Source organism: Streptomyces sp. enrichment culture, from assembly GCF_964273255.1.
Lineage (GTDB): Bacteria > Actinomycetota > Actinomycetes > Streptomycetales > Streptomycetaceae > Streptomyces.
Genome location: NZ_OZ186835.1, coordinates 4,785,663 through 4,843,333, shown reverse-complemented (window position 1 = coordinate 4,843,333; position 57,671 = coordinate 4,785,663). Strand labels below are relative to the sequence as shown.

Annotated in this window: 40 protein-coding genes and 2 tRNA genes (1 of these 42 only partly in view); 7 read left to right on the top strand and 35 right to left on the bottom strand. The window is 72.0% G+C overall.

The annotated features are described in order from the left end of the window. Positions 1-1,110, bottom strand: partial view of a glutamate 5-kinase gene (gene proB, locus ACSU53_RS20970; protein WP_437029912.1) — the 5' portion only. 66 nt of this gene lie to the left of the window's left edge; only the first 1,110 of its 1,176 coding nucleotides appear in the window; the start codon lies at positions 1,108-1,110; the stop codon falls past the left edge of the window. 246 nt (positions 1,111-1,356) lie between these two features. Here proB and ACSU53_RS20965 point away from each other — a divergent pair, with 246 nt between their 5' ends. Together ACSU53_RS20965 and ACSU53_RS20960 are read left to right on the top strand one after the other, a co-directional pair. After that, positions 1,357-2,796: a polysaccharide pyruvyl transferase family protein gene (locus ACSU53_RS20965; RefSeq protein ID WP_437029910.1), complete on the top strand. Its 1,440-nt coding sequence runs from the start codon at positions 1,357-1,359 to the stop codon at positions 2,794-2,796. A 260-nt stretch (positions 2,797-3,056) separates the two neighbouring features. Further along, positions 3,057-5,102 (top strand): hypothetical protein, encoded by a 2,046-nt coding sequence (locus ACSU53_RS20960; RefSeq protein ID WP_437029908.1) that lies wholly within the window; start codon positions 3,057-3,059, stop codon positions 5,100-5,102. Between the two features lie 300 nt (positions 5,103-5,402). On the opposite strand, the gene ACSU53_RS20955 is transcribed toward ACSU53_RS20960, so the two are convergent. The 9 genes from ACSU53_RS20955 to ACSU53_RS20915 all read right to left on the bottom strand — a co-directional run bounded on the left by ACSU53_RS20955 (position 5,403) and on the right by ACSU53_RS20915 (position 17,966). Further along, positions 5,403-6,629 carry a glycosyltransferase family 2 protein gene (locus tag ACSU53_RS20955; protein WP_437029906.1) on the bottom strand — a complete coding sequence of 409 codons (1,227 nt, stop codon included), beginning with the start codon at positions 6,627-6,629 and terminating at the stop codon, positions 5,403-5,405. Between the two features lie 270 nt (positions 6,630-6,899). Then, positions 6,900-9,005: a hypothetical protein gene (locus tag ACSU53_RS20950; RefSeq protein ID WP_437029904.1), complete on the bottom strand. Its 2,106-nt coding sequence runs from the start codon at positions 9,003-9,005 to the stop codon at positions 6,900-6,902. Between the two features lie 145 nt (positions 9,006-9,150). After that, positions 9,151-10,647, bottom strand: a complete 1,497-nt coding sequence (locus ACSU53_RS20945) for a D-ribitol-5-phosphate cytidylyltransferase (protein ID WP_437029903.1) — start codon at positions 10,645-10,647, stop codon at positions 9,151-9,153. 832 nt (positions 10,648-11,479) lie between these two features. Continuing rightward, positions 11,480-13,033 (bottom strand): alkaline phosphatase D family protein, encoded by a 1,554-nt coding sequence (locus tag ACSU53_RS20940; protein ID WP_437029901.1) that lies wholly within the window; start codon positions 13,031-13,033, stop codon positions 11,480-11,482. 310 nt (positions 13,034-13,343) lie between these two features. After that, complete coding sequence (obgE, locus tag ACSU53_RS20935) at positions 13,344-14,789, bottom strand: GTPase ObgE (protein ID WP_437029899.1); 1,446 nt, start codon at positions 14,787-14,789, stop codon at positions 13,344-13,346. 108 nt (positions 14,790-14,897) lie between these two features. Next, positions 14,898-15,152 (bottom strand): 50S ribosomal protein L27, encoded by a 255-nt coding sequence (gene rpmA, locus ACSU53_RS20930; RefSeq protein ID WP_164333991.1) that lies wholly within the window; start codon positions 15,150-15,152, stop codon positions 14,898-14,900. A gap of 14 nt (positions 15,153-15,166) precedes the next feature. Next, positions 15,167-15,487 carry a 50S ribosomal protein L21 gene (gene rplU / locus ACSU53_RS20925; RefSeq protein WP_006132815.1) on the bottom strand — a complete coding sequence of 107 codons (321 nt, stop codon included), beginning with the start codon at positions 15,485-15,487 and terminating at the stop codon, positions 15,167-15,169. A 503-nt stretch (positions 15,488-15,990) separates the two neighbouring features. After that, positions 15,991-16,377 carry an ankyrin repeat domain-containing protein gene (locus ACSU53_RS20920; protein ID WP_437029897.1) on the bottom strand — a complete coding sequence of 129 codons (387 nt, stop codon included), beginning with the start codon at positions 16,375-16,377 and terminating at the stop codon, positions 15,991-15,993. A gap of 149 nt (positions 16,378-16,526) precedes the next feature. Then, positions 16,527-17,966 (bottom strand): catalase, encoded by a 1,440-nt coding sequence (locus tag ACSU53_RS20915; RefSeq protein WP_437033310.1) that lies wholly within the window; start codon positions 17,964-17,966, stop codon positions 16,527-16,529. 220 nt (positions 17,967-18,186) lie between these two features. On the opposite strand from ACSU53_RS20915, the gene ACSU53_RS20910 reads away from it, so the two are divergent. Both ACSU53_RS20910 and ACSU53_RS20905 read left to right on the top strand, forming a co-directional pair. Beyond that, positions 18,187-18,600, top strand: coding sequence for a Fur family transcriptional regulator (locus ACSU53_RS20910; RefSeq protein ID WP_437029895.1), 414 nt, complete (start codon positions 18,187-18,189; stop codon positions 18,598-18,600). Positions 18,601-18,725: 125 nt separating this feature from the next. Beyond that, on the top strand, positions 18,726-19,322 hold the full coding sequence (locus ACSU53_RS20905; protein ID WP_437029893.1) for an acyltransferase: 597 nt from the start codon (positions 18,726-18,728) through the stop codon (positions 19,320-19,322). A gap of 54 nt (positions 19,323-19,376) precedes the next feature. Here ACSU53_RS20905 and ACSU53_RS20900 read toward each other — a convergent pair whose 3' ends face one another. The 8 genes from ACSU53_RS20900 to ACSU53_RS20865 form a co-directional block, all read right to left on the bottom strand. Beyond that, the gene (locus ACSU53_RS20900) at positions 19,377-20,675 is read right to left on the bottom strand and encodes a nucleotide sugar dehydrogenase (RefSeq protein WP_437029891.1); all 1,299 of its coding nucleotides are present in this window, start codon (positions 20,673-20,675) and stop codon (positions 19,377-19,379) included. A gap of 9 nt (positions 20,676-20,684) precedes the next feature. Next, positions 20,685-22,331, bottom strand: a complete 1,647-nt coding sequence (locus ACSU53_RS20895) for a glycosyltransferase family 2 protein (RefSeq protein WP_437029889.1) — start codon at positions 22,329-22,331, stop codon at positions 20,685-20,687. Then, positions 22,328-23,914: a glycosyltransferase family 4 protein gene (locus tag ACSU53_RS20890; protein WP_437029887.1), complete on the bottom strand. Its 1,587-nt coding sequence runs from the start codon at positions 23,912-23,914 to the stop codon at positions 22,328-22,330. Before ACSU53_RS20890 ends, ACSU53_RS20895 begins: the two co-directional genes overlap by 4 nt. Beyond that, positions 23,904-24,929, bottom strand: coding sequence for a Gfo/Idh/MocA family protein (locus tag ACSU53_RS20885; RefSeq protein ID WP_437029885.1), 1,026 nt, complete (start codon positions 24,927-24,929; stop codon positions 23,904-23,906). Before ACSU53_RS20885 ends, ACSU53_RS20890 begins: the two co-directional genes overlap by 11 nt. Further along, positions 24,926-26,038 carry a DegT/DnrJ/EryC1/StrS family aminotransferase gene (locus tag ACSU53_RS20880; RefSeq protein WP_437029883.1) on the bottom strand — a complete coding sequence of 371 codons (1,113 nt, stop codon included), beginning with the start codon at positions 26,036-26,038 and terminating at the stop codon, positions 24,926-24,928. The genes ACSU53_RS20885 and ACSU53_RS20880 overlap by 4 nt, the downstream gene beginning before the upstream one ends. Before the next feature lie 490 nt (positions 26,039-26,528). Then, positions 26,529-30,929: an Rne/Rng family ribonuclease gene (locus ACSU53_RS20875; protein ID WP_437029881.1), complete on the bottom strand. Its 4,401-nt coding sequence runs from the start codon at positions 30,927-30,929 to the stop codon at positions 26,529-26,531. Between the two features lie 260 nt (positions 30,930-31,189). Continuing rightward, positions 31,190-31,966 (bottom strand): TIGR03936 family radical SAM-associated protein, encoded by a 777-nt coding sequence (locus tag ACSU53_RS20870; RefSeq protein WP_437029879.1) that lies wholly within the window; start codon positions 31,964-31,966, stop codon positions 31,190-31,192. A gap of 598 nt (positions 31,967-32,564) precedes the next feature. Then, entirely contained in the window at positions 32,565-33,554 is a 990-nt protein-coding gene (locus ACSU53_RS20865; RefSeq protein ID WP_437033308.1) for a hypothetical protein, read from the bottom strand. A gap of 215 nt (positions 33,555-33,769) precedes the next feature. On the opposite strand from ACSU53_RS20865, the gene ACSU53_RS20860 reads away from it, so the two are divergent. Further along, on the top strand, positions 33,770-34,357 hold the full coding sequence (locus ACSU53_RS20860) for a hypothetical protein (RefSeq protein ID WP_437029877.1): 588 nt from the start codon (positions 33,770-33,772) through the stop codon (positions 34,355-34,357). A gap of 111 nt (positions 34,358-34,468) precedes the next feature. On the opposite strand, the gene ACSU53_RS20855 is transcribed toward ACSU53_RS20860, so the two are convergent. The 12 genes from ACSU53_RS20855 to ACSU53_RS20800 all read right to left on the bottom strand — a co-directional run bounded on the left by ACSU53_RS20855 (position 34,469) and on the right by ACSU53_RS20800 (position 51,269). Continuing rightward, positions 34,469-34,615, bottom strand: coding sequence for a hypothetical protein (locus ACSU53_RS20855; RefSeq protein ID WP_437029875.1), 147 nt, complete (start codon positions 34,613-34,615; stop codon positions 34,469-34,471). A gap of 801 nt (positions 34,616-35,416) precedes the next feature. Continuing rightward, positions 35,417-37,381 carry a TIGR03960 family B12-binding radical SAM protein gene (locus tag ACSU53_RS20850; RefSeq protein ID WP_437029874.1) on the bottom strand — a complete coding sequence of 655 codons (1,965 nt, stop codon included), beginning with the start codon at positions 37,379-37,381 and terminating at the stop codon, positions 35,417-35,419. 96 nt (positions 37,382-37,477) lie between these two features. After that, entirely contained in the window at positions 37,478-39,049 is a 1,572-nt protein-coding gene (locus ACSU53_RS20845; RefSeq protein ID WP_437029872.1) for a CHAD domain-containing protein, read from the bottom strand. A 79-nt stretch (positions 39,050-39,128) separates the two neighbouring features. Further along, positions 39,129-40,331 carry a rod shape-determining protein RodA gene (gene rodA / locus ACSU53_RS20840; RefSeq protein ID WP_437029870.1) on the bottom strand — a complete coding sequence of 401 codons (1,203 nt, stop codon included), beginning with the start codon at positions 40,329-40,331 and terminating at the stop codon, positions 39,129-39,131. Beyond that, positions 40,328-42,772, bottom strand: a complete 2,445-nt coding sequence (gene mrdA / locus ACSU53_RS20835) for a penicillin-binding protein 2 (RefSeq protein WP_437029868.1) — start codon at positions 42,770-42,772, stop codon at positions 40,328-40,330. The genes rodA and mrdA overlap by 4 nt, the downstream gene beginning before the upstream one ends. Positions 42,773-42,953: 181 nt before the next feature. Beyond that, on the bottom strand, positions 42,954-43,628 hold the full coding sequence (mreD, locus tag ACSU53_RS20830) for a rod shape-determining protein MreD (RefSeq protein WP_437029867.1): 675 nt from the start codon (positions 43,626-43,628) through the stop codon (positions 42,954-42,956). A gap of 13 nt (positions 43,629-43,641) precedes the next feature. After that, positions 43,642-44,583, bottom strand: coding sequence for a rod shape-determining protein MreC (mreC, locus tag ACSU53_RS20825; protein ID WP_437029865.1), 942 nt, complete (start codon positions 44,581-44,583; stop codon positions 43,642-43,644). Positions 44,584-44,772: 189 nt separating this feature from the next. Next, positions 44,773-45,792 (bottom strand): rod shape-determining protein, encoded by a 1,020-nt coding sequence (locus ACSU53_RS20820; protein ID WP_006133575.1) that lies wholly within the window; start codon positions 45,790-45,792, stop codon positions 44,773-44,775. Between the two features lie 293 nt (positions 45,793-46,085). Beyond that, positions 46,086-46,499 carry a nucleoside-diphosphate kinase gene (ndk, locus tag ACSU53_RS20815; RefSeq protein ID WP_437029863.1) on the bottom strand — a complete coding sequence of 138 codons (414 nt, stop codon included), beginning with the start codon at positions 46,497-46,499 and terminating at the stop codon, positions 46,086-46,088. Positions 46,500-46,565: 66 nt separating this feature from the next. Next, positions 46,566-46,916 carry a DUF4233 domain-containing protein gene (locus ACSU53_RS20810; RefSeq protein ID WP_437029862.1) on the bottom strand — a complete coding sequence of 117 codons (351 nt, stop codon included), beginning with the start codon at positions 46,914-46,916 and terminating at the stop codon, positions 46,566-46,568. A gap of 7 nt (positions 46,917-46,923) precedes the next feature. Then, positions 46,924-48,444, bottom strand: coding sequence for a bifunctional tetrahydrofolate synthase/dihydrofolate synthase (gene folC / locus ACSU53_RS20805; RefSeq protein WP_437029860.1), 1,521 nt, complete (start codon positions 48,442-48,444; stop codon positions 46,924-46,926). A 200-nt stretch (positions 48,445-48,644) separates the two neighbouring features. Next, complete coding sequence (locus ACSU53_RS20800; RefSeq protein ID WP_437029858.1) at positions 48,645-51,269, bottom strand: valine--tRNA ligase; 2,625 nt, start codon at positions 51,267-51,269, stop codon at positions 48,645-48,647. Between the two features lie 138 nt (positions 51,270-51,407). Between ACSU53_RS20800 and ACSU53_RS20795 the strand changes: the two genes are divergently transcribed. Next, positions 51,408-52,382, top strand: coding sequence for a hypothetical protein (locus ACSU53_RS20795; RefSeq protein ID WP_437029856.1), 975 nt, complete (start codon positions 51,408-51,410; stop codon positions 52,380-52,382). Positions 52,383-52,468: 86 nt separating this feature from the next. On the opposite strand, the gene clpX is transcribed toward ACSU53_RS20795, so the two are convergent. The 5 genes from clpX to ACSU53_RS20770 all read right to left on the bottom strand — a co-directional run bounded on the left by clpX (position 52,469) and on the right by ACSU53_RS20770 (position 57,415). After that, complete coding sequence (gene clpX, locus ACSU53_RS20790) at positions 52,469-53,755, bottom strand: ATP-dependent Clp protease ATP-binding subunit ClpX (protein ID WP_164336149.1); 1,287 nt, start codon at positions 53,753-53,755, stop codon at positions 52,469-52,471. A gap of 181 nt (positions 53,756-53,936) precedes the next feature. Continuing rightward, on the bottom strand, positions 53,937-54,641 hold the full coding sequence (locus ACSU53_RS20785; RefSeq protein WP_362089750.1) for an ATP-dependent Clp protease proteolytic subunit: 705 nt from the start codon (positions 54,639-54,641) through the stop codon (positions 53,937-53,939). Positions 54,642-54,754: 113 nt separating this feature from the next. Further along, the gene (locus ACSU53_RS20780) at positions 54,755-55,360 is read right to left on the bottom strand and encodes an ATP-dependent Clp protease proteolytic subunit (protein WP_030858107.1); all 606 of its coding nucleotides are present in this window, start codon (positions 55,358-55,360) and stop codon (positions 54,755-54,757) included. Positions 55,361-55,754: 394 nt separating this feature from the next. Beyond that, positions 55,755-57,158 (bottom strand): trigger factor, encoded by a 1,404-nt coding sequence (gene tig, locus ACSU53_RS20775; RefSeq protein ID WP_437029854.1) that lies wholly within the window; start codon positions 57,156-57,158, stop codon positions 55,755-55,757. A gap of 180 nt (positions 57,159-57,338) precedes the next feature. Continuing rightward, positions 57,339-57,415: transfer RNA gene (locus ACSU53_RS20770), tRNA-Pro, on the bottom strand. A gap of 164 nt (positions 57,416-57,579) precedes the next feature. Here ACSU53_RS20770 and ACSU53_RS20765 point away from each other — a divergent pair. Beyond that, positions 57,580-57,650: transfer RNA gene (locus ACSU53_RS20765), tRNA-Gly, on the top strand. The last annotated feature ends 21 nt before the right edge of the window (positions 57,651-57,671 follow it).

The window sequence follows — 57,671 nt, the reverse complement described above, 5'->3', positions numbered from 1 at the left end:
CCGGGCGAGTTCGTGGGTGGAGCGGCCGATCAGCCGGGGGATCTCCTTCGCGTCGAAGTTGACCAGTCCGCGGGCCACCGCACGGCCCGTGGTGTCCCGCAGCTCGACCGGGTCACCGGCACTGAAGTCGCCGTCGACGCCCGCGATGCCGGCCGGCAGCAGCGACATGCGGCGGTCCACGACCGCGCGCACCGCCCCGTCGTCGAGGGTGAGGGAACCCTGCGGGGTGGACGCGTGCTTCAGCCACAGCAGCCGGTCGGCGAAGCGCCGGCCGGTGGGGTGGAAGAAGGTGCCGGTGTCGTGGCCGGCGAGGGCGTCGGCGGCGTGGACGGCGCTGGTGAGCACCACCGGGATGCCCGCGGCGGCGGCGATGCGGGCGGCCTCGACCTTGGTCACCATGCCGCCGGTGCCGACGCCCGCCTTCCCGGCGCTGCCGATCTCGACGTGGGCGAGGTCCTCGGGGCGGCGCACCTCCGCTATCCGGGAGGTGCCGGGCCTGGCGGGGTCGCCGTCGTAGACGCCGTCGACGTCCGAGAGCAGCACCAGCAGGTCGGCGTGGACGAGGTGGGCGACGAGGGCGGCGAGGCGGTCGTTGTCGCCGAAGCGGATCTCGTCGGTGGCGACCGTGTCGTTCTCGTTCACGATCGGGAAGGCGCCCATGGCGAGGAGCTTGTCCAGGGTGCGCGAGGCGTTGCGGTGGTGGGCGCGCCGGCTCATGTCGTCGGAGGTGAGCAGCACCTGGCCGACCCGCACGCCGTAGCGGGCGAAGGAGGCGGTGTAGCGGGCGACGAGCAGGCCCTGGCCGACGCTGGCGGCGGCCTGCTGGCGGGCGAGGTCGCGGGGGCGTCGGGCCAGCCCGAGGGGGGCCAGCCCGGCGGCGATGGCACCGGAGGACACGAGGACGATCTCCCGCTCGCCGCCGCCCCGCTTCCCGCCGCCGTCGGCCGGGGCACTGGGGGCCGTCCCCTGGTTGCGCACCTTGGCGAGCACGTCGACCAGGGCGTCGACGCGGTCCGCGTCCAGGCCGCCCGAGGCGGTGGTCAGCGAGGAGGACCCGACCTTGACGACGATCCTGCGGGCCCCGCTCACGGTGTGTCTTGCCCCTGCCACGCTGTTCCACTGCCCCTCATGTGCGTTCGGCCACCGGTCGGCAATCTACGCGAAGGGGACCCGCCGTCGCGCGTCGGTCCATCCCCCAAGACGGCGGGCGGGCGGCGCCGGAGGGTGTGCCGGCGGTAACCGGAAGCTCACGTACCGCGCATGTGAAAAAGGTTGCATTGGTTGCCTCTAGAAATTAAAGAACTGACAAACATATTGTGAACACCTGTGTCATTTCAAGATCGTGAAGGGCCCTTCGTGAGACGCATCCTGATCCGTTCGGGCAAGAACCCGTTCGACGTCGTACCCGTGGAGGAGGCTCTCCACCGGGATGTCATCGCCACCAACTCGGGCAACCTGATCTTCAGTGACGCCGCACACAAGATCCTCACCACGCCGGACACCGAGGTCGTCTCCAACGGCATGGGGGCGGACGCGGCGGCGGCCGGGCGCATCAACGAGGAGTACGACGCGTTCGTGGTGCCGCTGGCCAACGCCTTCCGGCCCTCCTTCGAGGCCTCCCTGCAGCGCCTGACCCGGCTGATCGGCAAGCTCAGGATCCCGGTCGTGGTCCTCGGCGTCGGCGCGCAGAGCGGGGTGAACTACGACGCCGCCCGGCTGAAGGCCATGGAGCCGACGGTGCGCGCCTTCTGCTCGGCGGTCCTGGAACGCAGCGCGTCCATCGGCGTGCGGGGCGAGTTCACCGAGCAGTACCTCAACGAGATGGGCTTCCGCGACGTGGAGGTCATCGGCTGCCCGTCGATGTTCCTGCACGGCGACAAGCTGCGGGTGGAGAAGAAGGCCGACGCCCTCACCCCCGACTCGCGGATCGCGGTCAACGGCTCCCACACGGCGATGCGCAGCGGCGGACTGCACCGCATCGTCGACCTGGCCCACCAGCGGTACCCCAACCTCCGCTACATCGGCCAGAACCTGACCGACGCCAAGCAGCTGCACTGGCGGGACGTCAACTCCCCGGCGGGCCGCATCAAGCTGATGCCGACCCACCCGGAGCACCCGATGTACCAGGAGGACAAGGTCCGCGTGTACATCGACCCGCGGACGTGGTTCGACGACCTGCGGGACTTCGACTACTCCTTCGGCTCGCGCATCCACGGCAACATCGCCGCGCTGCTCGCGGGCACGCCCGCCACCGTGCTGGCCTTCGACTCGCGCACGCTGGAGCTGTGCCGGTACTTCGAGATCCCGCACCAGCAGCTCGACCGGACCGCCCCGGACACCGACCCGGCCGAGCTTTACGAGAAGGCCGACTTCGGTCCGCTGATGGGCAACCACCGCGAACGCTTCGACCGGTTCACGGCGTTCCTCGACAAGAACGGGCTGCAGAACACCTTCACGCACGGCGACGGCGGCGCCGCCTTCGACGAGAAGATGCGGTCCGTGACCTTCCCCGAGAGCGTCCGGCCCTGGCTCCGCAACGACACGGACGAACTCACCGAGCGGCTCGCCTGGATGTACGGGCGGGTCTCCCAACTCACCGCGGACAACACCAAGCTGAAGCGCGAACTCGCGCGTGTGAAGTCCGCGAAGGCCAGTGCCAAGGCGGCGAGCGCGGCAGCGGGCATCGCGTCCAGGACGTCCGTCTACCGCCGGGCCCGCCGGGCCGTGGGCGGCCCGCTGCGCCGGGCGCTCCAGCCGGGCCGGCAGCCCTCCTCGAAGGGCGACGGGACCGCCTGACCACACCGGTCGGGGCGACTAACGCCCCCCCCGCGGGCCCGCTCCGGCGCCGACGACCGCACGGCGCCGGAGCGGGCCCGCGGCCGGATCCCCCTCGAAGGGAGCGGAAGCCGGGCACCGCGACACCGTGGGGCTGTGACGAACACCCTCCTAGCACGGACCGGTCCACCACGGGGTGTTCAGGACACCTGCGTGTCGTCAGGAGGCCGTCGCGCGTTAACTTGGGGCGCCCGTCCTGCGACAACCCTGGAGTGACCGCAGTGCCCGAACCCTCGTCCCCACGGCGGCACACCGCCGCCAAGCTCCTCCTCCTCGCCGTCCCGGCGGCCGCCGTCGTCGCGCAGGCAGCCGGTGCGCTGCTGCCGCACGCACCGCTGCTGCTGGGCGCGACCGCCGTGTCCCTGGCGGTGGAGGGCCTGCTCCACCGCTGGCAGCCCCACCTGCTGACGTTCTTCGCCAAGTCCCACGCGGACGTCACCGTCCGGCACGTGCTGCGCGATCTGCTGCTGGTGGTGGGCCTGCTCCGGCTGGACGAGCAGGACCGGGAGGCGGCGTACGCACCGCTGGTCGCGGGCCTGCTCGTCTTCTACGCCCTGCACTGCGCCATCCAGGCGGTGTCCGTCCTGGTCCGCCGGACCCGCACGCTGCCCGTGGTGACCCGCAACATCGACGCCTCCGCGCTGCGGCTGTCGCCCGCACCGGCCACCCTGCTGCGCCGCCCCGGCCACCGGCTGCTGACGTTCGGGCTGCCCGCCACGGCCGGGCTCGCCTCCACCGCGGTGGACGGCGCCCCCGGGTGGGTCGCGCAGGCCGGTGTGGCCCTGTCCGTGCTGCTGGGACTGACCGGCCTCGGCATGCTCCTGGTCCGGCTGCTGCCCGGGCGGCGGCCGGCGGGCGAGCAGGAGGTGCTCGACTGGTTCGACGCCTGGCTGGCCGAGTACCGGCCGACGGTCGGCCTGTACTTCTCCGGCGGTCTCTCCTCCGCGTACCAGGCGAACATGTGGCTGGAACCGATCGCCAAGCTGGACGCCCGGCCGGTGATCATCCTCCGTGAGCGGTTCATGGTGCCGAAGCTCGCGCCGACCGACATCCCCATCGTGTGCCTGCCCAAGGTGTCCACGCTGATGCGGCTGGAGCAGTCCACGCTCCAGGTCCTCATCCACCCGTCCAACTCCGGCAAGACCTCGCAGGTGCTGCGCATCCCGACGATCAAGAACACGTTCGTCAACCACGGCGAGAGCGACAAGCTGTCCTCCTGCAACCCCTACGCGAAGGCGTACGACGAGGTGTGGGTGGCCGGTCCGGCGGCGCGCGAGCGGTACGCGCTGGCCGAGGTCGGCGTGGAGGACAAGGACGTGGTGGAGATCGGCCGGCCGCAGCTGGACGCCGTGCGGCCGTACGCGGGCCCGCCCACCGGGACGTACACGACCGTGCTGTACGCCCCCACCTGGGAGGGCTGGGACGGCAACCCGGGCAACACGTCGGTGGTCGAGGCCGGGGAGAACCTGGTGCGGGCGCTGCTCGCGGACCCGGGGGTCCGGCTGCTGTACAAGCCGCACCCGCTGACCGGCTCGGTGGACCCCCGGGCGGGCGCCGCCGACCTGCGCATCCGGGAGCTGATCCGGGCCGCGAACCGCCGCCGTTCCGGGCCGCGCCCCGCGCCGTCGGGCGAACTCGCCCGGCTGACCGGCGAGCTGGACCGGCTGACCGCCGCCACGTACCGCGACTCCGCCGACCAGGTGGAGCGGATGCTGGCGCAGTCCGCGCCCGAGCCCGGCCGGGCCGAGGCGGTCGCGCGCACGACGGCGGCCTGGGAGGAGGCGTACTGGGCGTCGCTGCCGGAGTGGGAGCACCAGATCGTCACGGACGTCCGCCCCGCGCTGTACTCCTGCTTCGACGTGGCCGACCTGCTGATCAGCGACGTCTCCAGCGTGATCAGCGACTTCCTGGCCAGCGAGAAGCCGTACGCCGTGGCCAACACCAGCGGGCTGTCCGAGGAGGCGTTCCGGCACGCGTTCCCGACGGTGGTGGCGGCGACGGTGCTGACGCCGGACGCGGCCGGGATCCCGGCCCTGCTGGAGTCGGTGCGCAACCCGGAGCTCGACGAGCTGGCCGCGGCCCGCGCCGAGCTGAAGGTGCGCCTGCTCGGCCCGGCCGAGCCGAGCTCCCAGCAGCGCTTCGACGACGCCGTGCAGGCCCTGTGCAAGGCCGCGGAGGAGCACCGCGCGCGCACCGTCCAGCGCCTCATCGCCGAACTCCCCGCCCAGCGCGGTCAGTCGGCCGCGCAGCCGCAGGCCACCGTCTGAGGCGGCCCGCCCGGGCGGGCGGGTGCCACCGCGGCGCTGCGGCCCGGGGACGGGGGCCGCAGCGCCGCCGGGGGTCCGGGCCCGTGCCGTCGCACGGGCCCGCGTCGTCCGGCCGCGGCGACCCGGCCCGCACGGCGGCCGCGGCGCCCTGAGGGCCGTGTGCACCGTGCGCGTCCGCCCGGCCCGGGTACGGCCCCGGGACCGCCCGCCGGGCCGGGCGCGGGGCCGTGTGCGGGGCCGTGTGCACCGGCCCGCACCCCCGGCCGGCCCGGTCCGCCCGTCGGGTGCTTCCCGCTCCGGTCACGCCGCCGCCGTGGTGTGGTCCCGGGCGGGTTTCGCCCCGGTGGACAGCAGGCGGCGGGTCCGGCGCAGCACGCGGCGCAGCGGGGTGTCGTCGGTGTCCTCCCGGTAGCCCGGCACGGCGCGCGCCTCCCGGGGGCCCGCGAGGTAGACGGCGTCCGGCACGCCGGCCAAGCGGTCGCGGAAGTGCGGGTACGCCAGGTACACGCGGCGGCCCCGCCGCTCCAGCACGGCCGGCGCCGGCCGCTTGGCCCGGACGAACTCCACGACGTCCAGCAGCGGTTCGAGCCGCTGCTCCGCCACCAGGTGCAGCCGCAGCCGCTCCTCGACCTTCAGCCGCCGGGCGACGCCCTCGGTGAAGTGGACGTCCGTCATCGGCCGGGCCAGCTCCAGCTTGTGCCGGCGCACCTGGTCGGTGTCCTTGAGGAACCGGGGCCCGAACTGGGGCAGCAGGGTGATGGTGAAGGGCCGCAGCATCAGCTCGTCGCGCCGGGGCCCCTCCGGTACCAGGTCGGCGATCAGGTTCATCAGCATGCGCGCGGAGTCGAAGCGCAGGGTGTAACTCCCGCTCTTCGTCACGTGCTTGCCGTCCTCGCGGCCCACCAGGTAGTAGCAGGTGTAGTCGGCGAGCACGGACACGCCGTCCGCCCGCAGGTACGCCTCCATGGTGAACAGGGCGTCCTCGCCCGTGAACAGCGACTCGTCGAACCGCATGCCGTGCCGGTCGAGCAGGGCGCGGCGGAACAACTTCTGTGCGCTGAGCGTGTACTTGATGCGCGAGGAGTGCACGTCGGTGCGCTCCAGGGTCCTGCCCCACATGGACTTCGGCGCGTTGCGGTTGACGCCCTCCACCCGGCCCAGGACGACGTCGGTGCCCGCCCGGTCGGCCAGGGCGACCATCCGCTCCAGGGCCTCGGTGCCGAGCCGGTCGTCGGCGTCCAGGAAGAAGACGTAGCGGCCGGTCGCCCGGGCCAGGCCGACGTTGCGCGGGCCGCTCGGCCCGCCCGAGTTCTGCTGCCGGACCACGGTCACCGGCATGGGCGCCCGGCTCGCGAACTCCTCCAGGTACTCCCCCGTGCCGTCCGTCGATCCGTCGTCGACGGCGATGACCTCGATGCGCTCCGGTGCGATGGTCTGTGCCTCCACCGAGGCGAGGCACTCGACCAGATACGGCATCGCTTCGTACGCCCCGATGACCACGCTGACATCAGGCTGCGCCACGGTCACGTTCCCCCCTCACGACTTCCCCCTCATGACTTCCCCCTCATGACTTCCCCCTCATCAATGGAACATTTCCCCCGTATCACTGCATTCGCTACCTGCAAGACGGGAGTTCGAGGAGGGCGGTTGCCTCGCACCCCTGTTTCCGTGCCGCACGTCACACGTGGTCGTCGCCGGCGGCGGTGCACGGGCGCGAGGCCGGGCGGGAACGACGAAGGGCCCGGCCCGAAGAGGAGCAACTCCCCTTCGGGCCGGGCCCTGTTGGCTGCCGGCCGGTCAGCCCGCGGCGACGTCGTCCGCGTCGCCGTTCGCGGTCGCCCGCTGGACCGGGACCGCGTCCGCCATCTCGACGTCGGGTCCCCCGGTGGTGACCCGGGACTGCTGGCCGAGGTTGCGCGTCTCGGCCTTCAGCGCGAGCTGCGCCACCGCGGTGTTGAACTGGGTGATGGACGGCGGCTCGTCCGGGCCCAGCAGGTAGCGCTTGAGTTCCCGCCGGTCCTCGGCCAGCGGGTCGGCGGAGGGGTTGCGGACGGCGTCGAGGAGCTCCTCCAGGCCGGCCGCGTCGTTGGTGAGGATCACCGCGGCCCGCACCGCCGTGTTCTGCCGCTTGAACTCCTCCGTGCCCAGCTCGGCGGAGTCCGTGACCGCGTACGGCTTGCCGCTCGCGATGAAGTCGGACACCACGCTGGAGATGTCGGAGACCATCGCCTCACAGACGTTGAAGCAGTCGTACAGGCGCGGCTCGGCGCCGGTGATGACGCGGTGCTCCCAGTCGGGGAAGGAGCGCCAGTAGGCGGCGTTCCACTCGGCGCGCAGCCGGGCGGTCTCCTCGTGCCGGACCATGTCGACCAGGGCGTCGCGGGTGATCTCGGCCTCGTCGCCCCGGTCACCGCCGGCGGTGAGTTCCGCCAGCCGGGCCTCGATCCGCGCCAGGTCCGCCCGGGCCCGCGCCTGGGCGGAGGCGTCGGCGGTGAAGCGCGGGTCGGCGGCCCGCTCGGCGGCGGCCTTCTCCACGAGCGCGGTGATCCGCTGGTGGGCGGCCTTCGCCCGCGGGCTGCGGGTGCCGGTGAAGGGGTGCGGCTTGTACAGGACCCGGACCGCGGGCTCGGCCCGGATCAGCTCGCGCACGATGTTCTCGCCGGCCAGCAGGATCGAGGTGTTGCCCGGGTTGTCGTCCCAGCCCTCCCAGGTGGGGGCGTACAGGACCGTCGGCATGCGGTCGGCGGGCGGGCCCTGCCAGGTCTGGATCGGCGCCAGCTGGGGGCGGCCGACCTCGACGATGTCGTCGTCGCGGACACCGACGTCGGCGATGGCGTAGCGGTCGCGGCCGGCCCGGCCGGCGGTCCACACCTCGTCGTAGACCTTGCTGTACGGGTTGACGCTGGCGATCTTGTCGCTGTCGCCGTGGCCGATGAAGACGTGCTTCATGGTGGGCACGCGCAGCAGGTGGATGTTCTTGCCGACGTTGGCCGCGTACAGCGCCACCCGCACCGTGGACAGGTCCATGTTCATCAGGTGCACCCCTCCGGGCACGCAGACGACGGGGACCGTGGTCGGGGCCAGCTTCTCCAATATCACGCGCTCACGCAGGATGATCATCGGACGCGTGTCCAGCTGCTCCATGGTCTCCAGCCACATGTTGACCTGGTAGGCGGAGTCCCTGGAACCGGAGAAGTACAGCACCGTCTCGGGCCGGTACTCCCCCAGCCAGTCGTCGAGCGCCTCGAGCACCCGGTCGGCGTTCGGCGGGATCCGTCCGCTGCGCAGGTACGGCACCAGCACCAGCACGTACAGGGCGCTGAGGACGACCGTGGCGGCGATGCCGACGAAACCGATGAACGACGCGTCGAGCTGGGCGGCCGCCAGTATGCCCACGACCGCCGCGAGGTCGAGGTGCAGCATCTTCTCGCCGGAGCGGTTCAGCAGCAGCTGCGGCGGCGCGTCCGGGATGCGGATGCGGGCGGCCAAGTCGACGTTGCGGGTGGCGACGGGCATGCGGCGCCGGTTGCGGATCAGCGTGCTGAGCGCGCCCTGCGCGGCCTGGAGACCGTAGAAGGCGATGAAGCAGGCGATCGCCCCGTAGTAGATCAGGTTGTCCGCGAGGTCGAGGCGGGCCAGCAGCAGGACCAGCAGCAGCTGCCTGATCAGGAAGCGGATCGGCAGCCCGGCGCGCACCTTGCCGAGGCGGTTGATCAGGTAGCTGCCCTTGAGGTGCAGATAGTGGTCCGCCAGGTACGTGACGGCGGCCGCCGCCGCGAAGGCGGGCACGCTCGGGACGAGCGCGGCCACCATGAGGCCGGGATAACCCAGCAACATGAGGACCGCGGCGGCCAGTTCTGCCGCGCTGCCCACCCGGGCGACGCGAATAGCAGTGGTTATCACGGGGAAACCTGCTCTTGGAGGGGGAGTTCCGGTTCTGTGCCTGTGGTTATTTCATGAAGGACGGATTCAGGCCCCCGCGAAACCCCGTTGTGTTTACGGGAGACCGCAGGGGCCTGAATTACCGGAGCCTATTTGCGAGCAATTATTACACGCCGTCCTGACGGTCCAGCACCGAGGCCAGGGCCTGTTCGAAGCCGGACGCCCGCTGGGCACCCGCCGTCGGGTCCTGCTGGCGCACGTCGATGACATGGCCGGTGAGCTCGGAGAGCAGCACGTCGAGGGAGGTGCGGGCCACCGCCTCGGAGGAGAGCAGGCTGCCCGCCGGCTCCTGGCCGAACGCCTTGGTCCGCATCGGAGTGGCGGTGCGCTCCGGGTTGACGCAGTTCACCCGGACGCCCTCGCCGGCCCACTCGTCGGACAGGGCCTGGGTGAGGTTCACCATCGCGGCCTTGGTCGAGGAGTAGAGGCTGTACTCGGCGCGCCCGCGGGTGTAACTGCTGGAGGTGTACAGCAGCAGCTGCCCCTTGGTCTCGGCCAGGTACTTGTACGCGGACCGGGCGATCTGCACCGGGGCCAGGTAGTTGACCTTCAGCGCCTCCTCGATGGTGGCGTTGTCGGTCTCGGCCAGCTTGCCGATGCGCAGCACGCCCGCCGTGTTGACGACGAAGTCGATGCGCCCGGTCTCGGCGTACGCCCTGGACAGCGCGTCGTCGACCTCCTCCGGGTTCTCGACGTGGGTGCCGGTGGTGGAGCGGCCCAGCGCGTACACGGTCGCTCCGTAGCCCTCGGCCATCCGCGCGATGTCCTGGCCGATGCCGTAGGAACCGCCGAAGACGACCAGGGTCTTGCCGCTGAGCAGCCTGCGGTAGGTCTCCTCGCCGTTCTGCTCGGGCGTGGCGGTGGACGCCAGCTGGAACAGCTTGTCGGCGATGAAGACGTCGACCGGCTGGGTGACCTTCATGTTGTACTCGTCGCCCGCCACGACGTGGATCGGCACGTCGGGCAGGTACTTGAGCACGACGGAACAGTCGTCCGTGGCCTGGAAGTTGGGGTCGCCGGAGGCGACCTCGTAGGCGCGGCGGATGGTCGACAGCTTGAAGGCCTGCGGGGTCTGGCCGCGGCGCAGCCGGGAGCGGTCCGGGATCTCGGTGATGAACTCGCCGTCCTCGCCGTGCGTGCGCGTGACGATGATCGTGTCCGCGGACGGGATCGCCACGTCGACGGCCTGGTAGCGCTCCAGCGCGGCCACGCAGTCGTCGATGACGCGCTGCGACAGCAGCGGGCGCACCGCGTCGTGGAACAGGACGTTGAGGTCCTCGCCCTCGGCCAGCCCCTCACCGAGCGCGGAGATGGCGCGCTCGGTCGTCTCGTTCCGCGTCGAGCCGCCCTCGATGACCTTGGTGACCTTCGTGAACCCGGCCTTGGCGACGATCCGCTCGACGTCGGGCACGTAGCCCGGCGCCATCAGAACGATGATCTCGTCGATCGAGTCGGCCTTCTCGAAAGTGGTCAGGGTGTGCTCGATGACTGCCTTGCCGGCGATCTTCAGCAGCTGCTTGGGGATCGACAGACCCACGCGCTGACCGGTACCGCCGGCCAGGATCACTGCGGTGGTACGGGGCTTGGCTATGTGCTGGGACACAGGTGACCTACCTCGGGGCGACAGGGAACTTCGAAATGGTCCCACTCCGGGTAACCGCAGTGCAAGGCGAGCGATCCCCGCCGCATATCTGCACGCAACCCGTCATTCACTGAAGACCCCTGGCCGCCGGTGACGGTTGCCCGGAACCTTCGGTGAATTGTTGTGAGTAAGTACACAACAGTCATTCGATTGACGCGTGTGACACCCGTGAGGGCACCACGGCCGGTGTTCCCGAACGGCCGTCGAGCAGGGGGGACGGTAGCCGTACGGTGACGGACGGTGGGCGCGGGGGTGCGGGATCTTCACGTCCCGCCGCGAAGGCCTGGTGCACCAGTTCTTCATACACCCTGCTGGCGGCCCGTCCGGCCCCGGGGTGGAATGCGACTCGCGGCGTGCCCCTTTTGCCGCGCAATTCATTTATTAGCATCCGGCAGCTTTTCGGCCCCCGCCGGGTGCGGCGGGCCCGCTCCCACGCCGTGAGCCCGGGACCGCGGCGGGGCGGTCCCGGGCTCACGGCACGGCGGGCACGGGTGCGGGCGGGCGGTACGGGGCGCGGGGTGCGGAGCGCGGGCGGGACCGGGCTTGCGGTGGTGCGCGGGGCGCGGGAATGCGGTGCGCGGGCGTCGTGCGGGGCCGGCCAGCCCGTGGTGCGGCGGGGACGACGGAGGACGGCGGAGCCCGAGGCGACGACGGCGGGGGACGGCAAGGGACGACAGGGACGGCTGCGGACGATGTCACGTCCCGGGCGCCCCGGGCGTCCCGTCCCGGCGGGCCTGCCGGACCGTTCGGCCGGCAGGCCCGCCGCTGCGCCACCGCGCCGCTGCCGCTGCCGCTACAGCAGGCGGACGCCGGGCCGGCCCGCGTCGACCCGGAGCCGGGCCAGGGTGCGCGGGACGGCCCGCGGGCGCAGCACGGTGTCCACGACCCGCACACGGGCGTCGATCCCGTCGGGGCGGATGTCGAACAGGTGGTAGCCGCGCTGGGCGTCGAGCAGCTTCCAGTGCGGGTTGTCCGGGCGGCGCGGGTCCCACTGGGCACGGAACGCGGCCTGGTCCTGGTCTCCGTTGCTGGAGATGGAGGTGCCGACGAACTCGGCGCCGACGACCGGGGAGCGCGGGTCGGCGAAGTCGGTCCTCAGGTCGCTGACCATGGTCAGGTGCCGGTCGCCGGTGAGCACCACGGGGTTCGCCACCCGGCGGAACTCCCGCAGCAGGGCGTTGCGTTCGGCCTGGTAGCCGTCCCAGGCGTCGTAGTACCAGAGCTTGCCGGGGCCGGGCCGCAGGTCCGTCTCGGCCATCATGATCTGGGAGGCGATCAGGTTCCAGCGGGCGGGCGAGCGGCGCAGGCCCTCCACCAGCCACCGCTTCTGCGTGGCGCCGAGCATGGTCCGCGACGGGTCCTCGGCCCCTTCCCGGCCGGTCGCCTGGTCACTGCGGTACTGGCGGGTGTCCAGCACGTTCAGCCGGGCGAGGCGCCCGAACTCCAGCCGCCGGTACATGCGGATGCTCGGCCCGTCGGGCACGGCGGTGGCGCGGACCGGCATGTGCTCGTAGTACGCCCGGTAGGCCGCGGTCAGCCGGGCGACGAACGCGTCGTGCGGCTGGGCGCCGGGGTCCTGGGGGATCTGTCCGGCGAAGTCGTTGTCGACCTCGTGGTCGTCGAAGGTGACCACGAAGGGCGCGTGGGCGTGCATCGCCGCCAGGTCCGGGTCCGAGCGGTACTGGGCGTACCGGTTGCGGTACTGCTCCAGGCCGTACGGCTCGCCCGTCCCCTCGTGCCGCCGCACGCCGGTCGCGGACGGACCCGACTCGTAGATGTAGTCGCCGACGAAGACCACCACGTCGGGGTCCTGGTCCCGCATGTCGGCGTACGGGGTGAAGTAGCCGTGCTGCCAGTTCTGGCAGGAGGCCAGGGCCATCCGCAGCCGTCCGCCGGCGGCGTGCGGGGCGGGGGCGGTGCGGGTGCGGCCGACGGGCGAGACCTGCCCGCCGGTGCGGAAGCGGTACCAGTACGGGGTGCCGGGGCGCAGGCCGCGCACGTCGACGTGGACGCTGTGCCCGAACGCGGGCCGCGCCTGCGCGGTGCCCCGGCGCACGATCCGCGTGAACCGGTCGTCGGCGGCGACCTGCCACTCCACGGGCACCCGGCGGTCGGGCATGCCGCCGCCGTGCAGCGGGTCGGGGGCCAGGCGGGTCCAGAGCACGACCCCGTCGGGCAGCGGGTCGCCGGAGGCGACGCCTAGGGTGAACACTCCGTCGGGCAACCGCAGGGGCACCGCCGCGCGGGCGGGTTCCGGCACCCAGATCTGGGCGGAGGCCGCGGCGCCGAGGACGGCGGCACCGGCGGTCAGGACGCGTCGGCGGTCGGGCTGCAGTGCTCCGGGCATCGGCGAACTCCCTTGCCTCGTCTCCCTCGTGGACAAGGGGAAGGTCGCCGTCGGGGCGGTCCGCCCGCTGAACGCAACGGTGCGCGTTCATGACAAGGAGCCGGACAACGGAAAACCCGCCGCGGCACGGGAACGGTCCGTTGCCACGACGGGTCACGCGAGTGAGCGGCGGGCGACACCCGCCCCCGGGACCGGGAAGCCGCTGAGGGCGGGCTCTCCGCCCTCGGGAGGCCGCGGAGGGCGGGCCCTCCGCCCCCGGGAGACCGGGGAGGGCGGGCTCTCCGCCGTGCCCCGGGGGGCGGGGCCCGCCCTAGAAGGGCTCGAAGCCGTCGTACTCCCGCTCGGCCTCGTCCCGTTCGGCCTGGCGGTCGCGGCGGCGCTGGGCGGCCGGGCGGGGCGCCTCCAGGCGGTGGTCCTCGCCCCGGCGGCCGAGCATCTCGGCGCCGGCCATCACCGTCGGCTCCCAGTCGAAGACGACCGCGTTGTCCTCGGGGCCGATGGCCACGCCGTCGCCGGGGCGGGCGCCGGCCTTCATCAACTCCTCCTCGACACCGAGGCGGTTGAGGCGGTCCGCCAGGTAGCCGACGGCCTCGTCGTTGTTGAAGTCGGTCTGCCGCACCCAGCGTTCGGGCTTCTCGCCGCGCACCCGGAACAGCGGCTCGCCGCCGGCCTCCTCACGGGTGACGGTGAACCCGGCGTCGTCCACGGCCTTGGGACGGATGACGATCCGCGTCGCCTCCTCCTTCGGCCGGGCGGCGCGTGCCCGGCCCACCAGGTCGGCGAGGGCGAACGACAGCTCCTTCAGGCCCGTGTGGGCGACCGCGGAGACCTCGAACACGCGGTAGCCGCGCTCCTCCAGGTCCGGCCGGACCATCTCGGCTAGGTCCTTGCCGTCGGGCACGTCGATCTTGTTGAGGACCACGATCCGGGGCCGGTCGCCGAGGCCGCCGTACTGGCGCAGCTCCTCCTCGATCACGTCCAGGTCGGAGGCGGGGTCGCGGTCGGACTCCAGGGTGGCCGTGTCCAGCACGTGCACGAGCACGCTGCACCGCTCGACGTGCCGCAGGAACTCCAGTCCGAGCCCGCGGCCCTGGCTGGCGCCCGGGATCAGGCCGGGCACGTCGGCGATCGTGTAGACCGTCGACCCGGCGGTGACGACACCGAGGTTGGGCACCAGCGTGGTGAACGGGTAGTCGGCGATCTTGGGCTTGGCCGCCGACAGCACCGAGATGAGGGAGGACTTGCCCGCGCTGGGATACCCCACCAGGGCCACGTCGGCGACGGTCTTGAGCTCCAGGACGATGTCCCGCAGGTCGCCCGGCTCACCGAGCAGCGCGAAGCCGGGGGCCTTGCGCCGCGCGGAGGCGAGGGCCGCGTTGCCGAGCCCGCCGCGCCCGCCCTGGGCGGCGACGTAGGAGGTGCCCTGCCCGACCAGGTCGGCGAGCACGTTGCCCGCCTTGTCGAGGACGACGGTGCCGTCCGGCACCGTCAGCACGAGGTCCTGGCCGTCCTTGCCGCTGCGGTTGCCGCCCTCGCCGGGCTTGCCGTTGGTGGCCTTGCGGTGCGGCGAGTGGTGGTACTCCAGGAGGGTCGTCACGGACTGGTCGACGGTGAGGATCACATCGCCGCCGCGTCCGCCGTTCCCGCCGTCGGGTCCGCCGAGCGGCTTGAACTTCTCACGGTGGACGGAGGCACAGCCGTGGCCTCCGTTACCCGCGGCGACATGGAGCTCGACGCGGTCCACGAAGGTGGTCATGGTGGGGTGCCTCCAGAGACGTCCGGTGAGTGTCTTGTCTTAACACGCGAAAGGCGGACCCGCCTTCCCGCCGGGGGAAGTGAGGTCCGCCTCGCGCAAGCTGTCCGATCAGGCGACCGGAACGATGTTCACGACCTTGCGGCCACGGCTGGTGCCGAACTCCACGGCACCCGGCAGCAGCGCGAACAGGGTGTCGTCGCCGCCACGGCCGACGCCGGCGCCGGGGTGGAAGTGGGTGCCGCGCTGACGGACCAGGATCTCACCCGCGCTGACGACCTGACCGCCGAAGCGCTTCACGCCGAGCCGCTGGGCGTTCGAGTCGCGACCGTTCCGGGTGGACGATGCGCCCTTCTTGTGTGCCATCTCTCCTCAGTCCCTTACTTCGCAGCCGCGGGGATCTCAGTGACCTTGATCGCCGTGTACTGCTGGCGGTGGCCCTGACGACGGCGGTAGCCGGTCTTGTTCTTGTAGCGCAGAATGTCGATCTTCTGGCCCTTGTGGTGGTCCACGACCTCGGCCTGGACCTTGATGCCGGCCAGCACCCAGGGGTCGCTGGTCACGGAGTCGCCGTCGACGACGAGCAGGGTCGAGAGCTCGACCGTGTCGCCCACCTTGGCGGTGGAAATCTTGTCAACCTCAACGATGTCGCCGACAGCAACCTTGTGCTGGCGACCACCGCTGCGCACGATGGCGTACACGCGGATCTCTCTTTCGCTCGAAGAACGGCACCCCCGCAGGCCAGCCGCCCGGCATGGACACGGACGACCTCTTCCGGGCACCGCGGCACCCGGAAGGAAGAGGTTTACGGGGATGTGGCGGGTCAGGCGACACGCCGACGGTCAAGGTTACGGGGCGGGGCGGGGCGGGTCAAACCGGGCCCCGGGGGGCGGGACCCGCGCACGGTCCGCCGCGATCCGCGCACGGTCCGCGGCGCGCGGACGGCCAGGGCCAAGCGCCCCCTGCCCCGCCGCCGCCCGGCGGGCGTGCCGCGGCCCGGACGCGCCCTGAGCCGTCCGGTCCGCCTTCCCCGCGGCCCGTGGGCACCCAGCGAGAACGCGGGGCGAAGGTGCCGGACCGGGAACGCCGAGCGTAAGGCACCGGGCCGACCGCGCCGAGCCGAACGGCCGGGCCCCGGGCGCCGGGCCCCAGGCCCAGGGCGGCCCGTGCACGCCCGGCCGGACGGCGGCCCGCGCGCGGCGGATCAGGCCGCCAGCAGGTGGGCGCGCCCGAACATCTCCGCCGCGGCCCGCGCGCTCGGGGTACCGGCGTCCAGGTCGGCGCCGGCGTCGAGCAGCACCCGCACGACCTCGTCCGCGCCCTTGAACAGGGCACCCGCGATCGGGCTCTGGTCCCGGTCGTTGCGCAGGTCCGGGTCGGCGCCCAGCCGGAGCAGGGCGCGCACGGTGTCGGCGTGGCCGTGGTAGGCGGCGAGCATCAGGAGGGTGTTCCCGGCCGCGTCGGTCACGTCGACGGGCAGGCCGTGCCCGACGAATCCGGACAGCTCCTCGGTCTCGCCGGCGCGTGCCAGGTCCATGGCGATGGCCACGACACGTTCCGTCTGCTCGGCGGTCAGACCACCGCTGCTCATGGGGGATCCCTTCCGACTGATCTGGTACTGGTGCGGTGCCCGCGGGCGGGCGGGACGGGCGCGCGCCCGGGCGCGGACCACCCTGGAGTGGTCCGCGCCCGGGCGCGCTGCGGTCACGTGCGTACCGCGGCCGGCCCGGAGGGCTCGGCTCAGAGGGTGCCGGCGGCCAGGGCCTCGATCGCCTTGCGCACGCCCTCGCCGTAGGCCGGGTCGGCCTTGGTGCAGTTGGCGATGTGGCGCGCGACCGTCTGCTCCGAGGCGCCGTTGATGGCGCGCGCGGTGTTCTCGAAGAGCACCTGCTGCTGCTCGGCCGTCATCAGGCGGAACAGGTTGCCGGGCTGCTCGAAGTAGTTGTCGTCGTCCTCGCGGAAGTTGAACCGGTCGGCGACGGCACCCACGGCCAGGGCCGGCTCGCGGTAGGCCGGCTGCTCCTGCCAGCGCCCGTAGGAGTTGGGCTCGATGCCCGGGACGGAGCCCTGGTTGCCGTCGACCCGCATGGCGCCGTCGCGGTGGTAGGTGTTCACCGGGGCCTTGGGGGCGTTGACGGGGATCTGGTGGTGGTTCACGCCGAGGCGGTAGCGCTGGGCGTCACCGTAGGAGAAGAGGCGGCCCTGGAGCATCTTGTCGGGCGAGTAGCTGATGCCCGGGACGACGTTGGCCGGGGTGAAGGCGGCCTGCTCGACGTCGGCGAAGTAGTTCGCGGGGTTGCGGTTGAGCTCCCACTCGCCGACCTCGATCAGCGGGTAGTCCTTCTTCGACCAGACCTTGGTCAGGTCGAAGGGGTGGAAGCGGTAGTTCTCCGCGTCCGCCTCCGGCATGATCTGGACGTACAGCTTCCACTTCGGGAACTCGCCCCGCTCGATCGCCTCGTAGAGGTCACGCTGGTGCGACTCGCGGTCCTTGCCGACCAGGGCCTCGGCCTCGGCGTCGGTGAGGTTCTTGATGCCCTGCTGGGTGCGGTGGTGGAACTTGACCCAGAAGCGCTCGCCCTCGGCGTTGATGAAGCTGTAGGTGTGCGAGCCGAAGCCGTGCATGTGCCGGTACGAGGCGGGGATGCCGCGGTCGGACATGACGATGGTGACCTGGTGCAGCGCCTCGGGAAGGTGGGTCCAGAAGTCCCAGTTGTTCTCGGGGTCGCGCATGTTGGTGCGCGGGTCGCGCTTCACCGCGCGGTTGAGGTCCGGGAACTTCAGCGGGTCGCGGAAGAAGAAGACCGGGGTGTTGTTGCCGACCAGGTCCCAGTTGCCCTCCTCCGTGTAGAACTTCACGGCGAAGCCGCGGATGTCGCGCTCGGCGTCGGCCGCGCCGCGCTCACCGGCCACGGTGGAGAAGCGGACGAAGAGGTCGGTCTTCTTGCCGATCTCGGAGAAGATCTTCGCGCTGGTGTAGCGCGTGATGTCGTGCGTGACCGTGAAGGTGCCGAAGGCGCCCGAGCCCTTGGCGTGCATCCGGCGCTCGGGGATGACCTCGCGGTCGAAGTGCGCGAGCTTCTCGAGGAACCACACGTCCTGCAGCAGCATCGGGCCGCGCGGACCGGCCGTCAGCGAGTTCTGGTTGTCGGCGACGGGGGCACCGGCGGCGGTCGTCATCGGCTTCTGGTTGTTCTCGGTCAAAGCTCGCTCCTCGGCGTGTGATGCGTCGCGGGTGGACCGGGCCCGGCGGGGCCGCCGGCCGTCCGAAGTCTCCGCGCGGGCTGCTGCGCGGCCCGCCGTCGGGTCCCACCCTATGTTGGACTCAGTCTAAGTCAAGGCAGTTTTCAGAATCATACCCACTCTTGAGCTGGGATCGATCGCGGCTTAGGCTGGACCCATGACTGATCTTCTGCAGAGGCTGCGCGACCGCGGCTGGCGCCTGACCGCTCAGCGTCGCGTCGTGGCCGAGGTCCTCGGCGGGGAGCACGTCCACCTCACCGCCGACGAGGTGCACGCCCGTGCCTCGCAGCGGCTGCCCGAGATCTCCCGCGCGACGGTCTACAACACCCTGGGCGAGCTGGTCTCGCTCGGCGAACTCGTCGAGGTCTCGACCGACCAGCGCGCCATCCGCTACGACCCGAACGCCCACCGGACCCACCAGCACCTGCTCTGCGACGGCTGCGGCGCCATCCGCGACGTGCACCCCACCGGCGACCCCCTCGCCGACCTCCCGGAGTCCGAGCGCTTCGGCTACACGGTCTCCGAGGCCGAACTGACGTACCACGGCATCTGCCCGGACTGCGCCGCCTGAGGCCGTCCGGCCACCGCCCCGGCCGCACCGGCCGCACCGCCCCGCCGACGCCGCCCAGGCGACGCGGCGCCGTGCGTCGCGCCCCTTATGCTCACCGCGCGAGGCGGACGGCGGAAGGCGGCGAAGTGAACTACAGGGTCCAGCCCAGCGCACAGGTCGATGACAGCGCGGAGATCGGAGCGGGCAGCAGCGTCTGGGACCTCGCGCAGATCCGGGAGGACGCACGCCTCGGCGAGGGCTGCGTGATCGGCCGCGGCGCCTACGTGGGCCCGGGCGTGCGCATGGGCGCCGACTGCAAGCTGCAGAATCACGCCCTCGTCTACGAACCGGCGGAACTGGGCGACGGTGTGTTCATCGGCCCGGCCGTGGTCCTCACCAACGACCGCAACCCGCGTTCCGTGGACCCCGGGGGCCGGCAGAAACGGGCCGGGGACTGGGAGGCGGTCGGCGTGCGGATCGCGGACGGCGCCTCGGTCGGCGCCCGGTCGGTGTGCGTGGCGCCGCTGCGCATCGGGCGCTGGGCGATGGTCGCCGCCGGGGCGGTGGTCACCCGGGACGTGCCCGACTTCGCCCTGGTGGCCGGCGTCCCGGCCCGGCAGGCGGGCTGGGTGGGGCGCGCCGGGGTGCGGCTGACCGAGCGGGAGCCCGGCGTGTGGGAGTGCCCCGCGACCGGCGCCCTGTACGACGAGAAGGACGGCACCCTCACCGAGCGCACCGCCTGACCCGCCCGGCCCGCGGACCCACGGCCGTGCCGGACGGGCCGGCCGCCGGCCGCGTCACGGGCCGGCGCTCCCGCCGCCGATGACCACCCGGCGGACCCCCCGCCACGCCTCGGGGTCGGTGGTGCGCCGGCCGTCGACCAGGACCCTGACGCCGGGCAGGTCGGCGGGGGTCAGCGTGCGGTACTCCGGATGGTCGGCCTGCAGGACGGCCGCGGTGACCTCCTCACCGGCGTGCGGGGTCAGCCCCAGGGCGGACAGCTCCTCGGCGCTGTACAGCGGGTCCGAGACGTACGGGACGGCGCCGCGGTCCTCCAGCGCCCGTACCGTCGGGAAGACCCCGGAGAACGCCGTCTCCTTCACTCCCCCGCGGTAGGCCGCGCCCAGCACCAGCACCCGGGCCCCGGCCAGATCGCCGTAGGCGGCGGCCAGCAGGTCGACGGCGTACCCGGGCATCGCCGCGTTCGCCTCCCGGGCGGAGCGCACGACGCTCGCGTCCGGGTCGTTCCACAGGTACATCCGCGGGTAGACCGGGATGCAGTGGCCGCCGACCGCGATGCCCGGCTGGTGGATGTGGCTGTAGGGCTGCGAGTTGCAGGCCTCGATGACCTTCCGGACGTCGATGCCGTTGCCGTCGGCGAAGCGCGCGAACTGGTTGGCCAGGCCGATGTTGACGTCCCGGTAGGTGGTCTCGGCGAGCTTGGCCAGCTCGGACGCCTCGGCCGTGCCCAGGTCCCAGACCCCGTTCGGGCGGGGCAGGTCGCCGCGGAGGTCGAAGTCGAGGACCGCCTCGTAGAAGGCGACGCCCCGGGCGGTGGACGCCTCGTCGATGCCGCCGACCAGTTTCGGGTAGCGGCGCAGGTCCGCGAAGACCCGGCCGGTGAGGACCCGTTCGGGCGAGAAGACCAGGTGGAAGTCTTCGCCCGCGGTCAGCCCGGAGCCCTCGGCGAGCATCGGCGCCCAGCGGGTGCGGGTGGTGCCGACCGGCAGCGTGGTCTCGTAGGAGACGAGGGTGCCCGGCCTCAGGCCCTGCGCGATCGCCTTCGTCGCGGAGTCCATCCCGCCGAAGTCCGGTACGCCGTCCGCGTCGACGAACAGCGGGACGACCACGACGACCGCCTCCGCGCCCGCCACCGCGGCGGCCGTGTCGGTGGTGGCACGCAGCAGCCCGGCGTCGACGGCCGCCTTCAGCCCGACGTCCAGGCCGTGCTCCCCCGGGAACGGCTCGGTGCCGGCGTTGACGCGCTCGACGACCCTCGCGTCGACGTCCGCGCCGACGACCCGGTGGCCCTTGGCGGCGAACTGCACGGCCAGCGGAAGCCCGATCTTGCCGAGCGCCACGACGCAGATGTCCATGACCGGGGGTCACCTCCTCTTCGGGACACGGGAGCTCTTCAGGACGCGGGAGACGGCGGACCTCATCCGGGAGGCCCGGGACGTCCGCGGCGGGTGCATCCGGGCGGTGGCGACCACCACACGCCCCTTGCCGTCGACGGTGGCGGCGGCCCGGCGGGGGTCGTCGGACCCGCCCCAGCGGCGGGACAGCGGCATGGGCCTGCCCCTGCCCCGCACGGGTATCTCGTACGTCGACCCGGCCACGTCCAGGTACACCCGCACCGACAGTTCGGCGTCCCGCCGTCGCAGCGGGACGCGGGCGTGCAGCACGGTGGCGGCACCGTCCTCGGCGGGCTCCGTGCGCTGTTCGCCCACGGGCTCGGGCAGCGCGTGACCGGCGGGCAGACGCCGCGCCCCGGGCCGGTCGGCCGACGCGGGCACGGCCCCCTCGACCAGCCGCAGCACCGCGCCGTCCACGTCACCGAGGACGGGCACCCGCACCGAGGCCGTGTAGGCGATGCCCCCGCCCGACTGCTCCCAGCCGGAGGCGAGCAGCTCGGTGCCCTGGGCGAGGCGGCCGGGAACGGCCTCCCCGACCAGTTCGAAACACCGGTCCGCCAGGCCCGCCCGGGGGTCGCGGAACCCCGGGTAGCGGGCGTAGGCGCGGTCCCCGTCCAGGACGAAGGGCGGGGCGCCGTGCAGCTTCTCGAAGGTGATCGCCGCGCACAGCTCGTCGACCGCCCCGGCGCGGGCCAGGCAGATCCGCACCCGGCGCTTGACGTCCATGGCGTCGCGGATGCCGTCGGTGAAGTAGGCGTCCGCGAGCCGGGCGATGCCCGCGCAGAGGTCCCGCTGCAGGGCGCGGTCCAGGCCGGGGAAGTCGTCCTGGACGAGCTTGGCCAGCTCCCAGGTGAAGTGCCGGCGCAGGACGGCGTCGCGCTCCTGTCCCGGCTCGATCAGACCGGCGGTGAAGTCCATGATCTCCGCCGTGCACCGCAGCCGGGACAGGTGGTCCGCCCGGTAGGTGATGTTGCCGGCGTCGCCGCGCCTGACCGCGTAGTAGCAGGTGTAGTCGGCCAGCACCGATATCCTCCGGGCGCGCACGCACGCCTCGATGGTGAACGGCTGGTCGCTGCCCACGGGCAGGTGCTCGGGGAAGCGCAGCTTGTGCTGTTCGACCAGCTCGCGGCGGAACAGCTTGGTGTTGGAGAGGGTGAACGGCAGGGCGGAGCCGTGCAGGCCGACGTCCGGGGCGTTCTCCCGGTAGAGCGCCTGGTGCACGTACCGGCCGTTGACGCCGGCCATTCGGCCGGCGACGACGTCCGAGCCGTGCTCGTCGGCGTAGGCCACCAGGCGCTCCAGGGCTTCCTCGCCCAGGTGGTCGTCGGCGCCGACGAAGTAGACGTACCGGCCGGTGGCGATGTCCAGGGCCCGGTTGCTGGGCGCCGCCGGGCCGCCGGAGTTCGCCTGGTGGATCACCCGGACGGTGTCCGGATACCGCTCGGCGAAGCGGTCGAGTTCGGCGCCGCTGCCGTCGGTGGACCCGTCGTCGACGGCGACGACCTCCAGCCGGTCCCGCCCGATGCTCTGCCCCACCAGGGAGTCCAGGCACTCGGTGAGGTACGGCATCGTGTTGTAGACCGCGACGACCACGCTGACATCCGGTACCCCGCTCATGACCGTGTCCCCGCCTCTCCCCGGGCGGCGCCGGACCGGGCGCCGGAACCCGTCAGCAGTTTCGAGTAGACCTCGTCCAGCCGCTCAGCCTGGACCTCCCAGGTCCAGGTGTCGAGCAGTCCGGACGCGTCGTAAGCGGTCCGGTACCGTCCGGCGTCCCCCAGCACCGACTTCAGGGCGCGGGCGTAGTCCTCCAGGTCCCCGGCGCGGAACACCTCGCCCTGACCGGTCCGCTGGACGGTGGCGCCCATCGTCCGCACGTCGCTGACGACCAGCGGCAGGCGAGCGTGCGCGTACTCGAAGAACTTGGTGATCAGCGCGATCTCGTGGTTCGGCCAGTGGTGGATCGGGATGACGCCCACGTCGGCCGCGGCGAGGAAGCGCGTCACCTGGTGGTGCGGCACGTAGGGCAGGACGTGCAGCCGGCCGGAGACTCCCAGCGCCTCGGCCCGCGCCCGCAGCGTCTGGATGTAGCCGGACCCGGGGTCGGGCACGACGAGGACGGTGTGCACGTCCGGCACCAGCGCCAGCGACTCCACCATGACGTCCAGTCCGCGCTGCGGGGCGGCGGAACCGCTGTACACGGCGAGCGGCACGTCATCCCCGACCCCGCACAGCTCCCGCAGGTCCGGCACCGGCTCCGCGGCCTGCTCGGCGGGGATCACGCCGTGGGGGGCGTTGAGCACGACCGTGGGGCGCTCGGCGAGGCCGTGCCGCTCCTGGAGCAGGCCGGCGAGGGTGTCGGACACCGTCACCACGGCGTCCGCGAAGCGGGCGTACTCGCGCTCGTGCGCGCACTGGGCGACGTGCCAGCGCGGGTGCGGGTCCCACGGCTTGATACCGGGCAGGAACTCGTGGGCGTCCCAGACCAGCTTGACGTCACGGCCCCGGGCGCGGGCGCGCAGGGCCGCGCGGGCCCCGACCCCGAGCATGCGGAAGTCGTTGGCGTGGATCAGGTCCGGCTCCAGAGCGTCGACGACCTTGCCGTACGCCAGCTCGAAGTCCCACAGGTGCGGGTCGAGACGGCGCCAGGCCCTGACCCCCATCGTCGTCCGCCAGAACGCGGTGGTGAGGCGGTCGAGCGCCGAGTCCATGGCCCTGCGCCGCCGGTGCAGCTGCTGCGTCCTGCGGTACCGCAGGGCCACCCAGGAGTGCAGCAGCCGGGCGAGGACGCGGGGCGGCAGCAGGCGCAGCCGTCCGAGGGCCGAGCCCTCGCGCCGGGCGAGGCCCGACCGGACGTGGAGGTCGGCGCGCCACGCCCTGACCTTCTGCCTGCGGTACGCGGCCAGGGGCCCGGGACGGTAGGCGAGCGGGGAGCGCAGCGGCGCCCGGCGGTACTCGTGGCGCCGCCGGAACAGCGGCATCGGCACGGCGAGCAGCCGGACCTCGGCGTCACCGAGGCGCCAGGTCCGGCCCACGTCCTTCCTGCTCCGGGCCCGTCCCAGCAGGACGACGTCCCACCCTGCCTCGGCGGCCGACCGGGCCTCCTTCTGCACGCGTGAGTCGCCGGTGACCCCGTTGTCGACGAGCATCACGATCCGGCCCCCGCGGGACCGTCGCGGCGTGCGGTTCTCAGCTGTCATGGCTGGTCAGGCCCTCCGGGGTGAGCGAGACGCTGCGGTTGCCCGCCGCGGAGGCGAGCACCGCCGCCGCGACCTGCACCGTCCGCAGCCCCTGGCGCAGGGTGCAGATGTCGGCGGGCACGCCGAGGACCGCGTCCCGGAACAGCTCGTGCTCGACGAGGAGCGGCTCCCGCTTGGGGATGGCGTACCGGATCATGTCGCCCTCGGCGACGCCGCGGAAGGCCCGCAAGGCCTCCCATTCGGTGGCCACGGCGGAGTTGGAGTGGAAGGTCAGGTCGGCCGTGAGGGTGTCGGCGATGAAGCAGCCGCGCTCGCCGGTGACCGAGGTGAAGCGCTCCTTGAGCGGGCTCAGCCAGTTGACGAGGTGGTTGACCATGGTGCCGTCGTCGAGGCGTCCGACCGCGGAGACCATGTCCTCGTGCTCGCGCCCGCTCTTGGAGACGGTGTGCGCCGCGACGGAGACGTACTCCCGGCCCGCGACCCAGCTGGTGAGGTCGATGTCGTGGGTGGCGAGGTCCTTGACCACGCCGACGTCCGCGACGCGGTGCGGGAAGGGGCCCTGGCGGCGGGTGACGACCTGGAAGACGTCGCCGAGCTCGTCGGCCTCCAGCCGGGCCCGCAGCGAGCGCAGCGCCGGGTTGCAGCGCTCGATGTGGCCGACACCGGCGACCAGAGAGCGCGCCTCGAAGGCGTCGACGAGGCGGCGCGCACCGGCCACCGTGTCGGCGAGCGGCTTCTCCACCAGCGCGCAGACCCCGGCCCCGGCGAGCTGCAGGCCGACCTCCTCGTGCAGGGCGGTGGGGCAGGCCACCACCGCGTAGTCGATGCCGAGGCCGAGGAGGTCCTCGACGGTGTCCAGGACGGGCACGCCCTGCGCGGCACCGTGCTTGTCGCCCAGGGGGTCGACGACGGCGACCAGGTCGACGCCTTCCAGGGCGGACAGGACGCGGGCGTGGTGACGCCCCATGGAACCGAGGCCGACCAGTCCGGCCCGCAGGCGTCGTCCGGTGCTCACAGCTCCTCCAGCGCGTTCACGGCCGTCACGATGCGCTCCAGGTCCCCCTGCGACAGGCCGGGATGGACGGGCAGGGAGACGACCTCGGCGGCGGCGCCGTCGGTCCGGGGCAGGTCCCGGGTGTGGCCCGCCTCCTGGTCCGGCTCCCAGTACGGCTTCAGCCGGTGGACGGGCGTCGGGTAGTACACGGCGGTGCCGATGCCGGCCGCGGTCAGGCGGGCCGCGGCGGCGTCGCGGTCGCCGCGGATCCGCACGGTGTACTGGTGGTAGACGTGCCGGGCGCCCTCGGCGACGGCCGGCGTGACCACGTTCGCCGCGGTGATGTGCCCGGTGAGGTACGCCGCGTTGGCGATGCGCCGTTCGGTCCAGCCGGCCAGCCTGGCGCGCTGCACCCGGCCGATGGCGGCGCAGACGTCGGTCATGCGCAGGTTGGCGCCGACGAGCTCGTGGGCGTAGCGCTGTTCCATGCCCTGGTTGCGCAGCAGGCGCAGGGTGCGGGCCAGCGCCGGGTCGGCGGTGCTGATCATGCCGCCCTCGAGGCTGTGCATGTTCTTGGTCGGGTAGAAGCTGAAGGCGCCGGCGTCGCCGAAGGCACCGACCGGGGTGCCGTGCAGGGCGGCCGCGTGGGCCTGGCAGGCGTCCTCGACGACGGCCAGGCCGTGCCGGTGCGCCAGCCGGGTGATGCGGTCCATGGCGGCCGGGTGTCCGTAGAGGTGGACCGGCAGGATCGCGGCGGTGCGCGGGGTCAGGGCCGCTTCGACGGCCGCCGGGTCCAGGCAGAAGCCGTCCGCCTCGATGTCGGCGAACACGACGTCGGCCCCGGCGAGCCGGACGGCGTTGGCGGAGGCGGCGAAGGAGAACGACGGCACCACGACCTCGTCGCCCGGACCGATGCCCAGCGCGAGCAGCGCCAGGTGCAGCGCGGACGTACCGGAGTTGACCGCGACGCAGTGGCGGCCGGCGACGAGCTCGCCGAACTCCTCCTCGAAGGCGGCCACCTCGGGCCCCTGCACCACGCGGCCGCCGCGCAGGACGCGTACCGCGGCCTCGATCTCCTCCTCGCCGATGACCGGCCGTGCGGCCGGTATCGACTCCTGGGCGTCGTTCATCGTCGTCTCCCCTCCACGTACGGCGGCCTCGGGGGCACGCCACGATGGGGACCGGGAAGGGACGGTCACGCACGCGACGCGTCACCGTGCCCGTGTCGGGGGAGGAGGCACCGGCCGCCGACGGTCCGGGATGCTGCCTCGCTCTCGGGAACCTGCCGGAGGGCGGCTGTCAGCCGCCCGGGGAAGAGGGCTCGGCCCTCAGTGACGGCAGCGGCTGATCCGGGCGGCCGTGCCGGCGGCTGATCCCGCGACGGGGGCCTCGGCGACATCGTCGGTGCAGGGGTGGGCTGTCTGCTCGGGTTGCCACGGGGGAACCTCCGCCCGGTCAAGGGTCGGCCACACCAGTACAGAGAGTGACGCTTTCTGCATCCTAAGTGACTTGGCCCGTTCGCGCCGCACGACGAAGCGCAGGACACCGGTGGTGACGGTGTCCTGCGCTTCGTGATGCCGGGCCCGGAGGCCGTTGTGCTCCCGTCGGGAGCGGAGCCGGTCAGTCCTCCGTGCTGGCGGTGACCGAGGAGGACGGCTGCTGGGCGGCGGCCGCGGTCTTCGCGGTCGTCTTCTTCGCCGGCGCCTTCTTGGTCGTCGCCTTCTTCGCCGTGGCCTTCTTGGCGGTCGTGGTGCTCTTCGCCGCCTTGGTGGCCGTGGTCTTCTTGGCGGCCGTGGTCTTCTTCGCGGCCGTCTTCTTGGTGGCCGCCTTCTTCGCCGTGGCCTTCTTGGCCGCCTTGCGGGCGGTCTTCTTGGCCGGAGCGGCCTCCTCGGCGGCCGCCTCACCGGCGGTGCCCTCGGCGCCCGCGTCGGGGGTGGCCCCCTCCGGCGCCTCACCGGCGGCGGGCGGCTCGGCCTCCGTCCGCGGGGCCGGCTCCTCGGCCGCAGCCGACGGCACGACCAGGACGGCCGTCTCCTCGGACGCGGTGGACGAGACCGGCTTGCGCACGGCGCGGCGGCGCGGGCGGGCCGGGGCGGCAGCGGCCTCGGCCGGCGCCTCCTGTGCCGCCTCGCTCTCCTCGGCCTGCGCCTCGGCCTGCGGCTCCGGCGTCGTGGCGGCCGTCTCGGCGACCGTCACCACGGCGGCCTCGGCACCCGCGGGGGAACCGGCCGGGGCGGACACCTTGCGCGTGGCCCGGCGCCGCGTACGGCCCTTCGGCGCCGCGTCCTCGGCGGACGGGACGGCCTGCTCGGACCGCTCTCCGGGCTTCTCCTCGCCCGACCCGGCCGTCTCTCCGGCGTCCTTCCCGGCGTCCTTCCCGTCGGCCTGCTCGGCGGCGGGTGCCTCGACGACCGGGTCCTCGGCGGCGGCCGGTGCGGCCTGCGCCTCGGCGGCCCGCTCCGGCTGCACGGGGCGCGCGGCCTCGTCCTCCGCCGTCACGTCCTGAGCCGTCGGCACCTCCTCGGCGGCCGGCTCGCGCCGGGCCTCCTCGCGCTTCGGCGCTCCCGCGGGGGCCGAGGCCCGCCGGCTCGCCCGGCGGCGGCTCCGGCCACGGGTGGCCGCGGCCTCCGCCTCGGCGGCGCTGCTGTACAGCTCCTCGTCGGGCTCGAAGGCGGGCGCGGGCAGCGCGACCGGGGCGGCGGTCTCCGCCGCCACCTCGGCCTCGGACTCGCGCTCGGCCTCCTGCTCCACGTCCGGCGCGGTCACGGCGGCGGCCGTCTCGTGCTCGTGGGTCTCGTGCGTGTGGTCCGCGGCACCGGCCCGCGCCCGCTTGCGGCGCTTGCCGCCGCCCCCGTTGGAGGACGGCTGGTCCAGGTGCACGATCACACCGCGCCCGTTGCAGTGGACGCAGGTCTCGGAGAACGACTCCAGCAGGCCCTGGCCGACCCGCTTGCGGGTCATCTGGACCAGGCCCAGCGACGTCACCTCCGCCACCTGGTGCTTGGTGCGGTCCCGGCCCAGGCACTCCAGCAGGCGCCGCAGCACCAGGTCCCGGTTGGACTCCAGCACCATGTCGATGAAGTCGATGACGATGATGCCGCCGAGGTCGCGCAGCCGCAGCTGGCGCACGATCTCCTCGGCCGCCTCCAGGTTGTTCCTGGTGACCGTCTCCTCGAGGTTGCCGCCCTGACCGGTGAACTTCCCGGTGTTGACGTCGATGACGACCATCGCCTCGGTCCGGTCGATCACCAGCGAACCGCCGCTGGGCAGCCACACCTTGCGGTCCAGCGCCTTGGCGAGCTGCTCGTCGATCCGGTACGTGGCGAAGACGTCGACCTCACTGGTCCAGCGGGACAGCCGCTCGGCGAGGTCCGGCGCCACGTTCGACACGTAGCCGTGGATGGTCTTCCACGCCTCGTCGCCGCTGACGACGACCTTGGTGAAGTCCTCGTTGAAGATGTCCCGCACGACCCGGACCGTCATGTCCGGCTCGCCGTAGAGCAGGGACGGCGCGCTGGCGCTGCTGCTCTTGGACTTCTTGCGGATCTCCTCCCACTGCCCCTGGAGGCGTTCGACGTCCCGGCGCAGCTCCTCCTCGCTCGCGCCCTCGGCGGCGGTGCGCACGATGACGCCCGCGTCCTCGGGGACGATCTTCTTGAGGATCGTCTTCAGCCGGGAGCGCTCGGTGTCGGGCAGCTTGCGGCTGATGCCGGTCATCGAGCCCTCGGGGACGTACACGAGGTAGCGGCCCGGGAGGGAGACCTGGCTGGTCAGACGGGCACCCTTGTGCCCGATCGGGTCCTTGGTGACCTGGACGAGCACCGACTGGCCCGACTTCAGCGCGGACTCGATGCGGCGCGGGCCGTTGGCCATGCCCAGCGCCTCGAAGTTGACCTCACCGGCGTACAGGACGGCGTTGCGGCCCTTGCCGATGTCGATGAAGGCGGCCTCCATCGACGGCAGCACGTTCTGCACCTTGCCGAGGTAGACGTTGCCGACGTACGAGGTCGACTGCTCCTTGTTGACGTAGTGCTCGACCAGCACCCCGTCCTCGAGCACGCCGATCTGGGTGCGGTCGCCGTGCTGGCGGACCACCATCACGCGCTCGACGGCCTCACGGCGGGCCAGGAACTCGGCCTCGGTGATGATCGGGACACGGCGGCGGCCCTGCTCGCGGCCCTCGCGGCGGCGCTGCTTCTTCGCCTCCAGACGGGTCGAGCCCTTGATGGACTGCACCTCGTCCGACGGCTCGGCGGCCTTGCGGGGCTCACGGACCTTCACGACCGTGCGCTCGGGGTCGTCGGCGGTGGTCTCGGCCTCGCCCCCGCTGTCACCGGCGCGGCGACGGCGGCGACGGCGCCTGCGGCTGCTGCTGGAGCCGTTGCCGGAGCCCGAGTCGGAGTGGTCCTCGGCCGACTCGTCGTCGTCCGCCGAGTCCGCAGCGTCCTCCTCGGCCTGCTCGGCGGTGTCCTCGGCGTCCTGGGCGGCCTGCTCGGCGGCGACCCGGCCGGTGTCCGCGTCCGCGGAGTCGTCGCCCTCGGTGTCGTGCTCGCCGGAGTCGCCCCGCCGGCGGCGACGGCCTCCGCGGCGGCGCCGGCGGCGCGAACCGGACGCCTCGTTGTCGTCCTGGTCGTCGCCGTCGTCGGCGTGGTCCTCGGCGGAGGAGTCGGTGTCCGTGTCCTCCTCGTCGTCGTCCTCGGAGCCGGACCGGGTCTCCTGCACCGGGGCGGCGGACGGCGCCGCCTCGGCCTCGTCGGCCGCGCCACGGCGGCGACGACGGCGGCGGGAGGCGGTCGGCTGCTCCTCGGGGAGCTCCGCCGTCTTGTCGGTGTCGTCCGCGCCGACGGCCTCGGCGGCCGCTTCGGCGGCGGCCCGCTCGGGGGTCTGGAACCGGGGCTCGGTGAAGACCGGCGGCTGGAACACGGCGACCGCGGGACGCGCGGGACGCGACCGCGCCCCGGTCCCGCTCCCGGCCTCGGCGGCGGACGCGGCCTGCTCCCCGGCGGCGGGACGCGCGGGCTCGGCGAACCCGGCGGCGGCCTTGCGGACCACGCGGCGACGGCGGCGCGGGGCGGTGTCCTCGGCCTCTGCGGCGGCGCTGTCGTCGGCCGCGGCCGACGTCCTTCCGGTGCTCCGGGTCACGCGGGGCTTCGCCTCCTCGGCGGAGGAGGACGGTGCGGCGTCAGGCGTGGTGGCCGCAGCGGCGGTGTCGCCGGTGGCGGCCGTGTCGTCGGTGGCGGCCGCTGTGCCGTCCGTCGCCGACGGGGTGGTCCCGGTCTCCGCGGGGGCGGCCGCGGCGGGTGCTCCGGCGGGCGCGGACGCCCGGCGGGTGGCCCGGCGGCGGGTACGGCGCGGGGCCTCGTCCCCGGCCTCGGCCTCGGCCTCGGCGGAAGCGGTGCCGGCCGTGTCACCGGCCGCGGCAGTGTCCTCGGCGGCCTGCGAGGACGCGTCCGCGTCCGTCACGGCGGCGGGGGCCGCGGCCTCGGGAGCCGTCGCGGCGCTCTCCTCCGGCGAGGCCACCGTGCGCGTGGCGCGGCGGCGGGTGCGGCGGGGAGCGGCGTCCGCGGAACTCTGCGCGGCGTCGGCGGCCGGGGCCGCGGTGTCGGCGTCCTCGGAGCCGGGCGTCTCCTGCGCCGCTGCGGGCGTCGCCGGGACGACGGTCTCGGCGGCCTCCGCCGAGGCGGGCGCCCCCGCGGGCGCGGCCGCACGGCGGACCACACGGCGGCGGCGGGGCGGAGCGGCCTGCTCCTGCGCCTCGGCGGGCGCCTCGGAGGTCTCGGGGGCGGCTACCGGGGTCTCCTCGGCCGTGGCGGCCTCGGTTTCCTTCTGGTCCGCCTGGTCACCGGTGCCGGACGCGTCGGCGGCGGCCACGGGCGGTGCCACGGTCTCCGCGGTGCTGTCGGTCGCCCCGGCCGGCGGTCCCGCCGGGCGTGAGGCGGCACGCCTGCGCCGACGCGGCGGCAGGGTGTCGCTGGGGCTGTTCTGGTCGGAGCCCTGGGTGGGCTCGGTCGGTTCGAGCATGCGGGCGTTTCTCCCGTCAGGCTCCCGGGCGCCGCACCTGGTCCGGCGATGCCGGTGACGTCCACGGCCCGCGCGATGCGCGTTGACCGCCGTCCGGGGCGCGGGCGCCGCACGGGAGCTCTCTGTGTCCTGTCTCGCCGGTTCCGTACACCGAATGCGCACGGCCTGGCGAAAGTCTTCTGGTCGGTGCGCTGCCCGACCCAGGTGGCTCCCGAGTTCGAGGGCGGCGCTACGACGTCCGTCCCTACGCGGGACCTTCCTTACACCGGCGCCGTCGCGGCGGCAGTGGCGCCGGCCGGATGCGGCTCGGTCACTGCTGCCTCGCGGTCGGGCGCGAGCGGGTCGGTCACCGTGCCGGCCTCTTCATCGAGCAGCCCCTGCGCCAGCCTGGTCACCGCAGCGGGGACCGGCGGCGCCAGGTCGGCCACGGCGCGGAGACCGGACAGGACGTCGTCGGGTCGTACGGCAGGCGTCACGTGCCGAACAACCAGCCGCAGTATCGCACAGGGCTGGTCGCTCGGCCTATCGGCCGAGGAGGTGTGCGTTTCCACGCTCTCCAGGACAACGACCGCGGAACGGGCGTCGAACGTGCGCACGCCGTTCTTGGTGCGGCGCTGCACCTCCACCGTCCCGGCCGCCTCGAAGGCGTCCACCGCGCGGCGGGCGTCCTCGGGGTCGACACCGTCCAGCCGGATCTCCCACACGGAGGCCGTCAGCCGGTCGGCCAGGCCCGAGGTGCGGGCCTCCACCGCGTCGACGATGTCGAGGCCGGTGGGCATCGACGCGTCGAGCAGGGCCCTGAGCCGCTCGGGGTCGCGCGGCTCGGTGAGCGCGATCTCCAGGAACTCCGCCTCGCTGCCCGTGCCGGTGGGTGCGGCATTGGCGTACGACACCTTGGGGTGCGGGGTGAAGCCCGCGGAGTACGCCATCGGTACCTCGGCGCGGCGCAGGGCACGCTCGAAGGCCCGCTGGAAGTCACGGTGGCTGGTGAACCGGAGGCGGCCGCGCTTGGTGTAGCGCAGACGGATGCGCTGCACCGCGGGTGCGGGCGGCGGGCCTTCGGGCTGTCGCTTGCCCAGGGGTTCTTCTCCTCGTGGGAAGGGAGGCGCGGTGTGCGCCGCCCTCTGTCGTACGGCGGTCGGACCACCGACTCCGGCTGTCCGGCCCCTGCGGGTCCGGCACGGGGACAGCGGTCGTTGCTCTCTCCAGAGTACGTCCAAGACGGCCCCCGGAGTTCCCGGTCACCAGCCGGGATCACCGCTCCCCGCTCCCCCGGCACCTCCGGGGGCCACGGAGCGGCTACTGCCGGGTTCCCCGTGCCCGGGCCCGCCATGCCTGCCCTGCGGGACGGCACCGCGGGCGTGTCCGCCGTCCGGGACGACGGCGTGAGGAGCGCCACCCCGGGCGGCGGACCCGTATGCAGGAACCCCATGAGCTCGACCTCCATGGGTGGGGACTCCATGGGTGGGGACTCCATGGGCGGGATCTCCATGGGCGCCCGGCCCATGAGCCGGGACGTCCGGGGTGAGGCTCCCGATATGTATGCACCGTGTACGACTTCTGCACGAGAAGTAGTAGGTCCAGATATGCAGTCCGAGGCATACGACACCATCACGTGCCCAAAGGGCACCGGTATCAGCGGCCCGAACTCCGTCGGTCGACCGCCCGGGCCGCGCCCGCCGGACCCAGGAGCGCCCGGCGGATGTCGGCACGCACCCGCCCCGCCGACGCGCGGGCCGACGCCAGAGCCTCCCGGACGGCTCGCCCCACACCCCGAGCCGTCCGCACCGCAGGCCGCAGCACGCCATCCCGGACGACGTGCCCGACCGGCGTCAGCACGCTCCGGTACACCCACTGCGCCGGCTCCCAGACGGCCCACCGCAGAAGGGCCAGCAGGAACCGCCCGACGGCGAGCGAGATGTGGCCGGCGACACGCCAGCCCTGCACCAGCGCGTCCCGGACCTCACGCCACACCACGGCGAGCGCCCGGCCCACCGGCACCAGCACCCACCGCCACACGGCCAGCGCGGGCAGCACCAGGACCACCCTGGCCAGCCAGTACAGCACCGCGCCGATGCCGGCCGCGAGCAGACTCCCCGCCCGGGCGACGCCCCGCCCGCACCACAGCACGGCATGCCCGACCGGGGTGAGCACCCACGTGTACAGCCACACCGACGGCACCACGAGCAGCCACCTCACCAGCCACGCCAGCCCCCGATACACCCCGACCCCCACCGCGGCCACCACAGCACCCACCGCCCGCGACACCCACACCACGGCGTGGCCCAGCGGTGTCAACAGGTGCCGGTACAGCCACCCGGCGGGCACCACGACCAGCACGTGCACCAGCCAGGCCAACGCCTTGCCGAGCGGCACGAGCAGGTACCGCCACAGCCCCACGAACGGCCACACGAACACCGCCCGCCCCAGCCACAGCAGCGCCCGCTCCACCGGCCGCAGCACTGCGTCATTCACCACGCGTCCGGCGACCACCAGCGCGTCCCACAGCATCCGCACCGGCAGCACCACGACCAGCGCCACGATCCGGACGGGCAGACGCACCGCCGCGACCAGACAGCCCTCACCCTCCGGCGCCCGGACATCCCCCTGCTTCTCCAGATCCATACCCATGAGGACGCCCCGGACGGCTCCCCGGATGCACACCGCAGCGCAGGTCCGCCCCCGTTCCTCGGCCCCGGTCCCCGTGGGCAGGTGTCTCACCGACGGCAGTGGCCGCAGCAGCGACGCCGACGAGTCCGGGGCCGGAGCATGCCGGCGACCGGCGCTGCGTAGAGTCAGCCCCGGTCACGTGCGGATGCACGCCGATGGAAGGGGAGGGCGTGGGAGCAACCGCGGCGGCGCGCAGTGTGATGCGTGCGCGGGTCGGGTCGGGGCTGGTGGTGGCGGTGCTCCTGCTGCCCTTCGGGAGTGGGGCCCTGGCCCGGGCGGGAGTGGTCGCCGAAGCCACCACGATCCCCGTCGGCCTGCTCGCCATGATCGCGGGATACGTACTCCTCACCGCGATGTGGGAGGAACGCTCCCCGTTCCGGCACGCACCGCGGAGTCTGACGGCCCGCACCCTGACCGGCCCACGCACGGTCGACCTCGGCCGGATCACCACCGTCCGGCTGGTGACGACCTTCTCGCAGGCCGGGGTGTACCGCACCGTGGTGGTGCGTGACGCTGATGGTGTGCGGCTGGGCCTGACGACGGGGAGGAGCCGCGAGCACCTGCGCCGAGCCGTCGAACAGGCGGAGAGCCACGCCGGACGAGGGGGCACCGGGCCCCGGGTGAGCCGTGCCGCCACGGCGTATCTCGGTCTCACCCGGGGGCGCGGACTCGCCGTCCACACCGTCCTCGCGTTTCTGTGCACGACGGTGGGCATGAGCCTCTACCTGTCGGTCGTCATCCGGCTCGGCGGACAGTGAGCCCTCCACCCGCGAGAACCCCTGACCTCCTGAACTCCTGAGCACTGCCACTGCCAGGCAGGTCGCCCCCACGTGGCAGGCCACTGGAACAGCGGCGCTGCGCCATGCAGCTCAGGAATTCCGCTTGATCCGGTATCGCTGGACGACGAAGGCAAGCGATGCAACGAGGGCCGCGAACCAAAGCCCGATCTCGACCTGGCCGAATCCCGAACCCAGGAACAGCAGCACGACCAAGAAGACGGCAAGAATCAGAGCCATTTTCGCTACGAGAGGCTTCACAATAGCTCCTGACTACGCACCGCTGCCACGAGACCCCCAGGCGCGGACCTTGCCGCCGGCGTCATTGAACTCGGCGTACGCGTGATATTCGAAGATGACCGCACCCGGATAACTGCGGCGTGGCGACCTTGCTGCTGTTCTCGCCGCCATCGGCCTCAGTCTCCTCGGGAGTGACGGTGACTTCGTCCGGAACGCTCAGCGCAGCGCCCCCAGGCGGCACGACCTCTGCCCACCGCTCCGGAGTCAACGGCTTGCCGTCGCCTCCGACAGCACTCCCGTCCTCATCGAATACGGCTTCCTCGACCCTCAACTCGGTACGACTCGGATACGATTCGGATCATGCGCGAGGCGCCAGAGAGTCGCCGCTCATACCGTCGCAGATATGACCCCTCCGGCCACAGTTCCCCGCCCGCGACGGGCACGCAATACGCGCACCACTATTCCTCTATGTCATCGGTCTGCGCAAGCCTTCGTGCCATGAACACGATCCCCGATCTCGCACATGAAGATCATATGAAGCCGGCGACCGATTGCGCAAGCGTGCGAGCAGGGTCTTCGCTTCACGAAGAGGGAGACCATTCCCGCCCAGATGCCTTTCCTCAAGAAAGGCTCAAATTCCCGGGTATTGAATTCAAGATTGAACAATAAGCCAGGCGTTGCGACCTGTCGCTGAGGGCGTCGCGGACCCCAACTGCCCCGACACAGCTCCGGCGGAGCGGGCAGGATGCGATGGCCCGCTCCGCCGGAGCGTTGGTTCGGACGGCCGGAGCCGTGGTCAGGTCAGTGGGAGTGACCGCTCGGTACCGGTCCGCTGTTCTTGACCGTCAGCGGCAGCAGCTTCTTGCCGGTGGGGCCGATCTGGATGCTGGTGTCCATCTGGGGGCAGACGCCGCAGTCGAAGCACGGGGTCCAGCGGCAGTCGTCGACCTCGGTCTCGTCGAGGGCGTCCTGCCAGTCCTCCCAGAGCCAGTCCTTGTCGAGGCCGGAGTCGAGGTGGTCCCAGGGCAGGACCTCCTCGTAGGTGCGCTCGCGGGTGGTGTACCAGTCGACGTCGACGCCGAACTGGGCGAGGGCCTTGTCGGCGCAGGCCATCCAGCGGTCGTAGGAGAAGTGCTCGCGCCAGCCGTCGAAGCGGCCGCCGTCCTCGTAGACCGCGCGGATGACCGCGCCGATGCGGCGGTCGCCGCGGGAGAGGAGGCCCTCGACGATGCCGGGCTTGCCGTCGTGGTAGCGGAAGCCGATGGAGCGGCCGTACTTCTTGTCGCCGCGGATCTTGTCGCGCAGCTTGCCCAGGCGCTCGTCGGTCTCCTCGGCGGAGAGCTGCGGGGCCCACTGGAAGGGGGTGTGGGGCTTGGGGACGAAGCCGCCGATGGAGACCGTGCAGCGGATGTCGTTGGAGCCGGAGACCTCGCGACCCTTGGCGATGACGCGGGTGGCCATGTCGGCGATCTGGAGGACGTCGTCGTCGGTCTCGGTGGGCAGGCCGCACATGAAGTACAGCTTGACCTGGCGCCAGCCGTTGCCGTAGGCCGTGGCGACGGTGCGGATGAGGTCGTCCTCGGAGACCATCTTGTTGATGACCTTGCGGATGCGCTCCGAGCCGCCCTCGGGGGCGAAGGTGAGGCCGGAACGGCGGCCGTTGCGGGTCAGTTCGTTGGCCAGGTCGATGTTGAAGGCGTCGACGCGGGTGGACGGGAGGGAGAGACCGATCTTGTCTTCCTCGTAGCGGTCGGCGAGGCCCTTGGCGATGTCGCCGATCTCCGAGTGGTCCGCGGAGGACAGGGAGAGGAGGCCGACCTCCTCGAAGCCGGTGGCCTTCAGGCCCTTGTCGACCATGTCGCCGATGCCGGTGATCGAGCGCTCGCGGACCGGGCGGGTGATCATGCCGGCCTGGCAGAAGCGGCAGCCGCGGGTGCAGCCGCGGAAGATCTCCACGGACATCCGCTCGTGGACCGTCTCGGCGAGCGGGACGAGGGGCTGCTTGGGGTAGGGCCACTCGTCGAGGTCCATGACGGTGTGCTTGGACACGCGCCACGGGACGCCCGAGCGGTTGGGGACGACGCGGGCGATGCGGCCGTCGGGCAGGTACTCCACGTCGTAGAAGCCGGGGACGTAGACGCCGCCGGTGCGCGCCAGGCGGAAGAGGAGTTCCTCGCGGCCGCCGGGACGGCCCTCCGCCTTCCAGGCGCGGATGATGCCCGTGACCTCGAGCACGGCCTGCTCGCCGTCGCCGATGACGGCGCAGTCGATGAAGTCGGCGATGGGCTCGGGGTTGAAGGCCGCGTGGCCGCCGGCCACGACGATGGGGTCGTCGAGCGTCCGGTCCTTGGACTCCAGGGGGATGCCCGCCAGGTCCAGCGCGGTGAGCATGTTGGTGTAGCCGAGCTCGGTGGAGAAGCTCAGGCCGAACACGTCGAAGGCCCGCACGGGGCGGTGGCTGTCGACGGTGAACTGCGGGACCCGGTGTTCCCGCATCAGCGCCTCGAGGTCCGGCCAGACGCTGTAGGTGCGCTCGGCCAGGACGCCGTCCTGTTCGTTGAGGACCTCGTAAAGGATCATGACGCCCTGGTTGGGCAGTCCGACCTCGTAGGCGTCGGGGTACATGAGCGCCCACCGCACGTCGCAGCCGTCCCAGGGCTTGACCGTGGAGTTGAGCTCTCCGCCGACGTACTGGATCGGCTTCTGCACATGCGGGAGGAGCGCTTCGAGCTGCGGGAACACAGACTCGGCGGCTTCGGCAGGCATCTCGCGAACCTTCGTGTGCTGACGGGGGTCTCCCGGCGCTGCCGGGAGGGGTGACCATCCAGCCTAACCCGGTCGGGCGGGTCCCCCGTACGCCCCTCAGAGCGCGATACCCCGGGTGATCGACCTCCAGGTGTCCGGCAGGGCCGCTTCGGTCAGCTCCGCGCGGCGTTCCTCGCGGGCGTGGAGGACGCCGTAGGTGAAGGTGTCCTCCCCGGCGGCGTGGGCGACGGCGGCGAGTTCGCGGAGGGTGTGGCGGGCCATGACGCTGTCCTGGTGGTCGCCGAGGAGTTCCTGGAGGGACTTCATGACCTTGACGAGGTCCTTGGCGTCTCCGCCGAGGGCGGGGACGGCGGCTTCGGCGGCGTAGCGGGTGCGCTTGGTCTTCTTGCGGGCGTCGTGGAGGGCGAGGTCGCGGTCGTGGCCGGGCGGGAGGTCCAGGGCCCGGGTGACGAGGCCGGAGAGCTTGTCGAGGTCCTTGCGGACGGCCCGGGTGAGGACCTTGGCGGGCTTGGCGTGGGCCTTCTTCCGCAGGGGCGGGTCCGCGAGCAGGGCGTCGAGGGTGTCGAGGAGGGCGAGGTGGCGGGCGGAGTCCAGGACGCCGGTGACGTGGCCGTGGGCGCTGCTGCGGCGGGCGCGGGACCAGGTGGCCAGCCGGTCGTGGACGGGACCGCGGACGAGGTCGTCGGGGAGGCCGTCGAGGGCGGTGGTGAGGCGGTCGGCGAGGACTTCCTGGTCGCGCTCCAGGCCGAGTTCGCCGGCCAGCCATTTGAGGTCGGCGCCGATGGGGTCGGTGGTGTCGCGGTGCAGGACGGAGCGGAAGCTGCGGAAGGTGCTGCGCAGGCGGCGGGTGGCGACGCGCATGCGGTGCACGGCGTCGGGGACGTCCTGGCGTACGGCGGGGTCGAGCTCGACCAGGGCGTCGCGCTGGGCGCGGACGTAGGCGAGGACGTGGTCGCCGGCGGTGACGGGTTCGCCGACGGCGCGGGTCTTGCGCTTCTTGCGGGGGGCGGCGGCCGGGGACGGGGCGGGGGCGGGTGCCGCGCTGTCGGGTGCGCGCGGGGTGGTGGCGGCGGGGGCGGTGGCGGTGAGGGCGCGGGCCAGTTTGGAGGGCGAGGCGGAGGGGCGCAGGCCGGCGTCGCGCAGGTGCTCCTCGATCTGGTCGAGGAGGGCGGGGTCGCCGTCGTCGGCGAGTTCGACCTCGATCTCGGTCCACCGGGTGGTGCCGCCCTGGCCGGTGAGGCGTTCGGCGTGGACGGTGTCGATGCTGGCTTCGGCCAGGAGCCGGCCGTCGCTGTCGAGGAGGTGGCGCACGTCGCGGTCGGAGCGCAGCCGGACCAGGGGGGTGACGGCGCGGTCGCGGACGCGGGAGCGGACGAGGCGGGCCAGGCTTTCGGGGAGTTCGTCGGAGAGGGGGGCCCGGATCTCGTCCCGTACACCGGGGGCGACCGGGAACTTCAGGTGCCAGCCGGCGTCGGAGCCTCCGGTGCGGCGGCGCAGGGTGATGGAGGCCGCGGCGAGGCGTTCGTCGGCGGTGTCGTAGTACGTGGCGTCGAGGTGGGCGACGCCCCGGTCGGCGACGGACGCGACACCGGGGACGCCGGTCAGGTCGGGCAGCCGACCGTCGGTCGATTCGTACTTCCGCTCGATCTCGCGCTTGGTGTCCGCCATGACGTGACTGTAGTCGCCGGGGGTGCGGAGTGGCAGGGGGCCGCCGCTCCGCACCCGGCTGTCCGGGTGATGTCGTCGGTCAGGCGGACATGGGGCGTTGGACGCGCAGTGACTGCAGGAGTCCGACGGCGAGCCAGACGGCGAACATGGAGGAACCGCCGTAGGAGACGAACGGCAGGGGCAGGCCGGTGACGGGCATGATGCCGAGGGTCATGCCGATGTTCTCGAAGGTCTGGAAGGCGAACCAGGCGACGATGCCGGCGGCGATGATGGTGCCGTAGAGGTCGGTGGCGTCGCGGGCGATGCGGCAGGCGCGCCAGAGGATGATGCCGAGCAGGGCGATGATGAGGGCGCCGCCCACGAAGCCGAGTTCCTCACCGGCGACGGTGAAGACGAAGTCGGTCTGCTGCTCGGGCACGAACTGGCCGGTGGTCTGGGAGCCCTTGAAGAGGCCGGAGCCGGTCAGGCCGCCGGAGCCGATGGCGATGCGGGCCTGGTTGGTGTTGTAGCCGACGCCGGCCGGGTCGAGTTCGGGGTTGGCGAAGGCGGCGAACCGGTTGATCTGGTACTCGTCCAGGATGCCGAGCTGCCAGACGGTGACGGCGCCGATGGCTCCGGCGCCGAGCAGGCCGAAGACCCAGCGGTTGGAGGCCCCGGAGGCGAGCAGCACACCGAGCACGATGATGACCATGACCATGACCGACCCGAGGTCGGGCATGAGCATCACGATCAGCATCGGGACGACGGCGAGGCCGAGGGCCTGCAGGACGGTGCGGTGGTCGGGATGGGGTTTGTCCCCGGCGTCGACCCGGGCCGCGAGCAGCATGGCCATGCCGAGGATGATCGTCAGCTTGACGAACTCCGAGGGCTGCAGGGAGAAGCCGCCGGGCAGTTTGATCCAGGAGTGGGCGCCGTTGATGGTGGAGCCCAGGGGCGTGAGGACCAGCAGGATCAGGAAGACGGAGGCGCCGTAGAGGATGGGCACGGCGGTGCGCAGGGTGCGGTGCCCGAGCCAGATGGCGCCGATCATGAGGGCGAGTCCGATGCCGGTGTTCAGCCAGTGCCGGACCAGGAAGTAGTACGGGTCGCCCTGGTTGAGTTCGGTCCGGTTGCGGGTGGCCGAGTAGACCAGGAGGGAGCCGAGCAGTGACAGGGCGAGGGCCGAGAGCAGTATCGGCCAGTCGAGGCGCCGGGCCACGGAGTCGCGGGCGAAGATCCGGGTCCATCCGCCCCGCTCGGGTCCGTATCCGGAGACCTGGAAGCTGTTGACGCCGCCGGTCATGTCGCGGACCTCCGCTGTGCCTGGCCGCGCGGGCGCCGTGGTGCGGTGGCCCGGAACGGGGCGCCGCGGTGCCGGGGGCCGTCGGGTGTCCGTTGGTCACCGCCGCGGCCGTCACCACCGCCGCCGTGGCCGGGGCGGGCGGGGCCTCCTCCGCGTCCGCCGCGTCCGGTGCCGCGTCGGCCCGGGCCGCGCCGGCCGTCCCGGCGGCGGGTGTCGCGGTTGGCGGGTGGCGGCGTGTTGACGGTGGCGTCCTGCCCGCCGTCGTCGGGGGCCGTTGTGCCGTCCGGCGTGCCCTCGCCCTCCTGGGCGGCCTCGCGGGCGGCCTGGAGTTCCTTGACCGGGTCCTTGGCGATCTTCGGGGAGGCGATGGTGCCGTCCGTGCGGATGGCGGGCAGCTTCTTCTGCGGGCTGGGCAGCAGCGCCTTCTTCTTGTCGATCTCGCCGTCCTCGGAGATGCCGTACAGCGCGTTGTAGATGTTGCGGACGGCGGGGCCGGAGGCGCCGGAGCCCGTACCGCCCTGGGCGATCGTCATGACGATCGCGTAGTCCTCGGTGTAGGTGGCGAACCAGGAGGTGGTCTGCTTGCCGTAGACCTCGGCGGTACCGGTCTTGGCGTGCATGGGGATCTTGTCCTGCGGCCAGCCGCCGAAGCGCCAGGCGGCCGTACCGCGGGTGGCGACCCCCTCCAGTGCTTCGTCTATCCGCTTCAGGGTCGCCTTGGTCATCGGCAGCTTGCCCTGCGCCTCGGGCTTGATCTCCGTGATGGTCCTGCCGTCGGGGCTGATGACGGCCTTGCCGACGGTGGGGGTGTGCATGGTGCCGCCGTTGGACAGGGCGGCGTAGACGGAGGCCATCTGGATGGGGGTGACGAGGGTGTCGCCCTGGCCGATGGAGTAGTTGACGGAGTCACCGGCGCGCAGACGGTTGCCTTCGAGGCAGTTCTCGTAGGCGATCTGCTCGGCGTAGGAGCCGCCCTTCTTGCCGGTCTTGCACCAGGCGTCCTTGTTGGCCTTCCAGTAGTCGGCCTTCCACTGGCGGTCGGGAACGCGGCCGGTGACCTCGTTGGGCAGGTCGATGCCGGTCTCCTGGCCGAGGCCGAACTGGTGGGCGGTCTTGTAGAACCAGTCGTTGGCGTTCTTCTTCGGCTTGTTGCCGCCGTCGCGCTTCCACTCCTGGTGGGAGAGGCGGTAGAAGACGGTGTCGCAGGAGACCTCCAGGGCGCGGCCGAGGCTGATCCCGCCGAAGCTCTGGGACTCGAAGTTCTTGAAGACTTGGCCGCCGATGGAGTACGAGCTGGAGCACTCGTAGGGGCCGTCGAAGGAGTAGCCGGCGTTGATCGCGGCGGCCGTGGGGATGACCTTGAAGATGGAGCCGGGTGCGGACTGGCCCTGGATGGCGCGGTTGAGCAGCGGGTAGTTGCTGTTCTTGCCGGTGAGGCGCGCGTAGTCCTTGGAGGAGATGCCGCCGACCCAGGCGTTGGGGTCGTAGGTCGGGTTGGAGGCCATGGCGACGACGCGGCCGGTCTTGGCCTCCATGACGACGACGGCCCCGGAGTCGGCCTCGTAGTTGCGGTTGGTGTTGCGGTCGTGCTCCTTGCGGGCGGCCTTCATCGCCTCGTTCAGCTCGTACTCGGCGACGCGCTGCACCCGGGCGTCGATGCTGGTGACGAGGTTGGCGCCGGGCTCGGCGGGGTCGGACTCGGCCCGGCCGATGACGCGGCCCAGCTTGTCGACCTCGTAGCGGGTGACGCCGGCCTTGCCGCGCAGCTGCTTGTCGTACTGCCGTTCCAGGCCGGAGCGGCCGACCATGTCGGAGCGCAGGTAGGGCGAGTCGGTGTCCTGGGCCTTGGTGATCTCCTCGTCGGTGACGGGTGAGAGATAGCCGAGGACCTGGGCGGTGTTGGACTTGCCGGGGCTCGCGTAGCGGCGGACGGCCTGGGGTTCGGCGGTGATGCCGGGGAAGTCCTCGGCGCGCTCGCGGATCTGCAGGGCCTGCTTCGGGGTGGCCTCGTCGGTGATGGGGATGGGCTGGTAGGGCGAGCCGTTCCAGCAGGGCTGGGGGGTCTTGGCGTCGCACAGCCGGACCTTCTCCATGACCTCCTTGGGGGCCATGCCGAGGACGCCGGCCAGCTTGGTGAGGACCGCCTTGCCGTCGTCCTTCATCTTCATGAGGTCGGTGCGGGAGGCGGAGACGACCAGCCGGGTCTCGTTGTCGGCGAGGGCGACGCCGCGGGCGTCCAGGATGGAGCCGCGCACGGCGGGCTGGACGACCTGCTGGACGTGGTTGCCGGAGGCCTCCTTGGCGTACTCGGCGCCCTCACGGATCTGGAGGTACCACAGGCGCCCGCCGAGGGTGCCGAGGAGGGAGAGGACGAGGACCTGGATGACGACGAGCCGGATCTGGACGCGTGGGCTGCGGCCGGTCTCGGGGATGTTGGTCACGCGGGCTTCTCCCCCTCTCGCTGCGTGGACGTGGGTGCCGGTGCGGCCGGCGCGGACGCGGGTGACGTGCGGGTGTGGAACGCGTGTGTGCGGAACGTGTGCGTGCGTACGAGGGTGGAACGGCCGGCGTCCGGGCCGGGGTTCCACCGTGCTTCACCCGTGCGGGTGAACTTCGCCCTGTTCACAGGCGCTTGACCCCCTTGATGCGTCCCGCGCGGGCGACGCGCGCCCGGGCGGCCTTCACCCGCATGCCGCCGCCGCGCTGGTCGCCGATGCGCAGGCCGGTGCCGCCGGAGAGCCAGCCGGAGGCGATGTCGCCGCCGGACTTGGTGGAGGTGTTCTCGGCGAGCGGGTCGTTCTCGGCGCGTCTGGCCAGGGCCATGACGCCGGGGACGACGAACGGGGCGAGCAGCAGGTCGTACAGGGCGGCGGTGAACAGCAGGCTGCCGAGGCCGACGTGGCGGGCGGCGGTGTCGCCGACGAGGGCGCCGACCCCGGCGTAGAGCAGGGTGGAGCCGACGGCCGCGGCGACGACCACGACCATGGGGCCGGTGGCCGACTTGACCTGGCCGGTCTCGGGTTTGACCAGTCCTGCCAGGTAGCCGATGACGCACAGCACGAGGGCGTAGCGGCCGGCGGCGTGGTCGGCGGGCGGGGCGATGTCGGCGAGGAGTCCGGCGGCGAAGCCGACGAGGGCGCCGCCGACGTGGCCGTAGACCAGGGCCAGGCCGAGGACGGTGAGCAGCAGCAGGTCGGGGACGGCACCGGGCAGGTGGAGGCGGGCGAGGACGCTCACCTGGAGCACCAGGGCGACGACGATCAGTGCGCTGGAGAGCAGGATCCGGTTGACGCGCATGAGGTGACAGCTCCTACTGCTCTGGCTGGTACTGGCCGTCGGCCGGGGCGGACGGGGTGACCGTCACCGTCACGGTCGGCGTGGGGGTCGGCTCGGCCTTGCGGGGCAGCACCGTGTCGCGCGGGTCCCTCTCGGGGGCCTGGACGACGACGCCGACGATGTCCAGCTTGGTGAAGCCGACGAAGGGCGTGACGTAGACGGTGCGGGTCAGGTCGCCGCCGGAGGGGTCGACGCGGGAGACCACGCCGACCGGGACGCCGGGCACGAAGGGCTTGTCGGCCTGCGAGCCGAAGGTGACCAGGCGGTCGCCCTTCTTGATCTCGGCCTTGCCGTTCAGCAGTTCCACGCGCAGCGGGCGGTCGCCCTGCCCGGAGGCGAAGCCGAGTTCGTCGCTGGCCTCCATGCGGGTGCCGACGGTGAAGTCGGGGTCGCTGGCGAGGAGCACGGTCGCGGTGTTGGGGCCCACGGTGGTGACCCGCCCGACGAGGCCGTCGCCGTTGAGGACGGTCATGTCGCGTTCGATGCCGTCGTTGGCGCCGGCGTCGATGGTGACGGTCCAGGAGAAGCCCTGGGCCGCCCCTATGGCGATGACCTGGGCGCCCTTGATGCCGTACTGGCCCTGGCCGGCGACCTTGAGCAGCTTGTCGAGCTGCTTGAGGCGGCTGCGGTTGCGGTCGTCGCTGCCGAGTTCGGCCTTGAGGGCCGCGTTCTCCTGCTCCAGGCGGGCGAGCCGGTCGTGGCGCTCACCGGAGTCGCGGATCGCGGAGACCGCGTTGCCGATCGGATCGACCGCGCTGGAGACGCCGTTCTCGATCGGACCGAAGACCGTTGCCGCGGCCCCCCGGGCACCGTCGACCGGCGAGTCCTCCCCGCCGCGGATGTCCACCGTGATCAGTGCGAACGCGATGGCGATCAGCAGCACCAGGAGCAGCCGGCTCTCTCGTGTGTCCCTCACGTGCGGCGGCCGTGCCTTCCTCGTCGAGAACGGGTATGAGGTGTCGGTTGGTTCGGATGGGGCGATGGGGTGTGCGGGTGGTGCCGCCCCCGCCCGGGCGGCCGGCCCGGGGCGGGAGCTGATGCCTCTATATCAACGATCCGCCGTACGAGAGGAGATCGTCCCGTACGGCGGAATCGAAGAGTCGTGTCATCTGCGCGGCTGGGCGTCCAGCACCTGCTGCAGCGCCTCGAACTCCTCGACGCACTTGCCGGAGCCGAGGGCCACGCTGTCCAGGGGGTCCTCCGCGATGTGGATCGGCATGCCGGTCTCGCGGCGCAGCCGTTCGTCGAGGCCGCGCAGCAGGGCTCCGCCGCCGGTCAGAACGATTCCGCGGTCCATGATGTCGCCGGACAGCTCCGGCGGGCACTTGTCGAGGGTCGTCTTCACCGCGTCGACGATGGCGTTGACGGGCTCCTCGATCGCCTTGCGGACCTCGGCGGCGGAGATGACGACGGTCTTGGGCAGTCCGGAGACCAGGTCACGGCCACGGATCTCGGTGTGCTCGTCGGTGTCCAGGTCGTACGCCGAACCGATCGTGATCTTGATCTGTTCGGCCGTCCGCTCACCCAGCAGCAGCGAGTACTCCTTCTTGATGTGCTGGATGATCGCGTTGTCCAGCTCGTCGCCCGCGACGCGGATGGACTGGGCGGTGACGATGCCGCCGAGGGAGATGACCGCGACCTCCGTGGTGCCGCCGCCGATGTCCACCACCATGTTGCCCGTGGCCTCGTGGACCGGCAGGCCGGAGCCGATGGCCGCGGCCATGGGCTCCTCGATGATGTGCACCTGACGGGCGCCGGCCTGGGACGACGCCTCGATGACGGCGCGGCGCTCGACTCCCGTGATGCCCGAGGGCACACAGACGACGACCCGCGGACGAGCCAGATACCGCCGCTTGTGGATCTTCAGGATGAAGTAGCGGAGCATCCGCTCGGTGATCTCGAAGTCGGCGATGACGCCGTCCTTCAGCGGACGCACGGCGACGATGTTGCCCGGGGTGCGCCCGATCATCTTCTTCGCTTCGGCACCGACGGCGAGAATGCCGCCGGTGTTGGTGTTGATCGCCACGACGGACGGCTCGTTGAGTACGATCCCGCGACCCCTGACGTACACCAGCGTGTTGGCGGTCCCGAGGTCGACAGCCATGTCACGGCCGATGAACGACATTGAGTTCCCCATCAGGATTCGTCTGGCCTTCCCACGAGCTTTTGAGGGCTTTTCAGGTTGGCGAGGTGGGTGCGGTGACGCGATGGCTTCCATGGTAGACGCGCCTTCGCGAACACTGTGCGAGGGTCTTCGCCATTGTCATCAGATGGCGCCCCCCGCTGCTTGTGGAGACGGGCCATCGGGGGCATGCGTTCCCCCGAACGCCGCGCATATGCCAGAAATGGTCCGGGGGCAAATCCCCCAGACCATTCCACCGGCGGCCGATTCCGCCGCGATCGGGCGCGACGAGATCGTTACGCGCGGCCCGGGAAGAAGATCTTCACCTCGCGCTCGGCGGACTCCTCCGAGTCCGACGCGTGGATCAGGTTCTCCCGCACGATGACCCCGAAGTCGCCGCGGATCGAGCCGGGCGCGGCGGCGATCGGGTCGGTCGGACCGGCCAGTTGGCGCACGCCCTCGATGACCCGGTCACCCTCGACGATCAGGGCGACCACCGGACCGGACGCCATGAACTCCATCAGCGGCTCGTAGAAGGGCTTGCCGCGGTGCTCGCCGTAGTGCTGCTCCAGCGTCTCGTGGTCCAGGGTGCGCAGCTCCAGCGCGGTGATCCGCCAGCCGGCCTTGCGCTCGATGCGGCTGATGATCTCGCCGGTCAGGCCACGACGGACGGCGTCGGGCTTGAGGAGGACGAGGGTGCGCTGGGTCACGGCGGAGCTCCTTGCCAGTCAACGATGTGCGGGAACACGAGATTACCCGGCGTGTCGCGCCCCCGGTCACGCAGCGTCAGGCTGGTCCGCCTGCGCGGCGAACCGGGCCTTCGCCTCGTCCACCTTTCGCCCGTAATGCACCGAAGCCCACCACAGCGCCGCGAACACCGCGCCGAGGAAGAACATCGTCGGGACGACGAACCCGGAGGCGATCAGCGCGATCTGCAGGGCCCAGCCGAGGGCGACGCCGCCCGGCCGGGTGATCATGCCGCACAGCAGCACGCACAGGACCATGGCGACACCGCACACCGTCCACACCGTGCTCATGGACATGTCCGGGTCCTTCATGGCGACGAGTCCGGCGAAGCCGATGATGAAGACCTCGCCGATCAGCGTCGAGGCGCAGAGCGTACGCACGGGTTTCTCAGCCCTTCCCCAGGAGCAGTCGGGCCTCGCCGACCGTGATGACGGAACCGGTGACGAGCACACCGCCGCCGGCGAACTCGCCCTCCTCCTCGGCCAGCGTGATCGCCGACTCCAGCGCGTCCGGCAGCCGCGGCTCCACCTGGACGCGGTCCTCGCCGAACACCTCCACGGCGACCGCGGCCAGGGCGTCGGCGTCCATCGCGCGGTGGCTGGAGTTCTGGGTGACGACGACCTCGGCGAAGACCGGCTCGAACGCCTCCAGCAGCCCGCGCACGTTCTTGTCGCCGCTGGCACCGACGACGCCGATGAGCCGGGTGAACTGGAACGCCTCCCCCACCGCGGCGGCCGCAGCGCGCGCGCCCGCCGGGTTGTGGGCGGCGTCCAGCACCACGGTGGGCGAGCGGCGCACGACCTCCAGACGGCCGGGCGAGGCCACCGCGGCGAACGCCTTGCGCACGGTGTCGATGTCGAGCGGCTCGGCACGCTGGGCACCCACGCCGAAGAACGCCTCCACGGCGGCGAGCGCCACGGCCGCGTTGTGCGCCTGGTGGGCGCCGTGCAGCGGCAGGTACACCTCGGGGTACTCACCGCCCAGGCCGCGCAGCGTGAGCAGCTGGCCGCCGACCGCGATCTGCCGGGACACCACGCCGAACTCCAGGCCCTCGCGGGCCACGGTGGCGTCCTCCTCCACGGCCTTCTTCAGCAGCACCTGGGCCGCGTCCACCGGCTGCTGCGCCATGATCACCGTGGCGCCGGACTTGATGATCCCGGCCTTCTCACCGGCGATCTCGGCGGGCGTGCCGCCGAGGCGGTCGGTGTGGTCGAGGTCTATGGGCGTGACGACGGCGACGCTGCCGTCGATGACGTTGGTCGCGTCCCAGCTGCCGCCCATGCCGACCTCGACGACGGCGACGTCCACCGGCGCGTCGGCGAAGGCGGCGTACGCCATGCCGGTCAGCACCTCGAAGAAGGACAGCCGGTACTCCTGCCGGGCGTCGGTCATCTCGACGTAGGGCGCGATGTCCCGGTACGTCTCCACGAAGCGCTCGGCGGAGATCGGCGCCCCGTCGAGACTGATGCGCTCGGTGACCGACTGCACGTGGGGGGAGGTGTAGCGGCCGGTGCGCAGTTCGAAGGCGCCGAGCAGGGCCTCGATCATGCGGGCGGTGGAGGTCTTGCCGTTGGTGCCGGTGATGTGGATCGACGGGTAGGCGCGCTGCGGCTCGCCGAGCACGTCCATCAGCGCGGCGATCCGGGCGACCGACGGCTCCAGCTTGGTCTCGCCCCAGCGGGTCGCCAGTTCGGCCTCCACCTCGCGGAGCGCCTTGTCGACCTCCGGATCGGCCGGCCGCGCGGGCACGTCGGCCTCGGGCGGTCCGCCCTGGGTGCGCAGGGTGCGGCTGCCCGCCTCGATCACCGCGAGGTCGGGGTCGCGGCTGGTCTCGGCCTCGATGATCTCCTCGAAGGAGTCGAGGGGGTCGGGCTCGTCGGCGTCGCTGTTCGGGGGGAGGTCGCTCACGGGGGCCAGTCTACGGAAGGGCCGCCGGCGGACGCGGCGAAGGCTCCGGCGGACGTCGGCGGCGGCACGGGACGGGCCCCGGCGGGCGGACGAGGACGAGTCCGGCCGGGGACGGGAACGGGCCCGGCGCGTGTGCGCCGGGCCCGCGGGTGCCCTGCCGCAGGAGGAGCCGGGGAGGCCGCGGCACTCCCCCGGCCGGGTCAGCTCTCGGGCAGCTTCGCGAGCTGGTTGTCGATGCGGACGATGTCCTCCTCCGCCTTGGCGAGGCGGGTGCGGATCTTGTCCACGACGTGGTCGGGCGCCTTGGCGAGGAACGCCTCGTTGCCCAGCTTGGCCTGCGCCTGCTGCCGCTCCTTCTGCGCGGCGGCGAGGTCCTTGGCGAGCCGCTTGCGCTCGGCGGCGACGTCGATCGTGCCGGACAGGTCCAGCGCGACCTCGGCGCCGCCGACCGGCAGGGTCGCCGTGGCGGTGAAGGCGTCGCCCTCCGGCTGGAGCCGCAGCATCTGGCGGATGGCCGCCTCGTGCCGGGCCAGCGCGGTGCCGTCGAGGGTCAGCCGCGCCGGGACCCGCTGGCCGGGCTGCAGGCCCTGCTCGTGGCGGAAGCGGCGGACCTCGGTGACCACCGACTGGACCGTGGCGATCTCGCGCTCGGCGTCCGCGTCCCGGAAGCCGCTGTCGGTGGGCCAGTCCGCGATGACGACCGACTCGCCCCCGGTCAGCGTGGTCCACAGCGTCTCGGTGACGAAGGGGACGACCGGGTGCAGCAGCCGGAGCGTGACGTCGAGGACCTCGCCCAGGACCCGCTTGCTGACCTCGGCGGCCTCGCCGCCCGCCTGGAAGGTGGTCTTGGACAGCTCGACGTACCAGTCGAAGACCTCGTCCCAGGCGAAGTGGAACAGCGTGTCCGACAACTTGGCGAACTGGAAGTCCTCGTAGTACGCGTCGACTTCGGCGACGACCGTGTTCAGCCGGGACAGGATCCAGCGGTCCGTCGGCGCCATCGCCGAGGCGTCCGGCAGCGGGCCCTCGACGGTCGCGCCGTTCATCAGCGCGAACCGGGTCGCGTTCCAGATCTTGTTGGCGAAGTTGCGCGAGCCCTGGACCCAGTCCTCGCCGATCGGCACGTCGACGCCCGGGTTGGCGCCGCGCGCGAGCGTGAAGCGCAGGGCGTCCGAGCCGTACTTGTCCATCCAGTCGAGCGGGTTGACCGCGTTGCCGAAGGACTTCGACATCTTCTTGCCGAACTGGTCGCGGACCATGCCGTGCAGGGCGATGGTGTGGAACGGCGGGGTGCCGTCCATCGCGTACAGGCCGAACATCATCATCCGGGCGACCCAGAAGAAGAGGATGTCGTAGCCGGTGACCAGGACGGAGTTCGGGTAGAACTTCGCGAGCGACTCGGTCTGTTCGGGCCAGCCGAGGGTGGAGAACGGCCACAGGCCGGAGGAGAACCAGGTGTCGAGGACGTCGGTGTCCTGGTGCCAGCCCTCGCCGGTGGGCGCCTCGTCGTCGGGTCCGACGCAGACGACCTCGCCGTTCGGCCCGTACCAGACCGGGATGCGGTGGCCCCACCACAGCTGGCGCGAGATGCACCAGTCGTGCAGGTTGTCGACCCAGTCGAAGTACCGCTTCTCCATCTCCTGCGGGTGGATCTTCACCCGGCCGTCACGGACGGCGTCCCCGGCCGCCTTGGCGAGCGGGCCGACCTTGACCCACCACTGCATGGACAGCCGCGGCTCGATGGTGGTCCTGCAGCGCGAGCAGTGGCCGACCGAGTGCGAGTAGGGACGCTTCTCGGCGACGATCCGGCCCTCGGCACGCAGCGCGGCGACGATGGCGGAACGGGCCTCCAGCCGGTCCTGGCCCTGGAAGGGGCCGTGCACGGTGATGACCGCGTGCTCGTCCATGACGGTGATGGCGGGCAGGCCGTGCCGCTGGCCGATCTCGAAGTCGTTCGGGTCGTGGGCGGGCGTCACCTTGACGGCGCCGGTGCCGAACTCGGGGTCGACGTGCTCGTCCGCGACGACCGGGATCGAGCGGTCGGTCAGCGGCAGCTTGATCAGCTTGCCGACCAGGTGCCGGTAGCGCTCGTCGTCGGGGTGGACGGCGACGGCCGTGTCGCCGAGCATCGTCTCCGCGCGGGTGGTGGCGACGACGATGGTGTCGTCGCCCTCGCCGTACTTCATGGAGACGAGCTCGCCGTCGTCGTCCTGGTAGTTGACCTCGATGTCGGAGATCGCGGTCAGGCAGCGCGGGCACCAGTTGATGATCCGCTCGGCGCGGTAGATCAGCTCGTCGTCGTAGAGCCGCTTGAAGATGGTCTGGACGGCCTTCGACAGGCCCTCGTCCATGGTGAAGCGCTCGCGCGACCAGGCGACGCCGTCGCCGAGGCGGCGCATCTGGCCGGAGATCTGCCCGCCGGACTCGGCCTTCCACTGCCAGACCCGCTCGACGAACGCCTCACGGCCGAGGTCGTGCCGGGACTTGCCCTCCTTGGCCAGCTCCCGCTCGACGACGTTCTGCGTGGCGATGCCGGCGTGGTCCATGCCCGGCTGCCACAGCGTCTCGTGGCCCTGCATGCGCTTGCGGCGGGTCAGGGCGTCGATGAGCGTGTGCTCGAAGGCGTGCCCGAGGTGCAGGCTGCCGGTGACGTTGGGCGGGGGGATGACGACGGTGTACGGAGGCTTCTCGCTCTTGGCGTCGGCCTCGAAGTACCCCCGCTCTACCCAGCGCTCGTACAGCGGCCCCTCTACGTCGGCCGGCGCGTACTGGGTCGGCAGTTCGGTGGTGGGCGCTGATGCTGGCTGCTGAGTGTTCTCGGTCACGGGCATGAGTTTACGGGTGTCACGGCCCAGTCCCGAAACGCGATTCCTTTGTAACGGTGCGCCCCCCGCCGGTCTGAAGGGTTTCCTCCTGAGCCAGGATGTGAGCGACACGTAAGCATCTGGAGGGGAACCCAGAAGATGAGCTACAACCAGCCGGGCCCGTACGGCGGGCAGCCCCAGCAGCCCGGTCCGTACGGTCAGCCGGGTCCCTACGGCCAGCAGCCGCAGGCTCCCCAGCCCGGCTACGGCTACCCCCAGCAGGCGCCCCAGCCGGGCTACGGCTACCCGCAGCAGCCCGGCCAGCCCGGTGTCCCGCCCCACCAGCCCCCGTACGGCCAGCAGCCTCCCTACGGCCAGGCGCCGTACGGCATGCCGCCCCAGCCGCCCGCGGCGGGCGGGGGCGGCAAGAAGGCCGGCATCATCATCGGCGCGGTCGCGGTCGTCGCCGCGATCGGTGTGGGTGCCTACTTCGTCATAGGCGGGGGCGGCGGCGCGGGCGGCGGGCTGGAGGACGACGGGCCGCACAAGCTCACGACGCCGAAGACGGTGCTCAGCGAGTACCAGCGCTTCGGCGAGGGCACCGAGAACAGCGACTCGGACATGGTCGACGACATGGCCAAGAGCGGCGTCAAGGAAGGCACCGCCGTCATCGGGCAGTGGTCGACCGCCGACTTCGGCGACTACGACCCGTCGGACCCGAGCACCGCCGGCGACTTCCCGAGCACGGCCGAGCTGCTGACCGCCAAGGGCGTCACCATGGCGGGCGGTTACGGGAAGATCGATGACCCGCAGCAGGTGCTGGACCGTTTCTTCGCCAACATCCAGAAGCAGGTCAAGGACAACGCCAAGGGCTCGCCGGGCGGCATGCAGAACGTCGAGCTGATCGGCGACCCCGAGGAGATCGAGATCGACGGCGCGGTCGCCAAGTGCCAGTCCACCAGGGCCGACAACGCGCTCACCAAGAAGAAGTCGACCGACTGGTTCTGCGCGTGGGCCGACTACAGCACCGTCGCGATGGTCTCGCCGGGCGACAACGCCGGCACGGGCGTCGACAAGGACACCGCGGTGGACATCACCACCCAGCTGCGCGCGGAGGTCCGCGAGAAGGCGTGAGCACGCGCCGGACGTGAGAGGGGCCCCGGTCGACGACCGGGGCCCCTCCCATGTGTACCGCGGCTCGGCGCGCCCGCGCCCGGCCGCTACGCCGTCTTCTGCTCCCCCGGCCCGCGGCCCCGCGCGTCACGCGGGATGAGGGTGGGGTTGACGTTGGAGAGGACCACGTCGGCCGTGATGACGACCCGGGCGACGTCCTTGCGGGACGGCACCTCGTACATCACGCCCTGGAGGACCTCCTCCATGATGGCGCGCAGGCCGCGCGCGCCGGTCTGCCGCAGGATGGCCTGGTCGGCGATGGCCTCCAGCGCCTCGCGCTCGAAGTCGAGCTCCACGCCGTCGAGTTCGAACAGCCGCTGGTACTGCTTCACGAGCGCGTTGCGCGGCTCGACGAGGATCTGGAGCAGGGCCTCGCGGTCGAGGTTGTGGACGCTGGTGATGACCGGGAGCCGGCCGATGAACTCGGGGATCATGCCGAACTTGACCAGGTCCTCCGGCATGACCTGCTCGAACTGGTCCTTGCTCTCCAGCTCCCGCTTGGAGCGGATGGTCGCGCCGAAGCCGATGCCCTTGGCGCCCGCCCGGCCCTCGATGATCTTCTCCAGGCCCGCGAAGGCACCGCCCACGATGAACAGCACGTTCGTCGTGTCGATCTGGATGAACTCCTGGTGCGGGTGCTTGCGCCCGCCCTGCGGCGGGACGGAGGCCGTGGTGCCCTCCAGGATCTTCAGCAGGGCCTGCTGGACGCCCTCGCCGGAGACGTCGCGCGTGATGGACGGGTTCTCACTCTTCCGCGCGACCTTGTCGATCTCGTCGATGTAGATGATCCCGGTCTCGGCCTTCTTGACGTCGTAGTCGGCCGCCTGGATCAGCTTCAGCAGGATGTTCTCGACGTCCTCGCCCACGTACCCGGCCTCGGTGAGCGCCGTGGCGTCGGCGATCGCGAAGGGGACGTTCAGCATGCGGGCGAGCGTCTGCGCCAGCAGGGTCTTGCCGGAGCCCGTGGGGCCCAGCAGGAGGATGTTGGACTTCGCCAGCTCGATGGCGTCCTCGCGGCCCTGCGCGCCGCCGTTCTCACCGGCCTGGACCCGCTTGTAGTGGTTGTACACCGCGACGGAGAGGGCCTTCTTGGCCGCCTCCTGGCCGACCACGTACCCCTCGAGGAACTCGTAGATCTCGCGGGGCTTGGGGAGCTCCTCCCAGCGGACCTCGCTGGTCTCGGCCAGCTCCTCCTCGATGATCTCGTTGCAGAGATCGATGCACTCGTCGCAGATGTACACACCGGGCCCTGCGATGAGCTTCTTGACCTGCTTCTGGCTCTTGCCGCAGAACGAGCACTTGAGCAGATCGCCGCCGTCACCGATGCGTGCCACGGTGTGCTTCCCCTTCGCCTGGGAGACGACTGGACGTCAACGTCCAGCGGCTCCTGGTGCTGCCTTATGTCCGACGGTACCTTGCCGGGCCCCTCGTCCGGGCCCCCCTTGGCACGGTTCGCTGTGACGTGGACCGGGTCAAACCGTGCCAAGGGGCGGCAGATGTCACGCCCCGCCCGCGTCAGCGCAGGCTGGAGTTGTCCAACTTGCGGGTGGTGATGATCTGGTCGATCAGGCCGTACTCCAGCGCGTCCTCGGCGGTGAGGATCTTGTCGCGCTCGATGTCCTCGCGGATCTTCTCCAACGGGCGGGTGGAGTGCTTGGCCAGCATCTCCTCCAGCTGGGTCCGCATCCGCAGGATCTCGTTGGCGGCGATCTCCAGGTCGGAGACCTGGCCGCGGCCGGTCTCACTGTAGGGCTGGTGGATCAGCACGCGGGCGTTCGGCAGGGCCATGCGCTTGCCGGGCGTGCCGGCGGCGAGCAGGACGGCGGCGGCGGAGGCGGCCTGGCCCATGCACACCGTCTGGATGTCCGGCTTCACGTACTGCATGGTGTCGTAGATCGCCGTCAGCGCGGTGAACGAGCCGCCGGGGCTGTTGATGTAGACCGAGATGTCACGGTCGGGGTCCATCGACTCCAGGCACAGCAGCTGCGCCATGACGTCGTTGGCGGAGGCGTCGTCGATCTGGACGCCGAGGAAGATGACCCGCTCCTCGAAGAGCTTCGCGTACGGGTCGTACTCGCGGATGCCCTGCGAGGTGCGCTCGACGAAGCGCGGGATGACGTAGCGGGACTCGGCCTGCGGGCCGGTGTACCGGGCCTGGGAGGCGCTCATGTCCTGGGCGGACATGCGGTCGTACAGGCCGCGGCCGGGGAAGTCGTTCACGGTTTCTCCTGAAAGGGGCTGAGGCGGTCGGCTGGGGCTCTGGGGGGCTGCACCGGGTCGCCGGCGGGCGGAGCCGGTGGGGCCCACGGGGCGGGCGGGCCCCGTGGGGCCGGTCAGGCCCCGGTGCCGCCGCCGCCCGGCATACCGGCGGCCGTGGCGATCACGTCGTCGATGAGGCCGTACTCCTTGGCCTCGAAGGCGTCGAACCAGCGGTCACGGTCGGAGTCGCGGGTGATCTGCTCGACCGTCTGACCGGTGTGCTGGGCCGTGAGCTCGGCCATGCGCTTCTTGGTGTGCAGCAGCCGCTCGGCGTGGATCTTGATGTCCGAGGCCGAACCGGCGAGACCGGCGGAGGGCTGGTGGATCAGGATCTCGGCGTTCGGCAGTGCGAAGCGCTTGCCGGGGGTGCCGGCGCTCAGCAGGAACTGACCCATGGAGGCCGCCAGGCCCATGGCGATCGTCACCACGTCGTTCTTGATGTACTGCATGGTGTCGTAGATCGCCATGCCGGCCGTGATCGAGCCGCCGGGGCTGTTGATGTACAGGTAGATGTCCTTGTCCGGGTCGGAGGCAAGGAGCAGCAGCTGTGCGGTGATCTTGTTGGCGATGTCGTCGTCGACCGGCTGGCCGAGGAAGATGATCCGCTCGCCCAGCAGCCGGTTGTAGACCTGGTCGCCGAGGCCACCACCGATGGAAGGCTCTCCGGCGGCTGAGGGCATCAGATTCGTCACGTATCCACCTGCTCGTCTTACGACGGCGCCGGGCCGTCTCACGTTTCCCTGCGGGGCTGGGGCCGTTTCGGTGACTCACCTGCCCTGGTATTCAAGGACCCTAACGCGGTGGCCTCGCCGGGGAATCCCGGTAACGGGAGTGTTCGCCGGGGGCGTACTTCTCACGGGCCGGCCAGGCCACGGGCGGCGCGGTGCGGGGAGCCGGGCACGGGGGCCGGGCAGGGAGCCGGGCACGGGCAGGGCGCACCGGCGGGGCCGGGGGCGGTGGGGGCATGCGGCCCGGCCGGCGGCCGGGCGTCCCCGTCCGGGGAGACGGACGGACGGGCCCCGGGCACACAGGGTGCCCGGGGCCCGTCCGTCACTCACGAGGGTGCCGTACGGCTCAGCCCTCGGACTTCTTCTCCTCGGCGGACTCCGTCGCCTCGGCGGACTCGACGGCCTCGGCAGCCTCGCCGGCCTCCGCGGTCTCGTCCTCCTCGTCGTCCAGGTCGATGACCTCGCCGTTGGTGTCCTTGACCGTGGCCTTCTCGACCACGACGGCCAGGGCCTTGCCGCGGGCGACCTCGCCGACCAGGAGCGGGACCTGACCGCCCTCGACGACCGCCTGCGCGAACTGGTCCGGGGACATGCCGGAGGAGGCGGCGCGCCGCATGAGGTGCTCGGTGAGCTCCTCCTGGTTGACGTTCAGCTTCTCCTGCTTGACGAGCTCGTCCAGCACGAACTGGGTCTTGATGCCCTTGATCGCGGCTTCGCGGGTCTCGTTCTCGAACTCCTCCTCCGTCTTGCCCTGGATCTCCAGGTACTTCGGGAGGTCGAGGCCCATCTGGCCGAGCTGGTGGTGCTCGAGGTTGTGCTTGCGGGTGTTGATCTCGTCCTCGAGCAGCTTCTCGGGGACGGGCACCTCGACGAGCTCGAGCAGCTTCTCCAGGACGCGCTCCTGGGCCTGCGTGGCCTGGTCGAACTGCTTCATGTTCTCCAGGCGCTTGCGGCTGTCCGCGCGCATCTCCTCGAGCGTGTCGAACTCGGAGGCGAGCTGCGCGAACTCGTCGTCCAGCTCGGGCAGTTCACGCTCGGCGACCTGGGTGACCTTCACGGTGACCTCGGCCTCCTTGCCGGCCGCGGAGCCGCCCTTCAGCTCGGAGGTGAAGGTGGCCTCCTCGCCCGCGGACAGGCCCTTCACGGCGTCGTCGATGCCGTCCAGCAGTTCACCGGAGCCGATGGTGTAGGAGACGCCGTCGGCGACGCCGTCCTCCAGCACCTCGCCGTCGACCTTGGCCTTCAGGTCGATGGTGACGACGTCGCCGTCACCGGCGGCGCGCTCCACCGGGGTGGTGGAGGCGAAGCGCTCGCGCAGCTGCTCGACCGACTTGTCGACGTCCTCCTCGGTGACCTCGACGGCGTCGACCTCGACCTCGATGCCGGAGTAGTCCGGGATCTCGATGGCGGGACGGATGTCGACCTCGGCGGTGAAGTTCAGCGTCTCGCCGTCCTTCAGCTCCGTGATGTCGACCTCGGGCTGGCCCAGCGGGTTCAGCTCGGCCTCGTTGACCGCGTCGGTGTAGAACTTCGGGAGGGCGTCGTTGACGGCCTCCTCCAGGACGGCACCGCGGCCGAACCGCTGGTCGATGACCCGGGCCGGGACCTTGCCCTTGCGGAAGCCCTTCACCGTGACCTGCTGGTTGATCTTCTTGTACGCCGCGTCGAGGCTGTCCTTGAGCTCCTCGAAGGGCACCTCGACAGTGAGCCGAACCCGGGTCGGGTTCAGGGTCTCCACGGCGCTCTTCACGGTTCGGTCTCCTTGTGGCTGACTTCTTGGTTTCCGCCGGTACCAGAACGGCACGGCCGATGCGTCGCCCGGAGGACTTCATCAGACGCTCGGAGAGCTGAGAGACACGGGCGTGCAGCTTGATAGTAACGGCAGCGACTACGGCGCCCAAAGGCGATCATCGGTGGACGATCGGGTGACTGGTCGGGGTGGCGGGATTTGAACCCACGGCCTTCCGCTCCCAAAGCGGACGCGCTACCAAGCTGCGCCACACCCCGTCTGGTGCGACGAGTAGGGTACATGCCCCCGCGCGTTCCGGCCTCGGCATTTCCCGGGCGCGGTGCGGCGGGGCGCCGGCGGGGGCGGGGGTGTGCGGCGAGGGCCTCCGACCCGCTACGATGCCTGTCAGCGCCGTCGGCCACCCGGCCTGCGGCACGCGTGTGCGGGCGTAGCTCAATGGTAGAGCCCCAGTCTTCCAAACTGGCTACGCGGGTTCGATTCCCGTCGCCCGCTCGGTACGGCTCAGGGCCAGGC

Coding starts and splice junctions, on each gene's coding strand:
- ACSU53_RS20940 (WP_437029901.1), bottom strand. CDS start 13,033: ATGCCCGGAGCACTGCAGCCCGACCGCCGACGCGTCCTGACCGCCGGT.
- obgE (WP_437029899.1), bottom strand. CDS start 14,789: ATGACCACCTTCGTGGACCGCGTCGAGCTCCATGTCGCCGCGGGTAAC.
- rpmA (WP_164333991.1), bottom strand. CDS start 15,152: ATGGCACACAAGAAGGGCGCATCGTCCACCCGGAACGGTCGCGACTCG.
- ACSU53_RS20920 (WP_437029897.1), bottom strand. CDS start 16,377: ATGAGCAGCGGTGGTCTGACCGCCGAGCAGACGGAACGTGTCGTGGCC.
- ACSU53_RS20915 (WP_437033310.1), bottom strand. CDS start 17,966: ATGACGACCGCCGCCGGTGCCCCCGTCGCCGACAACCAGAACTCGCTG.
- ACSU53_RS20910 (WP_437029895.1), top strand. CDS start 18,187: ATGACTGATCTTCTGCAGAGGCTGCGCGACCGCGGCTGGCGCCTGACC.
- ACSU53_RS20900 (WP_437029891.1), bottom strand. CDS start 20,675: ATGGACATCTGCGTCGTGGCGCTCGGCAAGATCGGGCTTCCGCTGGCC.
- ACSU53_RS20895 (WP_437029889.1), bottom strand. CDS start 22,331: ATGAGCGGGGTACCGGATGTCAGCGTGGTCGTCGCGGTCTACAACACG.
- ACSU53_RS20890 (WP_437029887.1), bottom strand. CDS start 23,914: ATGACAGCTGAGAACCGCACGCCGCGACGGTCCCGCGGGGGCCGGATC.
- ACSU53_RS20880 (WP_437029883.1), bottom strand. CDS start 26,038: ATGAACGACGCCCAGGAGTCGATACCGGCCGCACGGCCGGTCATCGGC.
- ACSU53_RS20875 (WP_437029881.1), bottom strand. CDS start 30,929: ATGCTCGAACCGACCGAGCCCACCCAGGGCTCCGACCAGAACAGCCCC.
- ACSU53_RS20865 (WP_437033308.1), bottom strand. CDS start 33,554: ATGGATCTGGAGAAGCAGGGGGATGTCCGGGCGCCGGAGGGTGAGGGC.
- ACSU53_RS20855 (WP_437029875.1), bottom strand. CDS start 34,615: ATGGCTCTGATTCTTGCCGTCTTCTTGGTCGTGCTGCTGTTCCTGGGT.
- ACSU53_RS20850 (WP_437029874.1), bottom strand. CDS start 37,381: ATGCCTGCCGAAGCCGCCGAGTCTGTGTTCCCGCAGCTCGAAGCGCTC.
- ACSU53_RS20845 (WP_437029872.1), bottom strand. CDS start 39,049: ATGGCGGACACCAAGCGCGAGATCGAGCGGAAGTACGAATCGACCGAC.
- rodA (WP_437029870.1), bottom strand. CDS start 40,331: ATGACCGGCGGCGTCAACAGCTTCCAGGTCTCCGGATACGGACCCGAG.
- mreD (WP_437029867.1), bottom strand. CDS start 43,628: ATGCGCGTCAACCGGATCCTGCTCTCCAGCGCACTGATCGTCGTCGCC.
- ACSU53_RS20820 (WP_006133575.1), bottom strand. CDS start 45,792: ATGTCGTTCATCGGCCGTGACATGGCTGTCGACCTCGGGACCGCCAAC.
- ACSU53_RS20795 (WP_437029856.1), top strand. CDS start 51,408: ATGAGCTACAACCAGCCGGGCCCGTACGGCGGGCAGCCCCAGCAGCCC.
- ACSU53_RS20780 (WP_030858107.1), bottom strand. CDS start 55,360: ATGCCCTCAGCCGCCGGAGAGCCTTCCATCGGTGGTGGCCTCGGCGAC.